General features: G+C 71.7%; 57 protein-coding genes and 6 tRNA genes (1 of these 63 only partly in view). 35 read left to right on the top strand and 28 right to left on the bottom strand.

The genetic code is table 11. The features are described 5' to 3' along the window. The first annotated feature begins 66 nt into the window (after positions 1–66). The 3 genes from argB to J8403_RS09580 are packed head-to-tail and all read left to right on the top strand — an operon-like array spanning position 67 to position 2,824. The gene (gene argB / locus J8403_RS09590) at positions 67–1,050 is read left to right on the top strand and encodes an acetylglutamate kinase (protein ID WP_211122799.1); all 984 of its coding nucleotides are present in this window, start codon (positions 67–69) and stop codon (positions 1,048–1,050) included. Then, positions 1,047–2,249 carry an acetylornithine transaminase gene (locus J8403_RS09585; protein WP_211122798.1) on the top strand — a complete coding sequence of 401 codons (1,203 nt, stop codon included), beginning with the start codon at positions 1,047–1,049 and terminating at the stop codon, positions 2,247–2,249. The genes argB and J8403_RS09585 overlap by 4 nt, the downstream gene beginning before the upstream one ends. Positions 2,250–2,257: 8 nt before the next feature. Continuing rightward, positions 2,258–2,824, top strand: coding sequence for an arginine repressor (locus J8403_RS09580; RefSeq protein WP_211122797.1), 567 nt, complete (start codon positions 2,258–2,260; stop codon positions 2,822–2,824). Positions 2,825–2,992: 168 nt separating this feature from the next. Here J8403_RS09580 and J8403_RS09575 read toward each other — a convergent pair whose 3' ends face one another. Further along, positions 2,993–4,018 carry a bile acid:sodium symporter family protein gene (locus J8403_RS09575; protein WP_425519763.1) on the bottom strand — a complete coding sequence of 342 codons (1,026 nt, stop codon included), beginning with the start codon at positions 4,016–4,018 and terminating at the stop codon, positions 2,993–2,995. Between the two features lie 66 nt (positions 4,019–4,084). Continuing rightward, a complete protein-coding gene (locus tag J8403_RS09570) occupies positions 4,085–4,675 on the bottom strand; it encodes a pyridoxamine 5'-phosphate oxidase family protein (RefSeq protein WP_211122795.1) in 591 nt (196 codons plus the stop codon). A 51-nt stretch (positions 4,676–4,726) separates the two neighbouring features. Between J8403_RS09570 and J8403_RS09565 the strand changes: the two genes are divergently transcribed. Then, entirely contained in the window at positions 4,727–5,128 is a 402-nt protein-coding gene (locus J8403_RS09565; RefSeq protein ID WP_211122794.1) for a DUF488 domain-containing protein, read from the top strand. A 63-nt stretch (positions 5,129–5,191) separates the two neighbouring features. Here J8403_RS09565 and J8403_RS09560 read toward each other — a convergent pair whose 3' ends face one another. Together J8403_RS09560 and J8403_RS09555 are read right to left on the bottom strand one after the other, a co-directional pair. After that, the gene (locus J8403_RS09560) at positions 5,192–5,983 is read right to left on the bottom strand and encodes an FAD:protein FMN transferase (RefSeq protein WP_211122793.1); all 792 of its coding nucleotides are present in this window, start codon (positions 5,981–5,983) and stop codon (positions 5,192–5,194) included. Continuing rightward, positions 5,980–6,456, bottom strand: coding sequence for an FMN-binding protein (locus J8403_RS09555; protein ID WP_211122792.1), 477 nt, complete (start codon positions 6,454–6,456; stop codon positions 5,980–5,982). Before J8403_RS09555 ends, J8403_RS09560 begins: the two co-directional genes overlap by 4 nt. Positions 6,457–6,614: 158 nt before the next feature. On the opposite strand from J8403_RS09555, the gene J8403_RS09550 reads away from it, so the two are divergent. Next, a complete protein-coding gene (locus J8403_RS09550; protein WP_211122791.1) occupies positions 6,615–7,823 on the top strand; it encodes an RNA-guided endonuclease InsQ/TnpB family protein in 1,209 nt (402 codons plus the stop codon). 110 nt (positions 7,824–7,933) lie between these two features. Here the strand turns inward: J8403_RS09550 and J8403_RS09545 are convergent, their stop codons facing one another. The 5 genes from J8403_RS09545 to J8403_RS09525 all read right to left on the bottom strand — a co-directional run bounded on the left by J8403_RS09545 (position 7,934) and on the right by J8403_RS09525 (position 11,456). Then, positions 7,934–9,262 (bottom strand): ferredoxin reductase family protein, encoded by a 1,329-nt coding sequence (locus tag J8403_RS09545; protein ID WP_211128155.1) that lies wholly within the window; start codon positions 9,260–9,262, stop codon positions 7,934–7,936. A 175-nt stretch (positions 9,263–9,437) separates the two neighbouring features. Beyond that, positions 9,438–10,298 (bottom strand): endonuclease/exonuclease/phosphatase family protein, encoded by an 861-nt coding sequence (locus J8403_RS09540; RefSeq protein WP_211122790.1) that lies wholly within the window; start codon positions 10,296–10,298, stop codon positions 9,438–9,440. A 123-nt stretch (positions 10,299–10,421) separates the two neighbouring features. Beyond that, positions 10,422–10,664 (bottom strand): hypothetical protein, encoded by a 243-nt coding sequence (locus tag J8403_RS09535; RefSeq protein ID WP_211122789.1) that lies wholly within the window; start codon positions 10,662–10,664, stop codon positions 10,422–10,424. Positions 10,665–10,759: 95 nt separating this feature from the next. Then, entirely contained in the window at positions 10,760–11,176 is a 417-nt protein-coding gene (locus tag J8403_RS09530; protein ID WP_246585770.1) for a type II toxin-antitoxin system VapC family toxin, read from the bottom strand. Then, on the bottom strand, positions 11,169–11,456 hold the full coding sequence (locus J8403_RS09525; RefSeq protein ID WP_093466061.1) for a type II toxin-antitoxin system Phd/YefM family antitoxin: 288 nt from the start codon (positions 11,454–11,456) through the stop codon (positions 11,169–11,171). The genes J8403_RS09530 and J8403_RS09525 overlap by 8 nt, the downstream gene beginning before the upstream one ends. A 165-nt stretch (positions 11,457–11,621) precedes the next feature. Here J8403_RS09525 and J8403_RS09520 point away from each other — a divergent pair, with 165 nt between their 5' ends. The 3 genes from J8403_RS09520 (at position 11,622) to J8403_RS09510 (ending at position 15,416) form a co-directional block, all read left to right on the top strand. Beyond that, on the top strand, positions 11,622–12,818 hold the full coding sequence (locus J8403_RS09520) for an argininosuccinate synthase (protein WP_211122787.1): 1,197 nt from the start codon (positions 11,622–11,624) through the stop codon (positions 12,816–12,818). Between the two features lie 131 nt (positions 12,819–12,949). Further along, positions 12,950–14,380: an argininosuccinate lyase gene (argH, locus tag J8403_RS09515; protein WP_211122786.1), complete on the top strand. Its 1,431-nt coding sequence runs from the start codon at positions 12,950–12,952 to the stop codon at positions 14,378–14,380. A 46-nt stretch (positions 14,381–14,426) separates the two neighbouring features. Then, on the top strand, positions 14,427–15,416 hold the full coding sequence (locus J8403_RS09510; protein WP_211122785.1) for an aldo/keto reductase: 990 nt from the start codon (positions 14,427–14,429) through the stop codon (positions 15,414–15,416). A 192-nt stretch (positions 15,417–15,608) separates the two neighbouring features. Here the strand turns inward: J8403_RS09510 and J8403_RS09505 are convergent, their stop codons facing one another. Together J8403_RS09505 and J8403_RS09500 are read right to left on the bottom strand one after the other, a co-directional pair. Beyond that, the gene (locus J8403_RS09505) at positions 15,609–16,415 is read right to left on the bottom strand and encodes an alpha/beta fold hydrolase (protein ID WP_211128154.1); all 807 of its coding nucleotides are present in this window, start codon (positions 16,413–16,415) and stop codon (positions 15,609–15,611) included. 403 nt (positions 16,416–16,818) lie between these two features. Next, positions 16,819–17,514: a lysophospholipid acyltransferase family protein gene (locus J8403_RS09500; RefSeq protein ID WP_237298669.1), complete on the bottom strand. Its 696-nt coding sequence runs from the start codon at positions 17,512–17,514 to the stop codon at positions 16,819–16,821. A gap of 240 nt (positions 17,515–17,754) precedes the next feature. Between J8403_RS09500 and J8403_RS09495 the strand changes: the two genes are divergently transcribed. From J8403_RS09495 to J8403_RS09485, 3 genes are all read left to right on the top strand, one after another. Further along, positions 17,755–18,924 (top strand): glycerophosphodiester phosphodiesterase, encoded by a 1,170-nt coding sequence (locus J8403_RS09495; RefSeq protein ID WP_211122784.1) that lies wholly within the window; start codon positions 17,755–17,757, stop codon positions 18,922–18,924. A gap of 128 nt (positions 18,925–19,052) precedes the next feature. After that, on the top strand, positions 19,053–19,574 hold the full coding sequence (locus J8403_RS09490; RefSeq protein WP_211122783.1) for a sigma-70 family RNA polymerase sigma factor: 522 nt from the start codon (positions 19,053–19,055) through the stop codon (positions 19,572–19,574). A 121-nt stretch (positions 19,575–19,695) separates the two neighbouring features. Next, entirely contained in the window at positions 19,696–20,199 is a 504-nt protein-coding gene (locus J8403_RS09485) for a GNAT family N-acetyltransferase (protein WP_093466072.1), read from the top strand. A 162-nt stretch (positions 20,200–20,361) separates the two neighbouring features. Here J8403_RS09485 and J8403_RS09480 read toward each other — a convergent pair whose 3' ends face one another. Together J8403_RS09480 and J8403_RS09475 are read right to left on the bottom strand one after the other, a co-directional pair. Continuing rightward, positions 20,362–20,829, bottom strand: a complete 468-nt coding sequence (locus J8403_RS09480) for a hypothetical protein (RefSeq protein ID WP_211128153.1) — start codon at positions 20,827–20,829, stop codon at positions 20,362–20,364. Between the two features lie 16 nt (positions 20,830–20,845). Further along, positions 20,846–21,214, bottom strand: coding sequence for a hypothetical protein (locus J8403_RS09475; protein ID WP_059147974.1), 369 nt, complete (start codon positions 21,212–21,214; stop codon positions 20,846–20,848). A 148-nt stretch (positions 21,215–21,362) separates the two neighbouring features. Here J8403_RS09475 and J8403_RS09470 point away from each other — a divergent pair, with 148 nt between their 5' ends. From J8403_RS09470 to cobT, 7 genes are all read left to right on the top strand, one after another. Then, entirely contained in the window at positions 21,363–22,010 is a 648-nt protein-coding gene (locus J8403_RS09470; RefSeq protein WP_211122782.1) for an HAD-IA family hydrolase, read from the top strand. 402 nt (positions 22,011–22,412) lie between these two features. After that, positions 22,413–23,468: a methionine ABC transporter ATP-binding protein gene (locus J8403_RS09465; protein ID WP_211122781.1), complete on the top strand. Its 1,056-nt coding sequence runs from the start codon at positions 22,413–22,415 to the stop codon at positions 23,466–23,468. Then, on the top strand, positions 23,465–24,253 hold the full coding sequence (locus tag J8403_RS09460; protein WP_211122780.1) for a methionine ABC transporter permease: 789 nt from the start codon (positions 23,465–23,467) through the stop codon (positions 24,251–24,253). Before J8403_RS09465 ends, J8403_RS09460 begins: the two co-directional genes overlap by 4 nt. Positions 24,254–24,352: 99 nt before the next feature. Next, positions 24,353–25,174 carry a MetQ/NlpA family ABC transporter substrate-binding protein gene (locus J8403_RS09455; protein ID WP_211122779.1) on the top strand — a complete coding sequence of 274 codons (822 nt, stop codon included), beginning with the start codon at positions 24,353–24,355 and terminating at the stop codon, positions 25,172–25,174. A 197-nt stretch (positions 25,175–25,371) separates the two neighbouring features. Beyond that, positions 25,372–26,019, top strand: coding sequence for a GNAT family N-acetyltransferase (locus J8403_RS09450; protein WP_211122778.1), 648 nt, complete (start codon positions 25,372–25,374; stop codon positions 26,017–26,019). A 293-nt stretch (positions 26,020–26,312) separates the two neighbouring features. After that, positions 26,313–27,566 (top strand): precorrin-6y C5,15-methyltransferase (decarboxylating) subunit CbiE, encoded by a 1,254-nt coding sequence (gene cbiE / locus J8403_RS09445; RefSeq protein WP_211122777.1) that lies wholly within the window; start codon positions 26,313–26,315, stop codon positions 27,564–27,566. A 279-nt stretch (positions 27,567–27,845) separates the two neighbouring features. Then, positions 27,846–32,000: a nicotinate-nucleotide--dimethylbenzimidazole phosphoribosyltransferase gene (cobT, locus tag J8403_RS09440; protein WP_211122776.1), complete on the top strand. Its 4,155-nt coding sequence runs from the start codon at positions 27,846–27,848 to the stop codon at positions 31,998–32,000. Here the strand turns inward: cobT and J8403_RS09435 are convergent. Then, on the bottom strand, positions 31,984–32,154 hold the full coding sequence (locus J8403_RS09435; RefSeq protein WP_211122775.1) for a hypothetical protein: 171 nt from the start codon (positions 32,152–32,154) through the stop codon (positions 31,984–31,986). The two genes, cobT and J8403_RS09435, sit on opposite strands and share 17 nt — an antisense overlap. On the opposite strand from J8403_RS09435, the gene cobA reads away from it, so the two are divergent. Both cobA and J8403_RS09425 read left to right on the top strand, forming a co-directional pair. Continuing rightward, positions 32,153–33,373 carry a uroporphyrinogen-III C-methyltransferase gene (cobA, locus tag J8403_RS09430; protein WP_211122774.1) on the top strand — a complete coding sequence of 407 codons (1,221 nt, stop codon included), beginning with the start codon at positions 32,153–32,155 and terminating at the stop codon, positions 33,371–33,373. The two genes, J8403_RS09435 and cobA, sit on opposite strands and share 2 nt — an antisense overlap. Positions 33,374–33,453: 80 nt before the next feature. Next, positions 33,454–34,272, top strand: a complete 819-nt coding sequence (locus tag J8403_RS09425; RefSeq protein WP_211122773.1) for a TrmH family RNA methyltransferase — start codon at positions 33,454–33,456, stop codon at positions 34,270–34,272. Positions 34,273–34,534: 262 nt separating this feature from the next. Here J8403_RS09425 and J8403_RS09420 read toward each other — a convergent pair whose 3' ends face one another. Continuing rightward, positions 34,535–35,875, bottom strand: a complete 1,341-nt coding sequence (locus J8403_RS09420; protein ID WP_246585769.1) for a serine/threonine-protein kinase — start codon at positions 35,873–35,875, stop codon at positions 34,535–34,537. A gap of 305 nt (positions 35,876–36,180) precedes the next feature. Here J8403_RS09420 and J8403_RS09415 point away from each other — a divergent pair, with 305 nt between their 5' ends. Together J8403_RS09415 and J8403_RS09410 are read left to right on the top strand one after the other, a co-directional pair. Then, a complete protein-coding gene (locus J8403_RS09415) occupies positions 36,181–36,417 on the top strand; it encodes a hypothetical protein (RefSeq protein ID WP_211122772.1) in 237 nt (78 codons plus the stop codon). A gap of 286 nt (positions 36,418–36,703) precedes the next feature. Continuing rightward, on the top strand, positions 36,704–36,922 hold the full coding sequence (locus tag J8403_RS09410; protein ID WP_137968283.1) for a hypothetical protein: 219 nt from the start codon (positions 36,704–36,706) through the stop codon (positions 36,920–36,922). 209 nt (positions 36,923–37,131) lie between these two features. Here the strand turns inward: J8403_RS09410 and J8403_RS44715 are convergent, their stop codons facing one another. The 4 genes from J8403_RS44715 to J8403_RS09385 form a co-directional block, all read right to left on the bottom strand. Then, positions 37,132–39,156, bottom strand: coding sequence for a radical SAM protein (locus J8403_RS44715; RefSeq protein ID WP_425519762.1), 2,025 nt, complete (start codon positions 39,154–39,156; stop codon positions 37,132–37,134). Between the two features lie 620 nt (positions 39,157–39,776). Further along, positions 39,777–40,217 (bottom strand): hypothetical protein, encoded by a 441-nt coding sequence (locus tag J8403_RS09395; protein ID WP_211122770.1) that lies wholly within the window; start codon positions 40,215–40,217, stop codon positions 39,777–39,779. Positions 40,218–40,272: 55 nt separating this feature from the next. After that, positions 40,273–41,502: a helix-turn-helix domain-containing protein gene (locus tag J8403_RS09390; RefSeq protein ID WP_211122769.1), complete on the bottom strand. Its 1,230-nt coding sequence runs from the start codon at positions 41,500–41,502 to the stop codon at positions 40,273–40,275. Positions 41,503–41,788: 286 nt separating this feature from the next. Then, a complete protein-coding gene (locus tag J8403_RS09385) occupies positions 41,789–43,021 on the bottom strand; it encodes an MFS transporter (RefSeq protein ID WP_211122768.1) in 1,233 nt (410 codons plus the stop codon). 110 nt (positions 43,022–43,131) lie between these two features. Here J8403_RS09385 and J8403_RS09380 point away from each other — a divergent pair, with 110 nt between their 5' ends. After that, the gene (locus J8403_RS09380) at positions 43,132–43,596 is read left to right on the top strand and encodes a winged helix-turn-helix transcriptional regulator (RefSeq protein WP_211122767.1); all 465 of its coding nucleotides are present in this window, start codon (positions 43,132–43,134) and stop codon (positions 43,594–43,596) included. A 43-nt stretch (positions 43,597–43,639) separates the two neighbouring features. Here the strand turns inward: J8403_RS09380 and J8403_RS43530 are convergent, their stop codons facing one another. Further along, on the bottom strand, positions 43,640–43,996 hold the full coding sequence (locus J8403_RS43530; protein WP_246585768.1) for a hypothetical protein: 357 nt from the start codon (positions 43,994–43,996) through the stop codon (positions 43,640–43,642). On the opposite strand from J8403_RS43530, the gene J8403_RS09370 reads away from it, so the two are divergent. Together J8403_RS09370 and J8403_RS09365 are read left to right on the top strand one after the other, a co-directional pair. After that, positions 43,938–44,987 (top strand): phosphotransferase, encoded by a 1,050-nt coding sequence (locus J8403_RS09370; RefSeq protein ID WP_211122766.1) that lies wholly within the window; start codon positions 43,938–43,940, stop codon positions 44,985–44,987. The genes J8403_RS43530 and J8403_RS09370 overlap by 59 nt on opposite strands. A 65-nt stretch (positions 44,988–45,052) precedes the next feature. Continuing rightward, positions 45,053–45,337: a TFIIB-type zinc ribbon-containing protein gene (locus J8403_RS09365; protein ID WP_014056196.1), complete on the top strand. Its 285-nt coding sequence runs from the start codon at positions 45,053–45,055 to the stop codon at positions 45,335–45,337. Positions 45,338–45,444: 107 nt separating this feature from the next. Here the strand turns inward: J8403_RS09365 and J8403_RS09360 are convergent. The 5 genes from J8403_RS09360 to J8403_RS09340 form a co-directional block, all read right to left on the bottom strand. Beyond that, positions 45,445–45,516 (bottom strand) — tRNA-Val (locus J8403_RS09360). Between the two features lie 11 nt (positions 45,517–45,527). Further along, positions 45,528–45,599 (bottom strand) — tRNA-Val (locus J8403_RS09355). A gap of 44 nt (positions 45,600–45,643) precedes the next feature. Beyond that, a tRNA-Val gene (locus tag J8403_RS09350) sits at positions 45,644–45,715 on the bottom strand. 1 nt (position 45,716) lies between these two features. Next, positions 45,717–45,787: transfer RNA gene (locus J8403_RS09345), tRNA-Cys, on the bottom strand. A 28-nt stretch (positions 45,788–45,815) separates the two neighbouring features. Next, positions 45,816–45,888: transfer RNA gene (locus J8403_RS09340), tRNA-Gly, on the bottom strand. Between the two features lie 160 nt (positions 45,889–46,048). On the opposite strand from J8403_RS09340, the gene J8403_RS09335 reads away from it, so the two are divergent. The 3 genes from J8403_RS09335 to J8403_RS09325 all read left to right on the top strand — a co-directional run bounded on the left by J8403_RS09335 (position 46,049) and on the right by J8403_RS09325 (position 48,843). Next, positions 46,049–47,104, top strand: coding sequence for a chorismate-binding protein (locus tag J8403_RS09335; RefSeq protein ID WP_211122765.1), 1,056 nt, complete (start codon positions 46,049–46,051; stop codon positions 47,102–47,104). Next, complete coding sequence (locus tag J8403_RS09330) at positions 47,101–47,928, top strand: aminotransferase class IV (protein ID WP_211122764.1); 828 nt, start codon at positions 47,101–47,103, stop codon at positions 47,926–47,928. Before J8403_RS09335 ends, J8403_RS09330 begins: the two co-directional genes overlap by 4 nt. Positions 47,929–47,997: 69 nt before the next feature. Next, positions 47,998–48,843 (top strand): GNAT family N-acetyltransferase, encoded by an 846-nt coding sequence (locus J8403_RS09325; RefSeq protein ID WP_211122763.1) that lies wholly within the window; start codon positions 47,998–48,000, stop codon positions 48,841–48,843. 44 nt (positions 48,844–48,887) lie between these two features. Here the strand turns inward: J8403_RS09325 and J8403_RS09320 are convergent, their stop codons facing one another. Beyond that, positions 48,888–49,403, bottom strand: coding sequence for a DsbA family protein (locus J8403_RS09320; protein WP_211122762.1), 516 nt, complete (start codon positions 49,401–49,403; stop codon positions 48,888–48,890). Positions 49,404–49,535: 132 nt separating this feature from the next. Between J8403_RS09320 and J8403_RS09315 the strand changes: the two genes are divergently transcribed. Together J8403_RS09315 and J8403_RS09310 are read left to right on the top strand one after the other, a co-directional pair. Beyond that, positions 49,536–49,994 carry a hypothetical protein gene (locus J8403_RS09315; RefSeq protein WP_211122761.1) on the top strand — a complete coding sequence of 153 codons (459 nt, stop codon included), beginning with the start codon at positions 49,536–49,538 and terminating at the stop codon, positions 49,992–49,994. 68 nt (positions 49,995–50,062) lie between these two features. Further along, positions 50,063–50,236, top strand: a complete 174-nt coding sequence (locus tag J8403_RS09310; RefSeq protein WP_211122760.1) for a hypothetical protein — start codon at positions 50,063–50,065, stop codon at positions 50,234–50,236. 56 nt (positions 50,237–50,292) lie between these two features. Here J8403_RS09310 and J8403_RS09305 read toward each other — a convergent pair whose 3' ends face one another. Then, the gene (locus J8403_RS09305; protein WP_211122759.1) at positions 50,293–50,862 is read right to left on the bottom strand and encodes a CGNR zinc finger domain-containing protein; all 570 of its coding nucleotides are present in this window, start codon (positions 50,860–50,862) and stop codon (positions 50,293–50,295) included. A 377-nt stretch (positions 50,863–51,239) separates the two neighbouring features. Beyond that, entirely contained in the window at positions 51,240–51,653 is a 414-nt protein-coding gene (locus tag J8403_RS09300; protein WP_003959770.1) for an SsgA family sporulation/cell division regulator, read from the bottom strand. A 190-nt stretch (positions 51,654–51,843) separates the two neighbouring features. On the opposite strand from J8403_RS09300, the gene J8403_RS09295 reads away from it, so the two are divergent. The 5 genes from J8403_RS09295 to J8403_RS09275 form a co-directional block, all read left to right on the top strand. Then, complete coding sequence (locus tag J8403_RS09295) at positions 51,844–52,299, top strand: TIGR02611 family protein (RefSeq protein WP_211122758.1); 456 nt, start codon at positions 51,844–51,846, stop codon at positions 52,297–52,299. A 66-nt stretch (positions 52,300–52,365) separates the two neighbouring features. Beyond that, positions 52,366–52,437 (top strand) — tRNA-Val (locus J8403_RS09290). A gap of 289 nt (positions 52,438–52,726) precedes the next feature. Beyond that, complete coding sequence (locus tag J8403_RS09285; RefSeq protein WP_211122757.1) at positions 52,727–54,007, top strand: ABC transporter substrate-binding protein; 1,281 nt, start codon at positions 52,727–52,729, stop codon at positions 54,005–54,007. A gap of 11 nt (positions 54,008–54,018) precedes the next feature. After that, positions 54,019–55,020 carry a carbohydrate ABC transporter permease gene (locus J8403_RS09280; protein WP_211122756.1) on the top strand — a complete coding sequence of 334 codons (1,002 nt, stop codon included), beginning with the start codon at positions 54,019–54,021 and terminating at the stop codon, positions 55,018–55,020. Next, positions 54,990–55,276, top strand: the start of a protein-coding gene (locus J8403_RS09275) for a carbohydrate ABC transporter permease (RefSeq protein WP_425519888.1). Its footprint extends 592 nt past the window's final position; only the first 287 of its 879 coding nucleotides appear in the window; the start codon lies at positions 54,990–54,992; its stop codon lies off the right edge, out of view. The genes J8403_RS09280 and J8403_RS09275 overlap by 31 nt, the downstream gene beginning before the upstream one ends.

The raw sequence follows: 55,276 nt of genomic DNA, 5'->3' as shown, positions 1-55,276 counted from the left end.
TACGTCGCCTCCACAGGCCAGCACCGCCCGCCCGGCGGCTGAAACGAAGTCTCCCGGAAGTCGGATATGACGGTCAATCACTCAGATGAGCGAAAACAGCCCACCCGTAAACACACCGCCCTGCCCAAGGCCCGCATCCTCATCGAGGCGCTGCCCTGGCTGACCCGGCACCACGGCAAGACCGTCGTGATCAAATTCGGCGGCAACGCCATGGTCGACGACGAGCTGAAGGCCGCCTTCGCCCAGGACGTCGTCTTCCTGCGCCACGCGGGGCTGCGCCCGGTCGTGGTCCACGGCGGTGGCCCCCAGATCAGCGCGCAGCTCGACCGGCACGGTCTGGTGAGCGAGTTCAAGGCCGGGCTGCGGGTCACCACCGACGACGCGATGGACGTCGTACGGATGGTGCTGGCCGGACAGGTCCAGCGCGAACTGGTCGGGCTGCTCAACCGGCACGGCCCGCTCGCCGTCGGCATGACCGGCGAGGACGCCCATCTGATGTCCGCCACCAAGCACTTCGCCGAGATCGACGGCGAGCAGGTGGACATCGGCCGGGTCGGCCAGATCACCGAGATCGACACCGGCGCGGTCCAGGCCCTGCTGGACGACGGCCGCATCCCGGTCGTCTCCTCCATCGCCCGCAGCGCCGACGATTTTGATAAAGGGGGCCAAGTTTACAACGTCAACGCCGATACGGCCGCCGCCGCCCTCGCCGTCGCGCTGGGCGCCGAGACGCTGGTGGTGCTCACCGATGTCGAGGGCCTCTACGCCGACTGGCCCAACAGCGACGATGTGATCAGCAAGCTCACCGCGAGCCAGCTGGAGAAGCTGCTGCCGGAGCTGGCCAGTGGCATGGTGCCGAAGATGGAGGGCTGTCTGTACGCCGTGCGCCACGGGGTCACCACCGCCCGGGTGCTGGACGGGCGAGTGCCGCACGCCATCCTGCTGGAGATCTTCACCGACGAGGGCATCGGCACGATGGTCCTGCCGGACGGGACCGTGATCGACCAGCAGGACAAGGGCGGCAACGGAGACAAGGGGGAGGACCAGTGAGCAACGCGGAGCTGAAGCAGCGCTGGCAGGGGGCGCTCATGGACAACTACGGCACCCCCCGCCTCCCGCTCACCCACGGCAAGGGCACCAAGGTCTGGGACGCGGACGGCACGGAATACCTCGACTTCGTCGGCGGTATCGCGGTCAACTCCCTCGGCCATGCCCACCCCGCCGTGGTCCGGGCCGTCTCCGACCAGATCGCCACCCTCGGCCATGTCTCCAACCTCTTCGTCGCCGAGCCCCCGGTGGCGCTCGCCGAACGGCTGCTCCAGCTCTTCGGCCGCTCCGGGCGCGTGTACTTCTCCAACTCCGGCGCGGAGGCGGTCGAGGCCGCCGTCAAGATCGGGCGGCGCACCGGGCGCACCCATATGGTGGCCACCACCGGCGGCTTCCACGGCCGCACCATGGGCGCCCTCGCGCTGACCGGCCAGCCCGCCAAGCAGGAGCCGTTCCTTCCGCTGCCCGGCGACGTCACGCATGTGCCGTACGGGGACGTGGCGGCGCTGCGCGCGGCCGTCACCACCGAGACCGCGCTCGTCATCGTGGAGCCCGTCCAGGGCGAGAACGGCGTCATCGTGCCGCCGGCCGGCTATCTGGCGGCGGCACGGGAGATCACCCGGGCCACCGGCACCCTGCTGGTGCTCGACGAGATCCAGACCGGCATCGGGCGGACCGGGCACTGGTTCGAGCACCAGGCGCAGGGCGTCGAGCCCGATGTCGTCACCCTCGCCAAGGGGCTCGGCGCCGGGCTGCCCATCGGCGCCACCCTCGCCTTCGGGCCCGCGGCCGACCTGCTGACCCCGGGTCAGCACGGATCCACCTTCGGCGGAAACCCGGTCGCCTGCGCCGCCGCTCTCGCCGTCCTCGACACGATCGCCGCCGACGGCATCCTGGACCGGGTCAAGCGGGCGGGGGAGCGGCTGCGTAACGGAATCGAATCGCTCGACCACTCTCTGGTAGCCCGGGTCCGCGGCGCCGGGCTGCTGCTCGGTATCGTGCTCACAGAGTCCCTCGCACCGCAGGTGCAGCAGGCGGCTCAGGACGCGGGACTCCTGGTGAACGCGGTCGCGCCGGATGTGATCCGGCTCGCCCCGCCGCTCGTCATCGCCGACGAGGAGGTGGACACCTTCCTCCGGGAGCTGCCCGCCGTTCTGGACGCCGCACGCGAGGGTGACGGGGAACGACGAGCCGGAGACTGACGACACCGATGACCGAGGCGCAGCACACCGACGCGCAGCACACCGACGCGCAGGACGCCAACCACGGCGGACCGGCCGTGCCGCAGACCCGCACCGCACGCCACCGCCGGATCGTGGACATCCTGAACCGGCAGGCCGTGCGCTCCCAGAGCCAGCTCGCCAAGCTGCTCGCCGACGACGGGCTCTCCGTCACCCAGGCGACGCTCTCCCGGGACCTGGACGAGCTGGGCGCGGTGAAGATCCGCAACACCGGCGGTGAGCTGATCTACGCGGTGCCGAGCGAGGGCGGCGACCGCACGCCGCGCGCCCCGCTCGGCGAGTCGGCGAGCGAGGCGCGGATGGCCCGGCTGGCGGCCGAGCTGCTGATCTCGGCGGAGGCCTCGGCCAACCTCGTGGTGCTGCGCACTCCGCCGGGCGCCGCCCAGTTCCTCGCCTCGGCCATCGACTCGGCGGAGCTGCACGACATCCTCGGCACCATCGCGGGCGACGACACGCTCATGCTGATCAGCCGCGACCCGGTGGGCGGCCAGCAACTCGCCGATCACCTGCTGCGCCTGGCCCAGAAGGAGCGCTGAGGCGCCCAGAAGGGGCGCGGCGCTGTGTCGATGTGCGGCTCCGCCGTGTGGTGGGGTGCTGCCCCGGACGCCGGGGTCCAGGGGCGAAACCCTTGGCAGCGGGAAGGGGCGGGGAGGGGAAAGACCCGCCCGGACGTTCCCCGGCGCGAAAAACCCGCCCGGACACCCCTAGGCGCTCGCCGACTTCTCCGCCCCGCGCGCCCGGTACGACATCCAGGCCGCCACCACCGCCCCCGAAACGTTGTGCCAGACGGAGAACACGGCGGCCGGCAGTGCGGCCAGCGGGCTGAAGTGGGCCGCGGCCAGGGAGGCGGCGAGCCCCGAGTTCTGCATGCCGACCTCGAAGGCCATGGCCCGGCTCGCGGGCGCGCCCAGCCGGGCCACCTTCCCGGCTCCGTATCCCAGCGCCAGGCCGAGCCCGTTGTGGAGCACCACGGCGAGCAGCACCAGCGCCGCCGCCGACTTGATGGCGTCCGCGCTGGCCGCCACCACGACCGCGACGATCACGCCGATGGTGGCGGCCGACAGCCACGGCAGCAGCCCCAGCACCCGGTGGATGTACCGCCCGGCGACCAGCCGCACCACCAGCCCCCCGACCACCGGCAGCAGCACGGTCTTGAGGATGTCGGTGACCATCGACCCCGCGTCCACCGGCAGGAACTCCCCGGCCAGCAGCAGCGTCAGCGGCGGGGTGACCAGGGGCGCGAGCACTGTGGAGACGGTGGCGACCGAGACCGACAGGGCCACATCGCCGCGCGCCAAGTAGGTCACCACATTCGAGGCCGTACCGCTCGGCGCACAGCCGACCAGGATGACTCCGGCCGCCAACTGGGGGGAGAGACCGAGGGCGTTGGCGATCAGCCACCCCAGCCCCGGCATGATCACATAGTGCGCGACCAGCCCGAGGGCCACCGCCCACGGCCGCTTGACCACACCGGAGAAGTCCTGCGGGGTCATGGTCAGCCCCATGCAGAACATGATCACGCCGAGCAGATAGGGCACATTCGGCGCCCACCCGCTGAAGGTGCCGGGCGTGGCGAGGCCCGCCGCCCCGGCGGCGAGGACCAGGACGGGGAAGACGGTGACGGCCCGCCGGGCCGCCCGGTCGGCGGGAGTGGACTCCGGCGACGGCGAGGGCGGCTGAGCCGCCGTCGCCGAGGGGTCCGCCGCGGAGCTCTTCGATTCGGATCGCACCGCGTGATCGAACGCTTCCGGAGGTGCTGTCCGCAACACCGTCTCGTTATGTGGTCACTACACCCACTATGGGGAGCCGAGGGGCGGCAGCGGCAGCGGCAGCCCCGGCAGTCCGTCGATACTGCTGGCGATGTGCTCCTTCTTGTGGAAGTAGCGGTCCAGCGACGCGTCGTCCTCCCGCCGGAAGCGGTCGCCGTGCAGGGTGCGCTCCTCGCGGTAGTCCATGAAGGGGACCGCGTAGCCGCAGGTGTCCCGGATCAGCTCGGCGGTCACCACGATGACCGCCCGCAGCCCGTGGGCGTCCACGTCGACGCCCGGGAAGTGCTTCAGCAGCGCGCCGAACCGCGGATCGTCACGGAACACCGGCTCGCCCCGGCCATGCACGCGCACGATGTTCGGCGGGCCGGTGAAGGCGCACCACATCAGGGTGATCCTGCCGTTCTCCCGCAGATGGGCGATGGTCTCCGCGTTGCTCCCCGCGAAGTCCAGGTAGGCCACGGTCAGTTCGTCGAGTACGGCGAAGGAGCCGGCCAGCCCCTTCGGTGAGAGGTTCACCGTGCCGTCCCCGTCCAGCGGGGCGGTGGCGGTGAAGAAGATCTTCTGCTCTTCGATGAAGGTGCGGAGTCTGCCGTCGATGCGTTCGTACACCTTTCCCATGTGGCGCATTATCCCTGCATGTGGCCGCCGGGACGATGCTTCCATGGGCGTATGGCCGCCAAGAAAGCCTCCGCGCGAGCGTCCGCCACCGGGCCCGCGATCCGCATCCGCCGGGTGTACGACCCCCCGGGCCCCGACGACGGAACCCGTGTCCTCATCGACCGCGTCTGGCCCCGCGGCCTCGCCAAGGCCGACGCCCACCTGGACGAATGGGCCAAGGACGTCGCCCCCTCCACCGAACTGCGCCGCTGGTACGGCCATGAACCGGACCGCTTCCCCGAATTCACCCGCCGCTACCGCGCCGAACTCACCACCCCGGAGCGCCAGGAGGCCGTCGACCACCTCCACGCCCTGGCCACCTCCGGCCCGCTCACCCTCCTCACGGCCGTGAAGGACCTCGACCACGGCCATGTCCAGGTCCTGGCCGAGGCGATCCGCGACCACGACGGCTGAGCGCCGCTCAGGGGCCGCCTCGTACGCCCAGGGGCCGTCTCGTCCGCACAGCTCCGCCGCGTCCTATACGTACAGCTGTGCCGAATAGCGGGCGAAGCCGCTGGTGTGCCAGGTGGCGCCGTCGGCGGTGATGATAAACGCCTCGGCGTCGGGGAGCCGTCCCAGCCAGGGGCGGGCGCGGTCGGCGCCCATCGCGCAGGCGGCCGTGGCCCAGGCGTCCGCGTCGGCCAGGCTGGTGGCGATCACGGTGACCGAGACCAGGCCCCGCGCCGGGGGGCGTCCGGTGTGCGGGTCCAGGATGTGGCAGCCGCGCTCGGCCGGGCCGGAGGTGGCCACGGCCAGTTCGCCGTGTGCCTCCACGATCGCCGCCAGCTCGCCCCGGCGCAGCGGATCGGCGATGCCCACCCGCCAGGGGCCGCCGTGCACCTGGACGTCGCCGCCGCCGTTCACACACACCGACCCGGCGCCCGAGGAGACCAGCATCCGGGCGGCGCGCTCCACGGCCCAGCCCTTGACCAGGCCGGTCGGGTCGGGCCGGCCACCGGCGTAGCGGGCGCTGAACCAGCCGCCGCTGCGGTGCTCGGCCTCCTCGCACATCCGCAGTACGTCCCGGACCTCCGGGTCGCACCGCGACGGCGTCAGCTCACCGCGCCCCAGCCGGCTGATCTGGCTGTCCGGCCGATAGGTCGAGAACAGCTCGTCGACCCGGTGCAGCCCCACCACGGCCCCGTCCAGCGCGGCCTGCACCCGGGGCCGGTCGGCGGCCGCGACCTCGCGTACGTCGAAGGAGAAGACCGTGCCCATGACGTGCTCGACATGGCGCAGCGGCTCGGGTCCGTCCGTCCGGTACGTCATTGGGCACCCGCCTTGTCGAGAGCGCTCTGCAAGGACTTGGCATAGCCCTCGCTCGTATAGGTGGCACCGGAGACCGTATCCACCTTCGCCGCGGCCACCGCCTGCTGATTGAGCTTCGGGATGGAGTCCTTGGCGATCTGCTCGCTCTGCGGCCCGGAGTTCGGCGTCTTGACCGCCTGCGCGCCGGTGATCTTCCCGCCGCTGACCGTGAGGCTCACCTGGACCGGGCCGTACTGGGTCTGCGCGACGTCGCCGGTGACCGTACGGGCGCCGCCCGCGCCCGCCCCGGCCCCCGCGCCGCCCCCGCCCGGCTGTGCCGTGGCCGCGACCGGGGGCGCCTGGCCCGGCTGGTTCTGGGCGACGGTCTCACCGCCACCGGAACCGGGCTGCTTCAGTGCGAGCAGCAGCACCACACCGGAGACGGTGGCGGCCGTGCCCAGGACGATGCGGCGCAGCGGATGCTTCCTCTTCATCGGGACTCCTTCGTGGATACCCCGGCCTTCAGACCGGGGAGGAAGCGAAGCTCCTGTGGAGCAGGGCAGGGAAAGGCGACTCGCCGCCAGGGCGATTCGGCGTCTGCGGTCACCGGCCGACACCCATCCCTCACACGGGAGCTGATAGAATGTGAGGCGTGCCGCAGCAGGTCAAGCGGGCGTTCAAGTACCGCTTTTACCCCACGGATGAGCAGGCTGCTGAGCTGTCGCGCACGTTCGGCTGTGTCCGCCTCGTGTACAACAAGGCGCTGGATGAGCGCACGCGGGCCTGGTACGGCGAGCAGCGCCGCATCTCCTACGTGGAGTCCTCCGCCGCGTTGACGGAGTGGAAGAAGACCGCAGAACTGGCCTTCCTGGCGGAGGTGTCCTCGGTCCCGCTCCAGCAGGCGCTGCGCAATCTCCAGACGGCGTTCGGGAACTTCTTCGCCAAGCGGGCCAAGTACCCGCGCTACAAGTCGCGGAAGACGTCCCGGGCGTCGGCCGAGTACACCCGCAGCGCCTTCACGTGGCGCGACGGGCGCCTGACGCTGGCGAAGACGGCCGGGCCGCTGGACATCCGCTGGTCGCGTCCCCTCCCGGAGGGTGCGGAGCCGACGACGGTGACGGTGTCCCGCGACAGCGCGGGCCGCTGGTTCGTCGCGATGCTCGTCGAGGACACCATCGCCCCGGCCCCCGCCACGGGTGCGGCGGTTGGCCTGGATGCCGGGGTCACCTCCCTGGTGACCCTGTCCACCGGGGAGAAGATCGTCAACCCCCGGCACGAACGGCGCGACCGGGCCCGTCTGGCGAAGGCGCAGCGGGAGCTGTCCCGCAAGGCGAAGGGCTCGGCGAACCGGGAGAAGGCCCGCCGCCGCGTCGCCAAGGTGCACGCGCGGATCGCTGACCGGCGCCGGGACTTCCTGCACAAGCTGACCACTCGGCTCGTCCGTGAGAACCAAACGGTCGTGATCGAGGACCTCACCGTCCGCAACCTGCTGAAGAACGGCCGCCTCGCGCGCGCCATCTCGGATGCGGCCTGGACGGACCTGCGCATGATGCTGGAGTACAAGTGCGCCTGGTACGGGCGTGAACTCGTCACGGTCGACCGCTGGTTCCCCAGCTCGAAGCTGTGCGGGGCCTGCGGCACGGTCCGCGAGAAGCTGCCGCTGAACGTCCGCGAGTGGACGTGCGACTGCGGCACTGTGCATGACCGCGACGTGAACGCGGCACGCAACATCCTGGCCGCCGGGCTGGCGGCGTCCGCCTGTGGAGACGGTGTAAGACCTCAACGGGAGTCCTCCCGGACGGGGCGGTCGTCGGTGAAGCAGGAACCCCAGCGGGCAACCGCTGGAATCCCCCGCCTTTAAGCGGGGGAGGAAGTCAAGGCTTCCCCTCGGTCACAGCTCGAACGACTGGGTCACGGCTCGAATGTCTCGGTCACGGCGTGAACGTCTCGGTCACGGCTCGGGCGTCTCGGTCACAGCTCGAAGGATTCGTGGTGGATCCGGCGATCCGGGACGCCCGCCTCGCGCAGCGCCCCGTACGCGTGCTCGGCCAGGCCCGGCGGGCCGCACAGATAGACGTCGTGGTCCTCGATATCGGGGAGCAGATGGCCCAGCCGCTCCGCGGTGATCTCCGGCCGGGCGCCGTCCGGGCCGTTCACGGCGTACAGCAGCCGGGCCCCGCGCTCGGTCGCGATCTGCTTCAGCTCGTTCCACAGCGCCAGGTCCTCGACGCTGCGGGCCCGGTACAGCAGGGTGAGGTCGCTGCCCTTGCCCGGCAGCGTCTCGAAGAGCGCCCGGATCGGGGTGATCCCGGCCCCGCCCGCGATCATCAGCACCTTGCCGCGGCTGCGCCGCGCCGCGGTCATCGCGCCGTACGGCCCCTCCGCCCACACCCGCGTCCCCGGCTGCAGCGAGGCCAGCCCGGTGCTGTGGCCGCCCACCGCCTTCACCGTGATCCGCAGCAGCTCCGGCCGGGGCGGCGCGGAGAGCGAGTAGGGATGGGAGCCCCAGCGCATGCCCGGCGCCAGGAACCGCCACCGGAAGAACTGCCCGGCCTGCGCCCCGATCCGGTGCAGCTTGCGCCCCTTGATCAGCACCGACACCACCCCGGGCGCCTCCGGTACGACGGCCTCCACCCGCATCCGGTGCCGCAGGTTCAGCCGCAGCGGCACCAGCAGCCGGTACCAGACGGCCAGCGCGGTGACCGTGCCGTACAGCGCGTACCAGGCGGTCTCCGCGGTCTTGTTCCCGACGAACTCGGCGCCGGTGGCGAGCTGGTGCCAGAACGTCAGGAAGACCGCCAGATAGGTGAACAGATGCAGGTAGTACCAGACCTCGTACGGCATCCGGCGGCGCACCATGCCTGCCGAGATCAGCCCGATGACCACCAGCATCGCGGTGCCGACCGTCGCCTTGATCATGTCCGGGTAGTCGGTGACCACGGTCACCGACTGGTCGACGAAGCCGGTGCCGGCCTGCTCCGCGTATCCCGCGATGATCAGCCCGACATGCGCCACGATCAGGCACAGTGCGTACCGCCCGCTCATCGCGTGCCACCGCGCCACCCGGTCCGACCCCACGCGCCGCTCCAGCGCCGGAACGCGGGCCATCTGCAGGACGACGAGGGCGAGGACATAGCCGCCGAGCAGCCCGCTGAGCCGCCCCGCGTGGGTCAGCCACTGTGCGGTGCCCTCGACGTTCGGAGTGTTCTGCCACCACAGCGACAGCACCGCCGCCGCGCCCGCCCAGCTGAGCAGGATCAACGGCACGGCCGGCGAACGGCGAGGCTGGATGCGGCGCATGGCCTGTCGCCGCCCGGCCCGGCTGTTCAATAGCGTCGTCACGGCCTGTCCCCTTCCCTTGGGCTCCGGCGCAAGGGAATACGGCCGCGAGCACGGGATGACTCAAAGGCCGTCGGGATTCACAGGTTTCGGTCGGGGTTCACAGGTCCGGGCCCGGAATCACAGGTTCCGGGATCTACCGGCGGTGGCGGCGTACGGGCATCTCCAGGTCGCTCACCACGGGCAGATGGTCGGACGCCTCCGGGTCCGCCGTGACCACCTGGGCGGTGAGCGGGCGCAGGTCGCGGGAGGCGAGGTGGAAGTCGATGCGGGCATGCGGGTTGAGGGCGTCGTAGGTGAAGCCGTCGCCGCTGCCGGCCCGCGGCCACACATCGTCGAGCGCGCCGGTCAGGATCCCGATCTCCGGGGTCCCGGGCGTGGCGTTCAGGTCACCGACCAGGACGGTGCGTTCGGGGGAGGAGCCGAGGAGCTCGACGATCCGGGCGGCCTGCCGCTCGCGCTCCTTGTTGTCGTCGTGCTGCAGATGCGTCACGGCGAACTCGACGCAGGTCCCGCGCACGTCCAGGGTGGCCTGGAGCAGGCCGCGCTGCTCATGGCCGGGGACGAGCGGAAGGTGGGTGTTGGTCCACGACCGGATCGGCCCGCGGGAGAGCACCGCGGTGCCGTACTGACGGCGCGGCCGCCCGGGCTCCTCCGGGTCCAAGTCGAGGTTGGCGCCGAAGACGTGATGCATCCCCAGCCGCTCCGCCAGCCAGGCCGGCTGGTCGACGAAGCCGCTGCGCTTCCAGAACCGGTCGACCTCCTGGAGGCCGATGGCGTCCACCCGCAGGTCCTCGATCACCCGGGCGACGCGTTCCAGGTCCAGTACGTCGGCGGGGCTCGCGCCGTGGTGGATGTTGAACGTGGCCACGCGCAGCCGCCGCGGGCCCGGGGCGGCGGCCGCCACCCCGGACGTCCCGGCGGCGGCCGCGGCGCCGAGGCCGGCCGCCACGGCGAGGAATCGGCGTCGACTGGGGGCAGTATTCAGGTGATTCATGGCGGTCAGCGTGCGTTCCGGTTCCGAACGTCGTCCCACGGCGCCATGAACGGCCCTGGGCGGGCGGGAGTCGCCGTCGCGTTCCACCCGCCGGGGAACCGCGATCGTTTCTCGCGAACGATGTCAGCGACGGTCGAATTTGATCGGGTAGGACACCGTAGAGCGCGGTATGGGCTGCTTCTTGCTGTCCTTCCCGCTCTTGGTGCCCTTCCCGTCGTCCTTCTTCTTCTCGAAGTGGACCGGATACCGGGCGGTCTGATGCGGGTTCGGCGATTTGCCGTCGCGGGTGTTGCCGTCACCGTGGTTGTTGATCACCATCACCCCCACCACGATCGCGCCGAGCACCCACATCTGCTTCTTCTCCACGGGCCCCGACTCCCCTTCGGTCCGCAGCGGTCTCTCCCCAGCACCGACCATGGTGACATCACCCCGTCGGCGGGACGAGCGGTCCGCGAGCCCGGTCAGACGGAGATGACCTCAAGGCCGCTCTCCAGGCCCTTGAAGTCGTCCGGGTTCCGGGTGTAAAGCGGCAGTCCGTGCGCGGCGGCGGTGGCAGCGATCATGAGATCCATGCGGCGCGGGCGAGGATTGCGGTTGGCCTTGAGGGTCAGGGCGACCATGGTGCCGTAGCGGCGGGCCGCTTCCCGGTCGAAGGGGACGGTGGAGAAACGCGCCTCGATGTCGGCCACGCGCTGCGCTCGGGTGAGCGTCTCCACCGGATCAGTGGCCATGGCGACGCCTTGGGTCAGCTCGGCAAGGACCACGGAGGGGACAGCGGCCTCGACCGGGAGCCGGTCCGAGGGGATGTCCACGAGATCGATGACGACGCAGGTGTCCAGCAGACCCTGCGGCCGTTGTTCCGCCACGCGTTCAGCCACCTGACTTCCCCCACGGGTCATCCTGATCGCTGACCCGGTCCTCGTCGCCGAAGAAGTCATCGGCTTCGGCCCGCATCGCGGCGTGATCCACGCGCGGGGCGTTGCGCCACTCGCGCTGAAGTTCCTCGACGGGGACGAAGCGACGGCGTCGGGTCTCCAGGGGGCGGACCTCGGCGATTTCGACGCCGTTCCTGGTCACGTGGTACGTCTCGCCCGCTTCCACATCGTCGAGCACCGCCTTGGAGCGGGCCGCCAGCTCGCGCTGCGTGATGGTTTTCATGGCTCCAGTGTAATGCGGCGTATTGCATCGTGTCGCGCTGCAATACGGAGCCTGGTGACCAGGTGCCGCGGCTCGCGCCGCCTCTCGCTTTGACGAACCATGCGAGCCGATGCATACTTATGCTTAGGCATGCATGGATCGTCATTGGATCGTCAGGAGGCACCCGTGACCGAGCGCGTCGTACTCGCCTACTCGGGCGGTCTGGACACGTCCGTCGCCATCGGCTGGATCGCCGAGGAGACGGGTGCCGAGGTCGTCGCCGTCGCCGTGGACGTCGGCCAGGGCGGGGAGGACCTGGACGTGATCCGTAAGCGCGCGCTCGCCTGCGGGGCGGTCGAGGCGGAGGTCGCGGACGCGAAGGACGAGTTCGCCGAGGAGTACTGCCTTCCGGCGATCAAGGCCAACGCACTGTACATGGACCGCTACCCGCTGGTCTCCGCGCTGTCGCGGCCCACGATCGTGAAGCACCTGGTCGCCGCCGCCCGTAAGCACGGCGCCGGGACCGTCGCCCACGGCTGCACCGGCAAGGGGAACGACCAGGTGCGGTTCGAGGCCGGCATCTCCTCCCTCGCACCCGATCTGACCTGCATCGCGCCGGTCCGGGACTACGCGATGACCCGGGACAGGGCCATCGCCTTCTGCGAGGCCAAGGGCCTGCCGATCGCGACCACCAAGAAGTCCCCGTACTCGATCGACCAGAACGTCTTCGGGCGGGCCGTGGAGACCGGCTTCCTGGAGGACATCTGGAACGCGCCGATCGAGGACGTGTACGAGTACACCGCCGACCCCGCCACCCCGCGCGAGGCCGACGAGGTGATCATCACCTTCGACAAGGGCGTCCCCGTCGCGATCGACGGCGAGCCGGTCACCGTGCTGCAGGCCGTCCAGCGGCTCAACGAGCGGGCGGGCGCCCAGGGCGTCGGCCGGATCGACATGGTCGAGGACCGGCTGGTGGGGATCAAGTCGCGGGAGGTCTACGAGGCGCCCGGCGCCATCGCGCTGATCACCGCCCACCAGGAGCTGGAGGCCGTCACCGTCGAGCGCGAGCTGGCCCGCTACAAGCGGCAGGTCGAGCAGCGCTGGGGCGAGCTGGTCTACGACGGTCTGTGGTTCTCGCCGCTCAAGCGGGCGCTGGACGGCTTCATCGCCGAGGCGAACGAACAGGTCTCCGGCGAGATCCGGATGACCCTGCACGGCGGCCGGGCCGTCGTCACCGGCCGGAAGTCGCAGGCATCGCTCTACGACTTCAACCTGGCGACCTACGACAGCGGCGACACCTTCGACCAGTCGCTGTCCAAGGGCTTCATCGAGATCTTCGGGATGTCCAGCAAGATCGCCGCGAAGCGGGATCTGCAGCAGTAGCCTGCGTACCAGACGTAAACCCGCGTACGAGACGTACGGCGACGTACGAGACGTGCGCGCCCCCATCGAGCTGCCTCCCCGCCCCGCGGCGGGGAGGCGGTCGCACACCCCCTGGCCTGAGGAGCAACAGCGTGAGCAACGGCAACAGCGGCGACGTCCGGCTCTGGGGCGGCCGCTTCGCCGACGGCCCGTCCGAGGCACTGGAGAAGCTCAGCGCCTCCGTGCATTTCGACTGGCGCCTGGCGCCGTACGACATCGCCGGATCCCGCGCCCACGCCCGGGTGCTGCACACGGCGGGGCTGCTCAACCCCGATGAGCTGGAGCGGATGCTGGCGGGCCTGGACCGGCTGGAGGCCGATGTCGCCTCCGGCGACTTCACCGGCACCATCGCCGACGAGGATGTGCACACCGCGCTGGAGCGCGGGCTGCTGGAGCGGCTCGGCCCGGACCTCGGCGGCAAGCTGCGGGCCGGACGGTCCCGCAACGACCAGATCGCCACCCTCTTCCGGATGTATCTGCGCGACCACGCCCGGATCATCGGCGGACTGATCGCCGACCTCCAGCAGGCCCTGGTGGGGCTCGCGGAGGCGCACCCCGATGTCGCGATGCCCGGCCGCACCCACCTCCAGCACGCCCAGCCGGTGCTCTTCGCCCACCATGTCCTCGCCCATGCCCAGGCGCTGTCGCGGGACGCGGAGCGGCTGCGGCAGTGGGACGAGCGCACCGCCGTCTCGCCGTACGGCTCGGGCGCGCTGGCCGGGTCCTCGCTCGGGCTCGACCCGCAGGCGGTCGCGGCCGACCTCGGCTTCGAGCGGGGCTCCTCCGCCAACTCCCTCGACGGCACGGCCTCCCGTGACTTCGTCGCCGAGTTCGCGTTCATCACCGCGATGATCGGCGTCGACCTGTCGCGGATCGCCGAGGAGATCATCCTCTGGAACACGAAGGAGTTCTCCTTCGTGACCCTCCACGACGCCTTCTCCACCGGCTCCTCGATCATGCCGCAGAAGAAGAACCCGGACATCGCGGAGCTCGCGCGCGGCAAGTCCGGCCGGCTGATCGGCAACCTCACCGGGCTGCTGGCCACGCTCAAGGCCCTGCCGCTCGCGTACAACCGCGACCTCCAGGAGGACAAGGAGCCGGTCTTCGACTCCTGCGATCAGCTGGAGGTGCTGCTCCCGGCCTTCACCGGGATGATGGCGACGCTGACCGTCAACCGCGAGCGCATGGAGGAGCTGGCCCCGGCCGGATTCTCGCTGGCCACCGACATCGCCGAATGGCTGGTGCGGCAGGGCGTGCCGTTCCGGGTGGCACACGAGGTCGCGGGGGAATGCGTCAAGGAGTGCGAGCTGACGGGCATCGAGCTCGACCAGCTCACCGACGAGCAGTTCGCCAAGATCTCCCCGCATCTGACGCCCGAGGTCCGCGGCGTGCTCAACGTGCCGGGCGCGCTGGCCGCGCGCGACGGCCGCGGCGGCACCGCCCCCGTGGCGGTGCGGGCCCAGCTCGCGGAGGTCAAGGAGGACCTGGCCGCTCAGTACGCATGGGCGGGCGCCAAGCGCTGAACATCAGCTCAGCTTCAGCTCATCAGGGAGAGGTGGGGACCAAGCCATGGGTTTCGAACGACTCGCGAAGATCGCGCCCCCCGGGGCGGGGGCGGCCCGGATCGGGCTCGGCCTGGCCGCGGTCGGCCGCCCCGCCTACATCAACCTCGGCCGGGACCGGGACCTCCCGGCCGAGCGCCCGGTCGAGGTGATGCGGCAGCGCAGCCATGAACTGCTGGACGCCGCCTACGCCGCCGGGGTGCGCTATCTGGACGCGGCACGCTCCTACGGCCGGGCCGAGGAGTTCCTCGCCGACTGGCTGCGCGACCGCCCGGACGCCGCGCGGAACGTGGTGGTCGGCTCCAAGTGGGGCTATACGTATGTCGCGGACTGGCGTACGGACGCCGAGACCCATGAGGTCAAGGACCATGGCGTCCAGACCTTCGAGCGGCAGCGCGGGCTGACCGACGCGCTGCTCGGCGACCGGCTGGACCTCTACCAGATCCACTCGGTGACCCCCGACAGCCCCGCCCTCACCGACCGCGAGCTGCAGACGCGGCTGGCGGAGCTGGCCGCCGAGGGGGTGACGGTCGGCGTGTCCACCAGCGGCCCCCGCCAGGCCGAGGCGATCCGCGCCGCACTGGCCGTGGAGGTCGACGGGCGCCCGCTCTTCCGTACCGTCCAGTCCACCTACAACCTGCTGGAGCCCTCGGCCGGGGCCGCGCTGGCCGAGGCCCAGGCGGCGGGCCGGGCGGTCATCGTCAAGGAAGCCGTGGCCAACGGCCGGCTCACCGAGGCGGCCGAGCGGCTTCCGGCGGCCCTGCGCCGGGTGGCCGAGGAGACGGGCGCGACTCCGGACGCCGTCGCGCTGGCCGCGGTCCTGCACCGACCCTGGGTGGGCGTCGTCCTCTCCGGCGCCGCCACCACGGCCCAGCTGCGCTCCAACCTGGCCGCGGCCGACCTCCGCCTGGACGAGCGTCAGCTCACCGAGCTGGAGCGGCCGGCCGAAACCCCGGAGACCTACTGGCACCACCGCTCCGGGCTGCCCTGGTCCTGAGGGATCGGGGGGCCGTCGGCCCCCTGGCACCTCCAGCCCGGGGACGCGGCTCCGCCGCATGGCAGGACCCCGTCCCTGGACCCCGGGGTCCGGGGCGGAGCCCCGGTTGTGGGAAGGGGCGGGGAGGGGGAAGCATCGATATGCGGCTCCGCCGCGTGGCCCGCCGCAGGCGGCACGATCCGCCGGACACCCCTACAGCAGGCTCAGGAACGAACGGACGGCGCGGGCGTACGGCCGGGGCGCGTCGTCGTGGATCCAGTGACCGCACCCGGCGAATTCGCGGAGCCTCGTGTTGGGGCGGCGGGTGGCCATCTCGTGGGCGTGGCCCGGCGGCAGCAGCGAGCTGTGCTCGCCGCGCATCAGCAGCGCGGGGCAGGAGGACCCCAGCCAGTCGTCCCAGAAGTCACCGCACATGGCCTGCTGGGACGCCATCATATGGCTGGGCTCGAACAGCAGCCGCCAGCCGCCCGTTTGGGGGTCCCGTTCGGCGCTGTCGAGGAAGTACGAGGCGTCCGCGATGCCCCGGGACTCGATGTCCGCGCGCAGCTTCTCCCGGTCCACGGCCCAGGTCGGCCACCCCGAGACGTCTAGAACCGGATGGCTGACCACCGGACGGTCCGTCACCGCGCCGATGTCCTCGACGACGAGCGCGCTCACCAGGTCCGGATGGCGGGCGGCCAGGGCGTAAGCCCCGACCGCGCCGGTGGAGTGGGCGACGACCGGGACCGGGCCCAGGTGCAGCTCCCGCAGCAGCGCGGCGGCATCGGCCACATACTCGTCCAGCGTGAACGGGCCACCGCCGCCGGTCAGCCCGTGGCCCCGCTGATCGAGGGCGATCACCCGCCGCTCGGGGGCGAGGGCGGCGGCCAGGGGCGCGTACATCCTGCCCCGGCCGAAGTGGCCGTGCAGGGCCAGCACCGGATCGCCCGGTCCGCCGAAATCGGTCAGGGCGAATCGCCGACCGCGCAGCGTCACGAAGTCGGGGGAGGGCACGGTCATCGTGGTCACCCGCGGCACCATAGTGCCCGGGCCCGGTGGTGACCAGCGGGTAGCGGAATCAGATCTTCCGCCTCGATGGCGACGGACGACGCCGACCGGAGCCGACAGCTCGCCGCGCCCGGCGGGTTGACCGGAACGCCGTGTAACGGCGGTTTCGCCGGGGCGCGGGCCGCGGATTCGCCCGAACGGGTGGGCGTGACGGCTCACCGCGGGACGCCTCCCCGGCGGCCCACCGGAGGCGGAACCGCCGCAACCCGAACCGCCGCAACCTGAACCGCGACACCCTGAACCGCCGCAATGAACCGCCGTAACCCGAACCGCCGCCCGGCCGCGGAACCTCGGCGCCCCCGACACACCACCGCGGCGGCCCGAACACCGGACCGCCGCGGTCAGCCCCGAAAGGTCAGGCGGCCGCCTTCGCCTTCGTGGCGTAGATGTCCACGTACTCCTGACCCGACAGCCGCATCACGTGGCTCATCACCTCGTCGGTCACGGCCCGCAGCACATAGCGGTCGCGGTCCATGCCCTCGTAGCGGGTGAACTCCAGCGGCTCGCCGAAGCGGACCCGCACCCGGCCCGGCCGCGGCAGCCCCTTGCCGCCCGGCTGGATCCGGTCGGTCCCGATCATCGCGAACGGCACCACGGGCGCGCCGGTCATCAGCGCGAGGCGGGCGATACCGGTACGGCCCCGGTAGAGGCGGCCGTCGGGGGAGCGGGTGCCCTCGGGGTAGATGCCGAAGACCCGGCCCTCCTCCAGCACCCGGCGCCCCGTCATCAGCGCCGCGACGCCGCCGCGTCCGCCGTCCCGGTCCACCGGGATCATGCCGACGCCGGTGAAGAACCAGGCCATCAGGCGGCCCTTGAGGCCCTTGCCCGTGACGTACTCGTCCTTGCCGATGAAGAAGACCTGACGGTCACAGACCAGCGGCAGGATCATCGAGTCGATGAAGGTGAGATGGTTTCCGGCGAGGATCACCGGGCCCGAGCCCGGAATGCCCTCGGCCCCCTCGACCCGTGGGCGGAACATCAGGCGCATCAGCGGACCGAGTACTGCCTTCAGAAACGCGAATCGGGACACGGGCCCTCCGGTCGGGGTCAAGGTCTGGGGCGCACCGTTGTACGGTCCGTCAACCTCGTACCGCACCGGAGCGCCGATGAGGACGATACTCGCCGGTTGCGCCCCGGCGCACACCAGGTTCACCCACCTGGAACGCAGTGTTGACCCGCGTTCCCCCCGCGTTTCGTCCGATGTCTCCCGTAGGAAAGCCGCCCACGCCTACCATCAGCCCATCTTCTGACTGGATTTGACAGGTGTTGAACACCACATCAAGGAGTGCAGATGGAGCGGGAGCAACAGCCCGGACGGCGCGCCCTCCTGGGGGCCGCGGCCCTCGGCGCGGGAGCGGTGGCGCTGAGCGGTGCGGGCACGGCGACGGCCGCGGACACGCGGACGGCGCCGGGCGCGGCCGCCGCCGCCGAGACGTCCGGCCGGGGCCATGAGCTGCCGGTTCCCACCGTGATCGGCCACCGCGGCGCCAGCGGCTACCGGCCCGAGCACACCCTCGGCTCCTACCAGCTCGCCCTGGACATGGGCGCGGACATCGTCGAGCAGGACCTGGTCCCCACCAAGGACGGCCATCTGGTCTGCCGCCACGAGAACGACATCACCGCCACCACGGACGTCTCCGCGCACCCGGAGTTCGCCGACCGCAAGACCACCAAGACGGTCGACGGCACCAAGCTCACCGGCTGGTTCACCGAGGACTTCACCCTCGCCGAGCTCAAGACGCTGCGCGCCAAGGAGCGCATCCCGGGCAACCGCCAGCGCAACACGCTCTACGACGGCCGCTGGGAGGTGCCCACCTTCGAAGAGGTGCTGCAGTGGGCCGAGCGCGAGGGCCGCAGGCGCGGCCGCCGCGTGTGGCTGTACGTGGAGACCAAGCACCCCACCTACTTCCGCAAGCTGGGCCTCGGCCTCGAGGAGCCGCTGGCCAAGCTGCTGCGCCGGTACGGCCGCCACAAGAAGGACGCGGCGCTGTTCCTCCAGTCCTTCGAGCCGAGCAGCATCCAGCGGCTGCGCAAGCTGGTCGGCACCCCGTCCGTCGTGCTGCTGTCCACCATGGACAGCCGGCCCTGGGACTTCGTCGAGGCGAACGACCCGCGTACGGTCGCGGACCTGGTCAAGCCCGAGGGCCTCAAGTGGATCGCGAGCTACGCCCAGGGCATCGGCCCGGATCTGTCGGTCATCATCCCCCGGACGCCGGACGGCAAGCTGGGCACGCCGACCAGCGTGGTGAAGGACGCGCACGCGGCGGGGCTGATCCTGCACCCGTACACCATGCGCAACGAGAACACCTTCCTCCCGGCCGACTTCCGCCGCGGCACCGACCCCAACGCCTACGGTGACGCTTTCGGGGCGTTCAAGGCATACTTCGCGACCGGAATTGACGGCATCTTCTCCGACAACGCGGACACCGCCCTCCTCGCGGCGGCGGACTTCCGCAAGTAGTTCCGCACCTACGGGTGGGTGACGGCGGGGCCGCGCGAGCGTCAAGGCGCGGCCCCGCCGCTTCCCCGGTCGAGTGAGACCACCGTCACCCGGCAACCACCCCACGACCCGGCCTCGTCCCGCCCGGCATGGACCTTGTGAAGCACCTGGGCCCGCTGCTGGCCGCCGAAGCGGCGGCCGAGGCATACGGCGTCGGCGTCGAGCCCGCCGAACTCGAACAGGCCGTCTGGCTACGGCTGCTGGAACGCACCCGGGACACCGGACCGCCGCCCCACCCCGCCCGCTGGCTGCGCTGTGCCGTACGGGCCGAGGTGCGCGGGGCCAGGCGCCGGGCGCGCCGCGAGGTGCCGTACGACCCGATGGCCGGCGGCCCGCTCAGCGGCCCCGAGTCCCACCCCGCCGAACACGCCGTACTGACCGCGGAGACCCGCCGGACGCTGCGCGCGGCGGTGCGGCGGCTGCCCGGCCGCTGCCCCGCGCTGCTCGCGGCGATGCTCTCCCGCTCCGACCTCACGTACCGCGAGATCGCGCGCCAGTTGGGAATGTCACAGGGCAGTCTGGGCCCGGTACGTTCCCGATGTCTGGCTTGCCTGCGCAGAATGCTCACGGCGGAGGTTGCGGCTCCTGAACCATGGGGAAAGGAGCGATAGACAACCGGCGCCTCGGAGGCGGACGCCCACCATGCGGCGCCTCCACCCAGGCCATGAACCCCCGGTCGCACTCCTACCCTCACCGCGACCGGGGGACCGAGAATAGGGGAGGCATGCGCACATGGGCATGAGCGTGACCATCTCCGCGGCGACCGCGGACGACGCCGAGCAGATCCTGAAGCTGCAATATCTGTGCTACCAGGGCGAGGCGGAGCTCTACGGCGACTACTCGATCGAACCGCTGACGCAGTCGCTCGACGACCTGCGCGCCGAACTGAGCGGGGGCTGCGTGCTCGTCGCCCGGCTCGGCGCGGAGGTCGTCGGCTCGGTCCGCGGAGTCGTCGACGACAAGGGGACCGCCGCCATCGGCAAGCTGATCGTCCACCCGCGGATGCAGCGGCACGGCCTGGGCGGACGGCTGCTCGCGGCCATCGAGGAGCGGCTGACCGAGGAGCGGGCCGCCAAGCGGTACCGGCTGTTCACCGGGCACCGCAGCGAGGGCAATCTGCGGCTGTACCGCCGCTACGGCTACGCCCAGGTGGGCACCGAGGAGGTCAACCGCCGGCTGAGCCTGGTGACCCTGGAGAAGGACGCCACGGCCGCCGCGTACGCCGCCAGCGCTTAGGCCGTGGCCTGAGGTGGCCGGTCGTCGGCCGGGCTGGACTGCCGGCCCGCCCGGCGACCGAGGGCCGGGATCCGGGGGCGGAGCCCCGGTAGGCCCCCGGCGTTGGGTCAGGCCAGAGGCGTTGGGTCAGGCCAGAGGCGTGGGTCAGGCCAGAGGCGTGGGTCAGGCCCGCGACGCCGTATCCGGTGCGCCCCGGCGGGCCTTGCGCAGCCACAGCAGGCCCGTGACCGGCAGGAAGATCGGGATGAACAGATAGCCCATCCCGTAGTCGGACCACACCGTCTGGTCGGGGAAGGCCGAGGGGTCGGCAAGGGTCCAGGTCCCCACCGTCAGCACCCCCACCAGCTCCGCCGCACAGCAGACCATCGCCGCCTTGCGCGCGCCCTCGCCGCCGCGGACCAGCGAGACCGTGATGAACGCGTACACCGCGGCGGAGACCGCCGAGAGGATGTAGGCGAGCGGGGCCTCCTGGTACTGGGCGATCAGCTGGTAGATCGAGCGGGACGCGGCGGCCACGGTGAAGACCCCGTAGAGCAGCACCAGCAGCCGCCCGGGGCCCTGCCCCAGTCCGGTCCGCGCGTTCGCCTCCGGCTTTCCGCCCGTTGTCCCGGCCGCCGAGTCCTCGGTCACCGATGCCTCCTGTGAATCAGCCACCGACGCCTCCCCAGATGTCGTACAGCCGCACCTCGAGCACGGCCAGGACCACGGCCGCCGCGGAGACCGTCGCCGAACCCCAGCGGGTCCGCTCCGTGAGCGACATGAACGCCGCGACCGGCACGGCGAGCGCCGAGCCGATGAGGTAGGCCACGAAGATGGCCACCCCCTGCTGCGGGTCGGCGCCGCCCGCCAGCCGCACCACTCCTATGACCAGCTGCACGATCGCCAGCAGTGCCACCACGGCCATGCCGATGAAGTGCCAGTCCTTGGTCGGCTGGTCCCGATAGGCGGCGAAGCCGCACCACGCGGCGAGAAGGAGCGCGGTCACACCGAGCGCGACCGTCAGCGCGTCGATCAACGGGACCTCCGCGCGGTGCGGCGGCGCACCCGAGGGCGGCGCACACAGGGAGTGACAACCATGGGACGAGGGTAATCGGCCCGCCCGCCCGCGCTGCGCTCGGCCCCGCGCCCGAGGGCGTCCGCGACCCCCACGTACGCTGCGGCTCATGAAGATCTCCGCTGACGCGCTGTTGTTCGACAACGACGGAACCCTCGTCTCCTCCCTGGACTCGGTGCACCGCTGCTGGACCCGCTGGGCCGAGGAGCAGGGGATTCCCGCGGAGGACTTCGCCCGGGTCGAGCTGCACGGCCGCCCGGCCGACGACATCATCGCCGATCTGCTCCCCGCCGACCGCGCCCCGCGGGCCCGGGCGCGCATCGACGAGCTGGAGCTGGAGGACGTACCGGGCGGGGTGAAGCTGCTCCCCGGCACCGCCGAGCTGCTGGCGGGGCTGCCCGCCGCGCGCTGGGCCGTGGTGACCTCCGCCAACCGCCCGCTGGCCGAGGCCCGCCTGGCCGAGGTGGCGATACGCCCCGGGACGCTGATCACCTCCGACGACATCACCCGCGGCAAGCCCGACCCGGAGCCGTTCCTGCTGGCGGCGGAGCGGCTCGGAGTCGACCCGGCACGCTGTGTGGTCTTCGAGGACGCCCCGGCCGGGCTCGCGGCGGGCCGTGCGGCCGGGATGCGGACCGTGGCGTTGACCACAACGACCGCCCGCGAAGAGCTGGTCGCCGACATCGTGGTCGAGGACCTGTCGGCCGTGTCCGCACGGCTTCTCGACGGGGCCGTGGAGATCACCTGCCGGGTCTGAACCGGGTCCCGGGCACCCCTTCCACCGTCCACGGACCGGTCAAGCATGTCCACTATACGGACATGCTTGATGGGCCCGTACACGTGTCTGCTTTACTTGCAGCCATGACCACGACGAGCTGCCGCATCCCTGCGACCGAGGCGAACCCCACGCCCGGTGCTCGTTGTCGGTGTCGAATGTGTGACTGCTGAGGGCCCCCGCCTGAGCCTCGCGCCCCGAAGCGAGACCGGCTGAGCCGGACCCGCGCGCCCAGTGCGCCGGACCGCGCCGCCCCGCGTCACCGGAACCCGAACCGCGCCCACACACCGCGCAACCCCTCGGGTCCGCCCTGCCGCGTTCCGAAATGAACGAGCCGTGCCCGGCGGCACCAACCGCCGTGCACTCAACAGTGACGGAAACCCTGTGATCACCACCACGGACCTGACCAAGGTCTACCGCTCACGAGGCCGCGAGGTCACCGCCCTCGACGGCGTCGATCTGCATGTCCGCGAGGGTGAGGTGTACGGCGTCGTCGGCCAGAGCGGCGCCGGGAAGTCCACCCTCATCCGCTGCGTCAACCTCCTGGAGCGCCCCACCTCCGGCACGGTCACCGTGGCCGGTCAGGACCTGACCGCGCTCGCCGGGCGCCGGCAGAGCGCCGGCTCCGCGCTGCGCCAGGCCCGCAGCCGTATCGGCATGGTGTTCCAGCACTTCAACCTGCTCTCCTCGCGCACCGTGCGGGACAATGTCGAGCTGCCCCTGGAGATCCTCGGCGTCTCGGGCAAGGAGCGCACCCGCAAGGCACTGGAGCTGCTGGAGCTGGTGGGCCTCGGCGACAAGGCCAGGGCGTACCCCGCGCAGCTCTCCGGTGGCCAGAAGCAGCGCGTCGGCATCGCCCGCGCGCTCGCCGGCGACCCCAAGGTGCTGCTCTCGGACGAGGCGACCTCCGCGCTCGACCCCGAGACCACCCGCTCGATCCTCCAGCTGCTGCGCGACCTCAATGAGCAGCTCGGTCTGACCGTGCTGCTCATCACGCACGAGATGGACGTCGTCAAGACGATCTGCGACTCGGCCGCGCTGATGCGCGACGGCCGGATCGTGGAGTCCGGCCAGGTCAGCGAGTTGCTGGCGACGCCAGGCTCCGAGTTGGCCCAGGAGCTCTTCCCGGTCGGCGGGGTGCCCTCGGGCGAGGACCGTACGGTCGTGGACGTCACCTTCCAGGGCGAGGCGGCCACCAAGCCGGTCATCTCCCAGCTCTCCCGTACGTACAACATCGACATCTCGATCCTGGGCGCCGCGATGGACACCGTCGGCGGCCACCAGGTCGGCCGGATGCGGATCGAGCTGCCCGGCCGGTTCGAGGAGAACGTCGTCCCGATCGGCTTCCTGCGGGAGCAGGGCCTGCAGGTCGATGTCGCGGCCGTCGCCGACGGCCCGCGCGCGAACCCGACCCCGCTGCTCAAGGAGGGCGCCAAGTGACCTGGTCCGAGATGGAGCCCCTGCTGGAGCAGGCCTGTTGGGACACCCTCTACATGGTGGGATGGTCGGCGGTGATCGCCGTCGTCGGCGGACTGCCGCTCGGCGTGCTGCTGGTCCTCACCGACCGCGGCGGAGTGCTGCAGAACGTCATGGTGAACAAGGTCGTCGGGCAGATCGTCAACATCGCCCGCTCGATGCCGTTCATCATCCTGATGGTCGCCCTGATCTCCTTCACCCGGGCGATCGTGGGCACCACCATCGGCCCCGAGGCCGCGATCGTGCCCCTGGCCATCGGCGCCATCCCCTTCTACGCCCGGCTCGTGGAGACCTCGGTGCGCGAGGTGGACGGCGGGCTGGTCGAGGCCGTGCAGGCGATGGGCGGCTCCACCTGGACCGTCGTCCGCAAGGTGCTGCTGCCCGAGTCGCTGCCCGCGCTGATCTCCAGCGCGACCACCACGATCGTCGCGCTCATCGGCTACTCCGCGATGGCCGGCACGGTCGGTGCCGGTGGCCTCGGTGACCTGGCGGTCCGCTACGGCTATCTGCGGTTCGAGACCAAGCTGATGTGGATCACCGTCGCCATCCTCGCGGTGGTCATCTCCGTCATCCAGTTCGCGGGCGACCTCGCCGCCCGCGGCCTCTCCCACCGCGGCCGCTCCTCGGTCGCCCCGCGGCTGGTGCTGCTGCGCGGCGGACCGTCCCGGACCGGGAAGCCCGCGCCGGCCCCGGAGCCGGAGGCCGCGCCCGCCGAGGTCGAATCCGTGGAGCCGACCAAGGTCCCCTGAGCCCCCACCCACCTCCCGTCCCCCTCCCGTACCGCCCGCCCGTCATTCCGCTTCCGCACCCGCGGCGGCTACGTGCGCCCCCGAAGAAAGGCACTTTTCGTGCGTAACACCACCAAGACCGTCACCACCGTCCTCGCCGCCGGCGCGCTCGCCCTGGGCGCCGCCGCCTGCAGCCCCTCGTCCTCCAACGACAAGAACGGCGCGCTGGTCGTCGCCGCGAGCCCGGTCCCGCACGCGGAGATACTCAACTACGTCAAGGACCATCTGGCCGACAAGGCGGGCCTCAAGCTGGAGGTCCGGGAGTTCACCGACTACAACACGCCGAACCTCTCCACCCAGGACGGCTCGGTCGGTGCCAACTACTTCCAGAACCAGCCGTTCCTGGACGACTTCAACAAGAAGAAGGGCACCGACATCGTGCCCGTCGTCACCGTGCACCTCGAGCCGCTCGGTCTCTACTCGCACAAGGTGAAGAAGGCCGGCGACCTCAAGAAGGGCGCCACCGTGGCCGTTCCGAGCGACACGGTCAACGAGGCCCGCGCGCTGAAGCTGCTGGACGCCAACGGGGTCATCAAGCTCAAGAGCGGTGTGGGCAACGAGGCCACCCCCAAGGACATCGCCACCAACCCCAAGGGCCTGAAGTTCAAGGAACTGGAGGCCGCCCAGCTCCCGCGGTCGCTCGACGACGTGGACGCCGCGGTCGTCAACGGCAACTACGCCATCGAGGCGCACCTCAAGCCCGCCAAGGACGCCATCCTCATCGAATCGCCCAAGAACAACCCGTACGCCAACTTCCTGGCCGTGAAGAAGGGCAACGAGGACGACCCGCGCGTCAAGAAGCTGGCCAAGCTCCTCACCTCCCCCGAGGTGAAGAAGTACATCAAGGACCAGTACCAGGGCTCCGTGCTGCCGTCCTTCTGATCCCCGGCGCACCGCGACACCACCGCAACGATCGCGCCAACCTTCCCGCCCACCGGCGGATCCCCAGGGCTCCGCATCCGGACCACAACCGGATGCGGGGCCTTCCGATTCACCCCCCGTGCTGCATTTCCCCTGCGTGATGCTGCATGCTGGGCCTCTCTACGGCCCTGAAACGACCCCCGGTTACGGAGCGGCGCATGACATCCACCTTCCCGGACATCTCCATCAGCACGGAACGGCTGGTGCTGCGCCCGTTCGAGGAAGCGGACATACCCGCGCTCGCGGACATGATGAACGACGAACACATCATCGCCTGGACCCGGGCGCCCAATCCGTACAGCCCCGCGGACGCCCGCGACCAGGCGCTGCGGCTCGCCCCGGCGGAACGGACCACGGGCCGGGGCATCGTCTTCGCGGTCGCCGAATTCCTCACCCAGCGGCTGGTCGGCATCGTGCATCTGAGCCATACCGACTGGAGACTGCTGGCCACCGAGGCCAGCTATATCGTCGCCCCCTGGGCGCGCGGTGAGGGCTATGCCTCGGAGGCCGTGCTCGCCGTGGCCCGCTGGCTGTTCCAGGACCAGAAGTTCGAGCGCCTGGAGCTGCGCACGGCCGCCGGCAACACCGCGGCCCAGCAGGTCGCCCAGAAGGTCGGCTGCATCAGCGAGGGTGTGTTGCGCAACGCCTGGATAGCCCGCACCCAGACGGAGGACGGCGGCTGGACCGATATGCGCACCGACCTCATCGTCTGGAGTCTGCTCGCCGAGGACCTCGACGGCGCGCCCGACCGGATCTCCGAGCCCGACGGCTTCGGCGTCTATCCGACCTACTCCGACTGGGGCTGACGCCCCGCCGCGCCCCGGCCGGGGCGGAGATCCGGCGCATTCGCGCCGCCCGCGCCCCCGGCGCACCACCCCCACGCCCGCCCCCGCTCCAGCGGTCCGGACCAGCCGGGGTACTCTTCGTCCGCGCCGAGCACCCGCGCCTCGGCCGCATCCGGGACGGTGCCCCGCGCATCCGCGGCACACCGGCCGCGACCCGCCCGTGAACCCTCACAGGCACACCACGCGACGCACGCGGCCCACCGCGACGCACCCGACAGACCCGAACCCGCCACACATAGGGGAGAACAAGGACGATGGCCGACCGCGTCACGGTGATCGGTTGGGACGGCACCCCGCTGACGGACGCGGCCCGCTCCGCCCTCGCGGCAGCCACCCTCGTGGCCGGCGCCGCCCACCACCTGGCGCTGCCCGAAGTCCCGCCGGGCGCCGAGCGGATCCGGCTCGGCAGCGTGGACCTCGCGGCCCGCAGGATCGCCCAGCACCGCGGCACCGCCGTGGTCCTGGCCGACGGCGACCCCGGCTTCTTCGGCGTCGTCCGCGCCCTGCGCGCTCCCGAGCACGGACTCGAGGTCGAGGTCGTCACCGCCGTCTCCTCCGTCGCCGCCGCCTTCGCCCGGGCCGGGATGCCCTGGGACGACGCCCAGGTCGTCGTCGCCCACAGCCGCGATCTGCGCCGCGCGGTCAACGTCTGCCGCGCCCACACCAAGGTCGCCGTCCTCACCTCGCCCGGCGCCGGCCCCGCCGAACTCGCACTGCTGCTCGGCCCGGTGCACCGCACCTTCGTCATCTGCGAGGCGCTGGGCACAGAACGCGAGCAGGTCACCGTCCTGACCTCCGACAAGGCGGCCGACCACGCCTGGCGCGACCCCAACGTCGTCATCGTCATCGGCGGCTCCGGGATAACTCCCGTCCGCGGCGGCCCGGCGGCCGGCGCCGCCCGCGGCGCGCTGCAGAGCGGCGGCTGGATCGCCGGACGCGACCCCGGCTATCCCGGCGCCGTCCGCGGCTGGGCGCTGCCCGGCCCCGCGTACGGGACCGTGCTGGGCGAGAGCGAGTCCCCGCAGCTGCGCGCCCTTCAACTCGCCCGTATCGGCCCCCGCCTGGGCGACCTGGTCTGGGACATCGGCGCGGGCAGCGGCGCGGCGGCCGTCGAGACCGCCGGGTTCGGCGCCGCCGTCATCACCGTCGACCGCGACCCGGACGCCTGTGAGCGCACCGACACCCTGGCCCGCCGCTTCGGCGTCCAGCTCCAGGTCGTCCAGGGCGTCGCCCCCGAGGTGCTGGAGGATCTGCCGGAGCCGGACGTGGTGCGGGTCGGGGGAGGGGGCGCACCCGTCGTCGCCGCGTGCGCCGCGCGCCGCCCCGAGCGCATCGTCACCCACGCCGCGACCCGCGACGAGGCGGAGGCCATCGGCCAGGCGCTGGAGGACGGCGGCTACGCCGTCGAATGCGTGCTGCTGCAGTCCGTCGAAATGGACACGCGGGGCTGGACCGAACGGGAGCGCGCGGTCGCCTTCATGCTCTGCGGTCACCGCCCGCACCAGTGATTTTGTCCTTGTGACGTTCGCCCCGAGCTTCGCCCCGGTGACCTGCCCGGGGCACCGCGCGGGGTAGGCTGGCGGATCGTTGTACTGCCTGTACCGCTGCCCGGCGTTCGGCGCTTTATTGGCCAAAGGCCGGAAAATGCCCCTTCCTTGGAGGGGTGGCGGTAGGCAAGCCTCGGCGTGTCTACGTGCCGCGCACGGCGCATGCTCGTTCTTGCTCAGGGGGCTTGCTCTCGGCGGTAGGCGGTTGGAAGGAGCACTAGCGATGGGCGAGGGGTACGCATGACCGACACCGGCCAGGTCCCGGGAGAGGGACTGCCGGAGAACGCAGGCGGACGACTCGGACATCCGCACCCGGCGGATGTCCATGCCCCGCCTGCCGACGCCGGTTACATCGAACAGCCGCATCCCGGTGTCCCTCCCGGCGCCGCCTACACCTTCCTCGACGGGCCCGAACACGTCGGCGAGGAGGACGATCTGCTGCTGATGCCGGGCGCCCAGGGCGCCTGGAGCGAGCAGCAGGCCCAGTACCAGACCGGGGCCTACGAGGCGGGCGCGCTCGACCCCGGCGCCGCCGCGTACGCCGAGACCCAGATGCCCGAGCCGCAGCCCGTGGCGGAGCAGCCCGTACCGCAGTCGGCCCCCGCCCAGGCCGCGTACGCGGCACCCGCCGCCCCCGCCCGGCGGCCGCTCCACATGGGTCCGCCGGTGCCCGACACCTCCAACGGCGTGGTGCGTTCGCTCGCCGACCGAGGCCCGGCCGCGGGCCGGCACGCCGCGCCCGTACGCCAGCCGGAGCCCGAGCCGCAGGCCGCGCCGGAGCCGGAGCCGCAGGCCGTGGTGGAGCCGCAGCCCCAGGTGCCGCACCAGGCCGGGTCCCAGCCCGAGTACGGGGCGGGGCCGCAGCAGGCCGTTCCGGCGCCTGAGCAGGGCGGGATGGCGGAGCAGCAGTTCGCCGGGCCGGAGCACTTTGCCGGGCCCGAGCAGCAGTTCGCCGAGGGCGAGCAGTTCGCCGGGGGCGAGCAGCGGTTCGCCGCTCCTGAGCAGTTCGCCGAGTCCGAGCAGCAGTTCGCAGGGCCCGAGCAGCAGTTCGGCGCGCCTGAGCAGTTCCTCGTTCCCGAGCAGCCGATCATGCTCGAGCAGCCGCTGGCGGCCGACTACTCCACCGCGCCCCAGTACGCCGCAGGGCCGCAGTACTTCACCGCGCAGCCCGACGATGTGAGCCGGCTCCCCGGGCCCCAGCTCGCGGACCTCCCGCAGATGGTCGACGCCCCGCAGCCGGGGGACGCCTGGGACTCCACCCCGCCGGCGCAGCAGGCCGCGCAGGCCGCCGCGCCCGCGCCCGCTCCCGCGGAGACGGCCGGTACGGCCGAGGAGCCTCAGGTCGCGGAGGGGCCCGAAGCGGAGCCCGCTCCCGAGCAGTTCGTCCAGCCCGAGGCGATGGCGCCGGAGGCACAGCCGGTCGCGATGGACCAGGCGTACGGGGACCCGGCGGCCGCGGGCCCGCACCCGATGGGCGCGACGATCCCGGCCCAGGCCGGGGAGCCCGTCATGGAGCCCGCCCCGGAGGCCGCTGTGGCCGAGGAGCAGGTCGTCGACATCCCGGCCCAGGCGCAGACCGAGCCCGTCACCGAGCAGCCCGAGGCCCAGCCCGCCCCCGCCCCGGCCGCGGAGGCCACACCCGAGATCCCGGCGCAATTGGCCCATGAGCCGGTCACGGCCGAGGAGCCGTACGCTCCCGCCGCCGAGGCCCCCGCCCAGGATGCCGCTCAGGAACTCCCGGAGCCGCCCGCCGAATCGGCGGAGCCGATCGCGGTGGGCCCGGCTCACTCGATAGTGGCCGACGTGGCCGACGAGACGCCTCAGCCCGAGGAAGCCGCCGCCGAGGAACCGGCCGCTGCGGAGACGCCTCAGCAGGAGGCGCCCGCCGAGCCGGAGGCCGAGGCCGCGCCGGAGGCGGAGGTCGTCCCGGAGGCGGAGGCAGCGATGCCGGAGCCGTCTGCCGAGACGCCTGAGCAGGCGGCGGCCGAGCCGGAGAGCCCGGAGACCGTGGCCGAGGCCGAGGAGCGGTCCCCGGAGGCGCAGGCTCCCGAGGCCGAAGCGGCGGACACCCCGGACACCCCGGACACCCCGGACGTCCCGGAGGCCGAGGCCACCGAGAGCGAAGCCGCTGAGGCGGAGGCGTCCGAGACCGCCGAGCCGGACGCGGAGGCGGCGGCCGAGGCAGTGCCGGAGGCCGCGGCCGAAGCCACCGAGCCAGCGGCGGAGCCTGAGGCAGAAGCAGGGGCGGAAGCCCAGCCCACCGAGCCCGAGGCCCCGACGCCCGAAACGGCACCCGAAGCCGAAGCCACGGAGCCCGGGACCACCGAGCAGGAAGCCACGGAGCCGCAGGCCGCTCCCCCCGAGGCCGATGGCCCGGAAGCCGCCGAGCCCGAGGCCGATGCGGCCGAAGTCGCCGAGCCCGAGGTTGGTGTGACCGAAGCCGCCGAGCCCGAGGCCGGGGCCGCCGGACCGGAGCCCGCGGACCCGGAAGCCACCGAGCCCGCGGCCACCGACGACCCCGAGGCACACAGCCCCGAGCCGGAGCCCGAGCCCCGAACGGATCCCGAAACGGCCCCCGAGCCCGTAACGGACGAGGCCCAGGAACCCACACCGGACCCCGAGACCGACACCGAGCCCGAGCTCATCCCCATCCCCATCGGCCCCCGCGCCGAGGGGTACGACGAGGCCGAGCGCGCCGCCGTCCACCGCGTGATGCGCGAGCGCCGGGACATCCGTAACGGCTTCCGGTCCGACCCCATCCCGCACGAGGTGCTGCTGCGCGTGCTCGAAGCCGCGCACACCGCGCCCAGCGTCGGGCACTCCCAGCCGTGGGACTTCGTCGTCATCCGCTCGGCGGAGACCCGGCGCGCCATGCACGAGCTGGCCATGCGCCAGCGGGACGCGTACGCCAAGTCCCTCCCCAAGGGCCGGGCCAAGCAGTTCAAGGAACTGAAGATCGAGGCTATCCTCGAGACCCCGGTCAACATCGTCGTCACCGCCGATCCCACCCGCGGCGGCCGTCACACCCTCGGCCGGCACACCCAGCCGCAGATGGCGCCGTACTCCTCCGCGCTCGCGGTGGAGAACCTCTGGCTCGCCGCCCGCGCCGAGGGCCTCGGCGTCGGCTGGGTCAGCTTCTTCGACGAGCGCGAGATGGTGCGGGAGCTCGGGCTGCCCGACCATCTGGAGGTCGTGGCGTACCTGTGCGTCGGCTACGTCGACGAGTTCCCGCAGGAGCCGGAGCTGATGAAGGCCGGGTGGTCCAAGCGCCGCCCGCTGTCCTGGGTCGTCCACGAGGAGACGTACGGCCGCCGCACCCTGCCCGGCGGCGACCCGCACAATCTGCTCCAGGAGACCCTGCGGGGCATCCGCCCGCTGGACGCCAAGGCGCTCGGCGAGGCGTGGGAGCGGCAGAAGCGGATGACCAAGCCGTCCGGTGCGCTCGGCATGCTGGAGATCATCTCCGCCCAGCTGAGCGGGCTGTCCCGGCAGTGCCCGCCGCCGATCCCGGAGCCCGCGGCCGTCGCGATCTTCGCGGGCGACCACGGAGTGCACGCCCAGGGCGTCACCGCCTGGCCGCAGGAGGTCACCAGCCAGATGGTGGCCAACTTCCTGGGCGGCGGCGCGGTCTGCAACGCCTTCGCCGCCCAGGTGGGCGCCGAGGTGTGCGTCGTGGACGTCGGGGTGGCCAGCGATCTGCCCAGCACCCCCGGGCTGCTGCCGCGCAAGGTGCGGGCGGGCACCGGCGACTTCACCGTCGGCCCCGCGCTCACCCGCGAGGAGGTGCTGCGCGCCATCGAGGTGGGCATCGAGACGGCCCGCGATCTGGTGGCCGCCGGGAACAAGGCGCTGCTCACCGGAGAGATGGGGATCGCCAACACCACCGTGTCGGCCGCCCTGGTCTCCATCTACACCGGCGCCGACCCGGCCGAGGTGACCGGGCGCGGCACGGGCATCAACGACGAGATGCACGCCCGCAAGATCGATGTCGTACGGCGCGGTCTCGAACTGCACCAGCCCGATCCGGCCGACCCCATCGGCGTCCTGTCGGCGATCGGCGGCCTGGAGCACGCCGCGATCACCGGGCTGCTGCTGGGCGGCGCCTCGCTGCGTACGCCCGTGATCCTGGACGGGGTGAGCGCGGGCGCCGCCGCGCTGGTCGCCCGGGCCATCGCCCCCGAGGTGCTGGCGGCCTGCATCGCGGGCCACCGCAGCGCCGAGCCGGGCCATGTGGCGGCCCTGAACAAGCTGGGCCTGCGCCCCCTGGTCGACCTGGATCTGCGGCTCGGCGAGGGCACCGGGGCGCTGCTCGCCCTTCCGGTGGTGCAGAGCGCCGCACGGGCGATGCACGAGGTGGCCACGTTCGACTCCGCGGGGGTCACGGAGAAGAACTGATGCGCGCCCCCGCCGCGTAGGGTGTCGGCGGGGGCTCCGCACCAGAGCCGATCACGTCCCAGCCGATCACGCTCCAGTCGATCAAGCCCCAGCCGATCAGCCGCTCCAGCGCCGCAGCGGCCGCGCATTCGCACGAGGAGAGCCGCACCGCCATGTCCGAACACTTCGCATACCCCGTCGGACTGCGCCTTTCCGGGCGGCGTGTGGTCGTCCTCGGGGCGGGGCAGGTCGCCCAGCGCCGCCTGCCCGCGCTGATAGCGGCCGGTGCGGACATCCTGCTGATCTCGCCGTCCGCCACCGCCTCCGTCGAGGCCATGGCCGAGGCGGGGGAGGTGCGCTGGGAGCGCCGCCGCTACCAGGAGGGCGACTTCGAGGGCGCCTGGTACGTCCTGATCACCACGGACGACCCGGAGGCCAACGCCACCGCGTCCGCCGAGGCCGAGGCGCGCCGCATCTGGTGCGTCCGCAGCGATGACGCCGAGGCCGCCTCCGCCTGGACCCCGGCCACCGGGCGCAGCGAGGGCGTCACCGTCGCCGTGCTCACCGGACAGGACCCGCGCCGCTCCGCCGCCGTCCGGGACGCCGTGGTGGAGGGGCTGCGCGACGGCACCCTCGCCGCGCCCCGCCACCGCAGCCGCGGCCCGCGGGTGGCGCTGGTGGGCGGCGGGCCGGGCGATCCGGACCTGATCACCGTGCGCGGCCGCCGCCTCCTCGCCGAGGCGGACGTGGTGGTGGCCGACCGGCTCGGCCCGCGCGATCTGCTCGATGAACTCCCGCCGCATGTCGAGGTGATCGACGCGGCGAAGATCCCGTACGGCCGCTTCATGGCGCAGGAGGCGATCAACAACGCGCTGATCGAGCACGCCAAGGCGGGCAAGTCGGTCGTCCGCCTCAAGGGCGGCGACCCCTTCGTCTTCGGACGCGGCATGGAGGAGGCCGAGGCGCTCGCCGAGGCAGGTATCCCGTGCACCGTCGTGCCCGGCATCTCCAGCTCCATCAGTGTCCCGGGCGCGGCCGGGATCCCGGTGACTCACCGGGGCGTCGCGCATGAGTTCACGGTGGTCAGCGGCCACGTCGCCCCTGACGACCCCAGCTCCCTGGTGGACTGGGCGGCGCTGGCCCGGCTGCGCGGCACGCTGGTGCTGCTGATGGCCGTGGAGAAGATCGGCGCCATCGCCGCGACCCTCGTCGCCCACGGCCGGGCCGCCGACACCCCCGTCGCCGTGGTCCAGGAGGGCACCACCCCGGCCCAGCGGCGGGTGGACGCGACCCTCGCCACCGTCGGGGAGAAGGTCGCGGCCGAGGGGGTACGCCCCCCGGCGGTCGTGGTGATCGGCGATGTCGTCGCCCTCTCGGCCCGTGACCACCGCTGACGTAAGCGGACGTAACCGCCGGTAACTTATTCGCGTCGGGCTCATTGGCACCGCATCCAGGACAAGGCAGTATCACTTAAGTGGCTGATCTCATCACCGTCGATGATCCGGACGACCCGCGGCTGCGCGACTACACGGGTCTGACCGATGTGGAGCTACGACGTAAGCGGGAGCCGGCCGAGGGCCTGTTCATCGCCGAAGGCGAGAAGGTGATCCGACGCGCCCGCCTCGCCGGCTACGAGATGCGCTCGATGCTGCTGTCGTCCAAGTGGGTCGATGTGATGCGGGACGTCATCGAGGACGTCCCCGCCCCCGTCTACGCCGTCAGCCCCGAACTGGCCGAACGCGTCACCGGCTACCACGTCCACCGCGGCGCCCTCGCCTCCATGCAGCGCAAGCCGCTGCCGGACGCGGAGTCGGTCCTCCAGGACGCCCGGCGCGTCGCCATCATGGAATCCGTCAACGACCACACCAACACCGGCGCGATCTTCCGCAGCGCGGCGGCCCTCGGCATGGACGCCGTGCTCCTCTCCCCGGACTGCGCCGACCCCCTCTACCGGCGCTCGGTCAAGGTCTCCATGGGCGCCGTCTTCTCCGTGCCGTACGCCCGTCTGGAGAGCTGGCCGCGGGGGTTGGAGGCGGTCCGGGACGCCGGGTTCAAGATCCTCGCCCTGACCCCCGACGAGAAGGCCACCACCATCGACGACGCGGCCCCGCACCGCCTGGAGCGGGTCGCGCTGATGCTGGGCGCGGAGGGCGACGGGCTGTCCACCCAGGCGCTGATGGCCGCGGACGAGTGGGTCCGCATCCCGATGGCCCACGGTGTGGACTCCCTCAACGTGGGCGCGGCGGCGGCGGTCGCCTTCTACGCCGTCACCTCGGGCAGACCGGGGCTCTGACCGCTACGGGGCTGCCCGGCGGGCCACGCGGCGTAGCCGCATATCGACGCTTTCCCGTCCTGCCCCCTCCCACGGCGCCGATGTGCGGCTCCGCCGCGTGGCAGCGGCTCCGCCGCTGGCCCCGGGGGTTGCTGGGGCGTAGCCCCGCCTTCCAGCCCTTCCGGCGTTTGAGGAGCGGGGTCTGGGGCGGAGCCCCAGTTGCGGGAAGGGGCGGGGAGGGGAACAGCCCGCCGCAGGCGCCAAGACCCGCGCCGGACGCGCCCTAGCGGCCGTCAGGCTCGGCCGCCACCGAGTCCACCGCCACCGAGTCCGCCGCCACCGACGAGACCGCCCCCGCCCCCGTCGGCCTGGCCGGTGCGCCCAAGCCATTCGCCGGGCCCTGACAGCCCTGCGCCGCCGCGATCCCCAGCGCCACCAGCAGCGTCACCACGACGAACACGGTCAGCCGCTGCCGCAGCAGCCGGCGGTTCGGCCCGCTGGGGCGGCGTCCGCCCGGCGAGGTGCGCACGGTGTTGGCCGGACGCCCCGGACGGTCCGTACGCGCGGGCGGCCGCGGGCTCCGGCGCTGCGCCTGCTGTGGCCGCGCCGGGGTGTTCCGCCCGGTGGGACGGCCCGAGGCCCCGCCCGTACTGGCTCCCGGCCGCTGGGACGGCGACCCGTTCCGCGGCGTCGGCGTACTGCCCGGGCGCCGCTCCGTGTGCTGGTCGGCGTACGCCTCGGGGCGCCGCGCCGGGGCCCGGCCCGGCCCGCCGCCGTAACCCCCGGCACCGTGGCCGTGGCCATGCGCCTCGCGCGCCGCGATCTCCTTCAGCCGCAGCGACAGTTGCAGGGTGCTCGGCCGGTCCTCCGGATCCTTCGCCAGACAGGCGTGGAGCAGCGGCGCCAGGGCGTCGGGGACGCCCAGCAGCTGCGGCTCCTCGTGCACCACCCGGTACAGCATCACCTCGGAACTGCCGTGCCCGAACGGCGAATCCGCCGTCGAGGCGTACGCGAGCGTGGCGCCCAGCGCGAAGACGTCGGTCGCCGGGGTCACCGCCGCGCCCCGCACCTGCTCGGGCGCGAGGAAGCCGGGCGAGCCGACCGCCGTGCCGACGTGGGTGAGGGTGCTGGCCCCGGTCGCCCAGGCGATGCCGAAGTCGATGATGCGCGGGCCCTTGGGGGAGAGCAGGATGTTCGAGGGCTTGAGGTCGCGGTGGACGACCCCCGCCTCATGGACCGCCAACAGCCCCTCCGCCAGCGCCGACCCGATCGACGCGACCTGGGCGGCGGGCAGCGGGCCCTCCTCGTTCACCTTGTCGTGGAGTGAGGGGCCCGGTACGTACTGGGTGGCGAACCAGGGGCGGTCGGCCTCCAGATCGGCGGCCACCAGCCGGGCCGTACAGCCGCCGCGGATCCGCCGCGCGGCGGAGACCTCCCGGGCGAACCGCGACCGGAACTCCCGGTCCTCGGCGAGATCCGGCCGGATCACCTTCAGGGCCACCCGCTGGCCGCGCCGGTCGGAGCCGAGGTAGACCACCCCCATGCCGCCCGCGCCGAGCCGCCGGTGCAGCCGGAAGGAACCGACGACACGCGGGTCCTCGCGCCGGAGCCGCATCATCGCCATGTCCGTCCCCTACCTCCGGTGGGGAGCCCTCCCTCAACCCCTGGTGGGGAGCCCCATCCGCTGCCGTCTGCTTGCCGTTTGCCGCTGATCTGCCGTCAGTCCGCCGCTGTTGTCCGTCGCTGTCCGTCTGACGTGCACAGCTTACGGATTGACGGCCCCGCGCGCTGAGAGGCCGCGCATGCGTCGGCCGATGGATTGTCAGTGGTGCCTGAGATCCTGGAGAAGTGGGCCGGAATCGTGGCAATCCACGCTCGGCTCCGTGCTGCGTGATCTCAAGGGGCCGTCTCAGAAGGGGGATTGAGACCGTGAAGGGTGATCGTGTGGAGATAGTCGTGGATGCGGGGGACACGACGCGGACGTATGAAGTGGTGGCCAGCAGGGCGGGCCGGAGGGTCGAGACAGCGGTCCGGCGGGGGGTGGTGGAAGTGAGCGAAGTCACCCGTAATGGGTCCGTGGTGCGGACGGCCCGCTTCATGGCCAATCGCGTCCTGGCACTGGTGGAGCAGCCGGTACCGCGGGGCGAGGAGGGAGAGGGTGAGTAGAGCTCGCACGCGCTCGGAGGGGCACACTCCGTGGTCACCGGAAGGGCTCCGGAAGGATCGATTCCCCGGACCCCTCCGGGAAGACCCCAAGGCGTGAGGGCGCATCTCCACCCAGGGGAGTAGTCGACGCCTCCCGGGGTCATCCTCCGGGAGGCCCGGCAATCGGTACGAAGGCATGACGCCGAGGACCGGGGTGCGCACCTAATGTTGTGCTCAAGCGGCGGGCGCAGCACTCGTCCCCCGAGGTCAGACGCTCGCCGCCCCCAGATGTGACGGAGGAGGGACGATGGCGGACACGGCTGGACGCACGGTCATCCACACGCGTCGTCGCAGGTCCATTCGCGCGGCGGCCGACGCCTTCGGCGGCCCGCAGACCGGCACCCGCCACCCTCTGGTCGCGGCGGCGATGGTGCTGCCGATGGCCATCCTCCTGACCATCACCTTCGGCGGCTGGGACGCAGTCGTCACACAAGCGTCGTCCGTGGCGGGAATGCTGGGGCGCTGAGCGCCCCAGGCCCGGGAGAGCGGCCCGGGCCGGGGACTTCCGGCCATTTAACCCCGTGGGGACGGGGGTGCGGCGGACGGCACGAATGCCCGGACAGCTGGGGAGCTGTCCGGGCATCGCGCCGTCTGGGCGCGTGCGGAGACCGATGCGGCCCGCCGTAGGGTCCCTCGGCGGCAGGCGGTGCGCCGGTGCCGCCGGTCCCGCTGTGATCACCTCAGCTCAGCAGACCACTTTCCGCGGCCGAGGAACGTACGACCGTCGGGTGTGATGTCCACGCGGGCCCCTCGTACCGGTAGCTCGCCGTTGCTGAGCCAGTAGTCGCGGACCTTGTCGAGGGCATCCCACAGTCGGCGGGGGCCGCCCTGGTGCACGGTGGGCCGCTCGTTCCCGGTCGCCGTCGCCCGGGCCCACGATCCGTCGGCATGTGCCATGAGCGCGACACGCTGCTCACCGTCCTCCCGGTACTCGTGCTCGATACCGGGCGCCTCGACCTCGAGCATGGAAGCGAGGTCCCACGCGTTCGCCACGTCGACGACGGGATACGGACCGCGAGTCACTTCATCTCCGTCCAGCTCCGCGGCCTTGGCGAGGCGAACGGCCGCACCGGGCGGGTAGTCGTCGCCGTGGCGAGCGTGCATGAACCCTGCCCGGTCCCACTCGACGCGCCCGGTCGCACCCCCGTCCTCGTCCTTCTCGGCCGTCACGAGGAGGGAGGTACCGGCGATCGTGGTCACCAGCCGACCGCCGGGGCAGAGCGCCCGGAGCCAGCTTGCGGGAATCGTGCGTACGGACACCGTGGCGACGATCCGGTCAAAGCTCGCGGGCTCGTACGGCAGGTCCCCGGTCGCGTCGATCGTGTCGAGCGTGGGAGCGGCGCCTGTCTCGCTCATCCGCTTGCGGGCGACCTCGGTCAGGTAGGGGTCGACGTCGACGCTCGTCACCTGCTCGTCGCTCAGTCTGCGAGCGGCGAGGGCGGCCCCGTACCCACTTCCCGTGCCCACGTCGAGCAAGCGGTCGCCGTCATCGATGCGGGCATGCTGGAACATGCCCACGACCAGGCTCGGCAGGGTGGCCGAGGACGTCGGCCGACCGTGCGGCCGGTCGGCCGCCGTGGCGTGATCGGCGTGTAAGGGGCCGACACGGGTCACGAGCGAGGTGTCGCGGTATGCCGCTTCAAACCAGCGGTCCGTATCGGTGGGACCGTCACGCAGCTCCCAGCCATCGGCAGCGCGCGTCCACCATCGGGGGATGAACAGGTGCCGTGGCGTGGCGGCGACGGCCGGCGCCCATCGGGAGTGCCGGTGAGTTGAGACGTCGGCCAGAGCGGCGGCGCAAGTGGTCCAGTTCACGCGTGGACTCCAAGGGAGGGCGACGGGGCGGGCGCGAAATGCTTTGGGTTGCAGGCGGGCGTACGGGCGGGGTCGCAGTCGTTCGAATCGTCCGGGGTACAGGCGCCGGCGCGCGGCTCCGGCACGGCCGCCATCATCTCGCCCCATCGGTCGCTGTGCAGGATCTCGGCGAGACGCTGTTCGCGGACGTTGCCGGCGACCATGAAGCGACTGAGGATGCAGCCGGACACGGCCCCGTCGGGGGAGACGGACACGCGGTGCCGAAAGCAGTGTCCGCACAGCTCGGGCGGCGGTCGGCGTACTCGCGTCCGGCTCGGCCGCACGGCCGATCCTGCGCATGCGGTCGATCTGGATTTCCTTGATCCCGAGCCGGTGCAGCTCTGCTTTGGCCTGCTCGACGCGCTGCCCCTCGATCACTTCCACGATGCCGGCGCGCAGAGGGATACCGCGGCGGACCGCTTCGGCGATGTTCGCCCTGGTGCGGTCGAGGCTTCCGCGCGTGCGGGTGATCTCCTCGTGCTGGGCCCGGTCGTCGCTGTAGTAGGACGTGGCGAGGCAGACGCCCTGGCGGCTGAAGGAGCCCCATAGCGACGGCCGTACGTGGGTGAGGTTCGAATACACCTCGACACCGAGGCCGGCGTCGAGCGCCTCATCGATGAACTGCGGGAGGTGCGGCGAGAGGGTCGGCTCGCCGCCGATGAACTGCACCATGGGGATGCCCAGCTCGGCCACGTCCGCGATGACGCGCGACCAGTCCTCGCGGGTCATGCGCCCGGCGGGTGCCTGCGGACCGCTGTTGGTGCAGCAGTGGGTACACCGGAGTTGGCACGTGCCGGTGATCTCCAGCTCAATCGACTGGATACCGGAAATGACAGATGTGCTCATGCATGTGCCTCCATGAGTAGACGGGTGCGACCCTGGCCCTGCGGTCGCCTGGGGTGGCGCACCGCCCCCACGTCCCGGGCGGAGCCGGTAAAGACGCGGGGGCAGCGGTCAACGGGCAGCGTGTCTCGCCGGTTTCCGGCGGCGCCGGCCCGCCCTCGCCGAGGAGGGTTGGCACCCGGCGGGGGAGTGAGGTGGTGGGGGCATGGGAGGTATCAGCAGGGGCGCGGCGAGCAGGTTGTACCGGGCGTCGTAGTCGGCGACGCTGACGCGGTACGACTCGGCGGCGGCGAGGGTGAACAGGGCCTGCTCATACCGGCCGGGTTCCCGAGCCCATGCGTACAGGTACGCGTGAGGGCGGGGACACATAGGCCCGGTAGGGACAACGGGAGCCCTCCCGAGGTAGGGCTCGCCAGGGTGGGGGTCGAGCAGGCGGGCGAGGCGCAGCGCTTCCGCTTGCATCCATCGGACGGCCAGTCGAGGAGTGGGCGCTCGGTAGGTGGCGAGTACGACCTCGCGGGCGCCGCTCAGGTCATGGGCGGTCGCCGCACAGTGGAAGGCGAGGGGGAGCCGCGCGGAAGTGTGTGCCGAGCCAGGCGGAACGAGCGTCAGCACAGCCGTGCTCACCGGTTACGCTCGCGGGCCTGTCGCCGCTGCTCGATGATGTGGTCGAGCTGGATTCGGTACAGCTCGACCTGTCCGGGCTCCAGAATCAGGACTGACTCGGACATGCCGCCGTCCTCGCGGTGGACCATGACCGGTAGGGCGGCCTGGTGCGCCCGGTGGTCATAGATGACATCACGTTTCAGGGGACTGACGTGGGTGACCGGCACGGGCATGGGGCGCAAGGTGGCGCCGCTGGACGGGGCCGACCATTCCCGACCGCCTCCTGGCGGGCGCAGGTGGTAGGACGCCGAGCTTGCGCTCGGCACGGCGACGACGACGCCGATCCGCCCTTTCTCCGCGAGGTCTGAGACGAGGTCGCCGAGCCGGGGGTGAAACGGGGCGCCTGCGCTTAACTCGGCGCCCTGCGCGGGAAGTTGCTTCGAGGTCTGTTCGGCCATGCTCCGAAGCTAGGAGTGGGGCGGCAGCCGAATATGAACCGCAGGAATATCGCCCTCATCCGTCGAGGTGAAAGCGGTCTGACATGCGGCGCAGCTTCTCGCGGGTGGTCGCTCGTTCGGCGTAGACGAGGCTGCGCAGAGTTGACCGCGCAATGGGGTGGTTGCGGATGAGCTGGGGCGCGATGCGTTCGGCCTGCTCCAGTTCCTTCAACGCCTTGTCCCGGTTGCCATCCCAAAGCCACGCGCGGGCGAGGTCCATGTGGTGGTGTCCCTGGCGGGAGTTGGGGAGCCCGGCGACAAGTTCCGAACCGGTCTTCCGGTTTATGGCCAGAGCCCTTCGCTGCTCGCGCATCTCAAGCGCAACGCTGATGGCGTGAATCTGCACGTTGCCCGGCGAGAACGTGAGCGAATGCCGGTCGTACACCGGGGGACCGGAGTATTCGCCCAATCGGTCCGCGGCGTCCCTGGCGTGCGCGATGCGGTCCTCGGCCTCTGCTCGGCGTCCACCCCGTGCTGCCGAGACCGCCGCGCGCAGTTGCAGCGATCCCCATGCGCGGATGGCCAGCGGTTCGCCCTGGTCGTACCCCTGCTGCACGCTTTGTAGCGCCTTGTCCGAGAGGGCGACGGCGTCCGCCCAATCTGCGGTTGCCCACATGTCCCATACCCGCATCCAGTCGGCCATGGCCGGCATGACGGAGTCGCCGGACAGCCGGGCCGACCATGCGGCTCGTTCGCAGGCCATGGCGACCAATTCGGGGTGGCCGAGGGCGTGTGCGGCGGTGTGCGCGAACTTGCAGCACACGGCGTAGATCGCGAACGCTTCCTCGCGCTCATGGCCGGTGGACACCTCGGCGAGGGCGCGAGCTTCACGGAACAGGTCGGGAAGCACCTGCATGATCGCCACGTTCGCCGCTGCGTCACGTAGGCGGTGCAGTCGGGTGGTCTCCTGCCAGAGCTGACCAGCAGGCCGCGGGGTGCCGTCGAAAAGGGGGGCGAGGTCGTACCGGCGCAGCTCGCGCAGGACGGATGACGCGGCGACCTGCCATTGATTCTCTTCTGGCGAGCTGTTGTACGGACGGCCGATCAGGTCGTTCGGGTGCACATGGAGCTCGGCGGCGAGCAGATTGAGCAGGCCGACCCGGTCAAGTTCGATGAGGCCGCGTTCCATCTTCGACACCCACCCTTGAGACTTCCCGAGGGCGGCGGCGAGGTCGGCCTGGGGCATCCCGAGACGGAGCCGTGCGCGACGTGCGCGACGGCCGATCTCCTCGGCTTCTTCCAACATCAGTGCGCCCCCTTTGTGGTGTGGCGCCGACGGGGTTCAAGCGGGCGGCGATACATCCGTGCTCCATCCGTCAGGCGTACACCTCAGACGGTACCCAGGGTGCGAGACGGGTGTGGAGCGCTACAGGGCAAGAAGTGCGGCAGTAATGACAGGGCGCTCCGCGCGGCCGCGAGCGGCCCTACGGTGGCGTTGCCGTGCACACCCCGGTCACATGATCGCCCGAGACAAGTCCGTTGGCTACTTCCGGTAGCGCACGTGGCGCTTGGCAGCGGGGTGGTTCAGGACGTCACGCCGCTCGGCCCAGGCGCCGGGTCGTCGCCCACAGCAGCAGGGCTGCGCAGCTGAATGCCGCTCCCAGGGCGGACACCGCCGGCCACCCGGCCGCCGCGTACGCCGCGGAGGAGCCGATGGCGCCGAGGGCGCTGCCGGCCGAGTAGAAGACCATGTAGCCGCCGATGATTCTGCTTCCCGCGTCAGGTTGGGCGGCGTAGATGAGGGACTGGTTGGTGACGTGCACGGCCTGGACGGCGAAGTCCAGGAGGATCGCGCCGATGGCCAGGGCCCAGAGTGACTGCCGGGCGAGGGCCAGGGGGAGCCATGACACGGCGAGCAGGACCAGTGCGGTACCCGTGGTCCGCTGGGCGAGGCCGCGGTCGTTCCATCGGCCGGCGGCTCCCGCGGCCGCGGCTCCGGCCGCTCCGGCGAGCCCGAATGCGCCGATCGCGGTGTGCGTCAGCGACCAGGGCGGACTGCTGAGCGGCTGGACGACGCTGCTCCACAGCGTGCTGAAGGCCGCGAAGACCAGCAGCGCCAGCATGCCGCGGACCCGGAGCAGGGGGTGGCGGGCGAACAGGGCGACGGTCGATGCCAGCAGACGCCGGTACGGCATGGTGACCGTCGGCGGCCGGTCGGTCGGCAGGGCCAGGCGCAGGAGCACGGCGAGCGTCGCGGTCAGCACGGCCGAGAGGAGGTAGACGGCGCGCCATCCGGCCAGGTCGGCCACGACGCCTGCCACCGTGCGGGCCAGCAGAATGCCGGTGATCACCCCGCTGGTGACCGCTCCGACGACCCGCCCCCGAAAGGCGGGAGCGGTGAGGTGGGCCGCTGCGGCGACCATGGTCTGGGCGACGACGGCGAGCGCACCGACCGCCGCGAGGGCGGTGAGGAGCGCGGCGGTCCCAGGTGCCAGACCCGCGAGCAGCAGCGCGGCGGCGAGCAGGCCGAGCTGGAGCGTGATCAGCCTGCGCCGGTCGACGAGGTCGCCGAGCGGGACGAGCAGGAACAGACCCGCGGCGTAGCCGAGTTGGGTGATTGCGACGATGGCGCCGAGCAGGCCGGGGCCGAGGGCGAACTGCTCGCCGAGCGTGACCAGCAGGGGCTGGGCGAAGTAGACGTTGGCCACCGCGCTGCCGCAGGCAACGGCGAAGAGCAGGATCAGGCGCGCGGGCGGCGGCCCGGGTGGAGCGAGTGCGGTGTTCACGGCCGTCCGGCCCTCGGCCGTCGAGCAGTCGCTCGGCATACGGCGCCTCCCCCTCATTGATGGTTGCAACTTGCTACCTGACCGGACCTTAAGGCAGGAGGTAGCATGTTGCAACCAGATGTGTTGCGAGGTTGCAAGGAGGAAGTGCGATGGTCGCCCGCACGCGATTCGACGCCGAACCGTGTCCCGTTGCCCGGTCGATCGACGCCATCGGCGACTGGTGGTCCCTGCTGATCGTGCGCGACGCGTTCGACGGCAGTCGCCGCTTCGGCCAGTTCCAGCGAAGCCTGGGCATCGCCAAGAACATCCTCACCAGCCGGCTGCGCACGCTGGAGCAGACCGGAGTGATGACCACCGTGCCCGCCGCCGACGGCAGCCGCTACCAGGAATACGTGCTCACGGAGAAGGGCCGCGCGCTCTTCCCCGTCATCGTGGCGCTGCGCCAGTGGGGCGAGGCGCACTGCTTCGGCCCGGGGGAGGAGCATTCGCGACTCCTCGACCGCCGGAACGGGCACCCCCTGAGCCCGCTGGAGATCCGCTCCAGCGACGGGCGCCCCGTCGGCCCGGACGAGACCCTCGTCGAAAAGCTCGGCGGTGCGGACGGCACGGGCTGACTCGTCCTACGGCCACGGCGCGGCCCGTCCCCACGCGGACGGATCAGCGGAAGCGCAGGCCGTTGATGAGCAGGGCGCACACGGCCTCCAAGGCCGCCCCGGCGCCCGGGGCCTGCCACTCGGGGGCGTGCGCGGGGTGGTGGTAGGCCACCGTGGCGTCGAAGACGGTACGGGCCGCTGCGGCGGGGTCGGAGCAGGTGAAGTCACCGGCGGTGACGCCGTCGGCGATGATGACGCGCAGCCCGCACTCGGGTGAGCGCCCGACGTCCGGAGGGGCGGAGCACCGGCACCCGGCCCGGCAGGGGCTACGATCCCGGGGCAGCCGATGACATGGGGGAGCCGTGAGCCAAACCGCGGCGCAGCTCGTCGCCGCCCTTCGCCGGGGCCGCCGTGACGCCACCGCCGAGGTGACCGTCCTGGCCGACCGGCCCGACGCCACCGTCGTGCGGTGCGGCCATGTCGTCGCCAAGGCACATCCGCCCGGCACGGACCCGGCCGAGCTGGCCGTCCGGCTCGGGGTCGCGGCCCACCCTCGGTGCGCGGGGATACTGCTGCCGCCGGTCGACGACGGCTTGGCCGCACTGCCCGACGGCCGGCGGGTCACCCTCTGGCCGTACGGCGAACCCGTGGCGCCCGACGCGCCGGATGCCGCCCCGTGGGTCGAGGCGGGGAACCTGCTGGCCCGGCTGCACGCCGTGCCGGTGGCCGAACTGCCCGGCCCCCTCCCGGCGATGCGCGGCCCGGTCAAGGCGGCCCGCGCCATCGCCCGGCTGCGCGCGGCGGCACTCCCCGACAGCGCGGCGATCCGGGCCGTGTTGCACGCCTGGGCCGGTCTGCCGGACTGGGCGCGGGGCGTGGACCGCATGGACGACCGTACGGACCGCGTGGACCCGAACCGCACGGGCAGCCGGGACCGCGGGGACCGCACGGACAGCCGGGACCGCGGGGGCCGCACGGACCGCCGGGACCTCCCGGAGCGCCGAGAGCGCGCGGACCGGCAAGAAGCCAACAGGCTCTGCCACGGCGATCTCCACCTCGGTCAGCTCATCCGCCACCGCGCCACCGACTGGCGGCTCATCGACATCGACGACCTCGGCCTCGGCGACCCGGCCTGGGACCTCGCGCGGCCCGCCGCCTGGTACGCCGCCGGGCTGCTCGCCCCCGAGGACTGGGACCGGTTTCTGGGGGCGTACCGGGCGGCGGGCGGTTCCGCCGCGGGGCAGGGCGACCCGTGGCCGCGGCTGGACGTGCCCGCCCGCGCCCTCACCGTGCAGACCGCCGCGCTCGCGCTCGCCAAAGCGGCGGCCGCCGGACGGGCGTTGGACGAGGCCGAGGAGGCGATGGTGGAGGCGGCTGTCCGCATCGCCCGGTACATGGAGGCCGTAGGGTGAAGTCCACGCGGTCGGAGGGATGTTCCGGCGCGTTGTTGTCCGAAGCATGAGGAGTTGAGCGGACCATGCAGTGTCCCAAGTGCCATGCGCCGATGCACACGTACAACCGCAATGGCGTGCAGATAGAGCAGTGCAGCGGCTGCCGGGGGATCTTCCTGGACTACGGGGAGCTGGAGGCGCTGACCCGCCTTGAGACGCAGTGGACCCAGCAGATGCCGCCCGCCGCCCCCGGCCCGCAGGGGTACCCGGCCGCGCCCGCGCCCGCGTGGGGCGCGCCGCAGCACGGGCACCACGGTGGTCACCACGGCCACCACAAGCGGGGCTTCGGACACATGCTCTTCTCGTCCTGAGAACCAAGCTCTTCTCGTCCTGAGAACTGAGGGCTGAGGACTGAGGACGAGAGCCGAGAAACGACAGAGGGCCGGAGCTCTTCGCTCCGGCCCTCCGCCGATCAGTGTGGACGATACTGGGATTGAACCAGTGACCTCTTCCGTGTCAGGGAAGCGCTCTCCCGCTGAGCTAATCGTCCGCGGGACTGCGTGCGCGATACTGGGATTGAACCAGTGACCTCTTCCGTGTCAGGGAAGCGCTCTCCCGCTGAGCTAATCGCGCAGGTGGATCCATGAGGATCCGAAGTGGATCCGCGAGGATCCGAGTGGACGATACTGGGATTGAACCAGTGACCTCTTCCGTGTCAGGGAAGCGCTCTCCCGCTGAGCTAATCGTCCGAGGTGGAGACGGGATTTGAACCCGTGTAGACGGCTTTGCAGGCCGTTGCCTCGCCTCTCGGCCACTCCACCAACCGTGGAGGTCGAAACCCCCACTCCGAGCGGACGACGAGATTCGAACTCGCGACCCTCACCTTGGCAAGGTGATGCTCTACCAACTGAGCCACGTCCGCAGGTGTCGTTTGTCCGGGGCGCTTCCGCGTCCCGGCGACGTGTTGAACTCTAGCGGATTCCCCGGCCAGCTCAAATTCCGTTTCCGCAGCGTGCTGCCCTGCTCGGCCGCCACACGCCCTCCCGAGGCCGCCCTGACCTGGGCACCATAGACTCGCAACCGTGCACGATCTGCCCCCGCTCGCCCGCTTCGGCGGGCTGCTCGCCACCGATCTACGCGATGTGACCAGCGACCCGTCGGCCCTGGACACCCAGGGTTTCTGGGCCGTTGTCGCGGACTTCGAGGGCCGTCTGGTCTGTGCACGCTTCGGGGACGTACGGACCGAGCCCGTGCCGCCCCCCGCGCCCGGCGGCTGGTACGGCCCCGCGGCCGGGGAGTGGACCTCGTCCCTGGACCGGGCCGCCTACACCGCCGGGGTGCGCGACATCCGGCGGCGCATCGCGGCCGGCGAGGTCTACCAGGCCAATCTCTGCCGGGTGCTGACCGCGCCGCTGCCCGATCCGGCCGGGGCCGATGTGGACGCGCTGACCGCGCTGCTGGCCCTGGGCAACCCCGCCCCGTACGCGGGCACCGTGAGGCTGCCCGGCCACGGGGTGGAGGTCGCCACGGCCTCGCCCGAACTGTTCCTGAGGCGTACCGGGCGCACCGTGGAGTCCGGCCCCATCAAGGGCACCGGCCGCGGCCCCGAAGACCTGCTGGAGAAGGACCACGCCGAGAACGTGATGATCGTGGACCTGGTCCGCAACGACCTGGGCCGGGTCTGCGCCACCGGCTCGGTGACCGTCCCGGCCCTCTGTGCCGTCGAACCGCATCCGGGGCTGGTCCACCTCGTCTCCACGGTGCGGGGCGAACTCGCCCCCGGCGCCGGGTGGCCGGAACTGCTCGCGGCCGCCTTCCCGCCCGGATCGGTCACCGGCGCGCCCAAGTCCAGCGCGCTGCGCGTCATCGAGGAGCTGGAGACCGCGCCCCGCGGCCCGTACTGCGGCGGCATCGGCTGGGTCGACGCCGACCGCGGCACCGGTGAGCTGGCGGTCGGGATACGCACCTTCTGGATCGACCGCGGCCCGGCCGGGGCCGTGCTGCGGTTCGGCACCGGGGCGGGCATCACCTGGGGCTCCGACCCGGAGAGCGAATGGGACGAAACCGAACTCAAGGCCGCCCGGCTGCTCGCGGTAGCGTCGGGCGTACAGCAGCCGACGGGAAGGGCGACGCGATGAAACCGGCCATCTGGCTCGATGGATCCCTCTGCGACGCGGACAGCGCCAGGGTGTCCGTCTTCGACCATGGGCTCACGGTCGGCGACGGTGTCTTCGAGACCGTCAAGGCCACCGAGGGACAGCCTTTCGCCCTCACCCGCCATCTGCGGCGGCTGGCGCGCTCCGCCGAGGGCCTGGGGCTTCCCGAGCCGGACCTGGACGAGGTGCGCCGGGGCTGCGAGGAGGTGCTCAAGGCCCACCCGGTGCCGTTCGGGCGGCTGAGGATCACCTACACCGGCGGGCTCTCGCCGCTCGGCTCCGACCGGGGCACGGCCGGGCCCACCCTGGTGGTCGCGCTGGCCGAGGCGTCCCGGCGGCCCGACGCCACGGCCGTGATCACCGTCCCCTGGGCGCGCAACGAGCGCGGGGCGCTCACCGGCCTGAAGACCACCTCGTACGGCGAGAACGTGGTCGCGCTGGCCCGCGCCCGTGAGCAGGACGCCTCCGAGGCCCTCTTCGGCAACACGGTCGGCGCGCTCTGCGAGGGCACCGGCACCAACGTCTTCGTGGTCCTCGACGGCGAGCTGCACACCCCGGCGCTCTCCTCCGGCTGCCTCGCCGGGATCACCCGCGCCCTGGTGCTGGAGTGGGTGGGCGCCAAGGAGACCGACCTGCCGCTGGATGCGCTGAGCCGGGCCGAGGAGGTCTTCCTGACCTCCACCACCCGCGACGTACAGGGCGTGCACCGGGTGGACACCCGCAGCCTGCCCGGCGCCCCCGGCCCGGTCACCGCCGAGGCCCTGCGGATCTTCACCGAGCGGGCCGCCGCGGACATCGACCCCTGACCTGCCGGTCGCGGCGGATCCGCGCCGAAAACGGGTGACGCCGGCCCGGCGGACCGGTAGAACACCCTCGTGACCACCACTCTGCGGCCCACCGCGCCCGAACAGCCCACCGACGGCGGCGGGCGTGCCCGCTCGTACGAGGTGTGCGTCAACAGCCGCCCCGTCGGCTCCGTCCGGCTCACCACCGACGCCCGTCTGGGCCCGGCGGCCGGGCGCATCGAGCGGCTCCACATCGACGAGGGCGAGCGGCACCGGGGCCGCGGCACGGTCGCCGCGCTCGCCGCCGAGGAGGTGCTGCGCGGCTGGGGCTGCACCCAGCTCGTGGTGGAGGTCCCCGCGGCGGCCACGACCGCCCTCGGGCTCGCGGCCGCGCTCGGCTACAGCGAGCGCGGCCGCAACATGCTCAAGCGGCTCACCGAGCCGCCCGAACTGCCCGGGGACAGCGCGATACGCCCCATGACGGAGGCCGAGTACCCGGCCTGGCGCGCCCAGGAGCGGGCCGGATACATCGCCGACCTGCTGGAACGCGGAGTCACCCGGCAACAGGCCGAGACCAAGGCGGACAGCGACTACGCGACGCTGCTGCCGCAGGGCCCGGACACCCCCGGGGCCCTGCTGCGCGTCCTCGCCCACGGCGGTACGGACGTGGGCACCCTCTGGGTCGCGCTGCGCGCGGGGGAGCCCGACGCCGCCGAGGGCGGGGAGGCGTACGTCTACGCCGTCGAGGTCACCGAGGAGCACCGCGGCCGCGGACACGGCCGCACCCTGATGCTGGCCGCCGAGCACGCGAGCCTGGAACACCGGGCACGCAGCCTGGGCCTGTACGTCTTCGGCGGCAACACCCCGGCGCTGCGGCTGTACGAGTCGCTGGGCTACGAGCCGACCGAGTACCAGCTCTACAAGCCGCTGCTCTGAGGGCCAAGAGCCTTCCCGGGCCCTCTGGGGCCCTGCCGGAGGCCTTACGGCCGCTCGGCGACGAGGCGGGCGGCGATCTCCTCGATGCGCTCCCGCAGCCCCTCCTGGCTCTTGCCGCCGTCCAGCCGCTCGCCGCCGATCACATACGTGGGGGTGCCGGTGACCCCGATCGCCTTGCCCTCGGCCTGGTCCGCGTCCACGATCAGGATGTGCCGGCCGTCGACCAGCGCGGTGTCCATCTCCTCGGCGTCCAGCCCCAGTTCCCGGGCCACCTCCACCAGCAGCGGCTCACCCCGGGTGCCGAGCTCCTCGGTGCGCTCCAGGACGGCCTCGACATACGGCCAGCCGCGCCCCTGCGCGATGGCCTCCTCGGCCGCCTGGGCCGCCGCGTGGGCGTGCCGGTGGCGCTCCAGCGGGAAGTGGCGCAGCCGGATGTCCAGGGCGTCCTGGAAGCGCTCGCGCAGCGCGCGCAGATCGCCCAGGGCGGTACGGCAGTCCGGGCACTGCAGCTCGCACCAGACGTCGAGCACGGGACGAGGGGAGGGGTCGGTGTGGCTCATGGGACCAGTCTTCCAGTCCCTGGTCCCCGCTCCGTACCCGGAGATGTCCCTGATCCCGGGCCGGGGCCATGGCCCCGGCCGCCTTACGGGGTGCACGATGGACATACCGGAACGCCAGTCGCGGGAGGAACGATGCTGACCGACACCATCTGTGCCGCGCTGTCCGCGGCCGGTCTGGGCATCGCCGGGGTGACCGCCTACCGCAAGCGGTTCCTGGCCGCGACCCGGATCGCCGCCTACGCCCTGGTCCCGCTGGGCCTGGCGATGACCGGCGTCCTGGACTGGGTGGCCGACCTGGTCTTCAAGCCGACCGTCTGGCTGGGCTTCGGCGTGCTCGGCCTCTCCTGGCTGCTGTTCATGATCAGCCGGGCGGTGGAGCGCCGCTCCGGCGGCACCCGTAAGGAGCGCAGGGCGGCGGCCGCGGCCGGAAGGGCCGGGGTGTCCGCGGGGGCCTCGGAGCCCGCGCTGGGGTCCGGCCGGGGAGCCGCCGGGGCGAAGGCCGCGGAGCGGCCGAAGGCCAAGGGCGGAACGAGCTCTGGCACAGATGACTTCTCCGACATCGAGGCCATACTCAAAAAGCACGGGATCTGACAAGCGACCGATCAAAAAACGATCACCGGTCGCAGGCGGGGTGAGGGCTGGGTCATGATCTCCGCGAGATGTTGCAATCACCGCCCGGGGAGCAATCCCCCATCGAAAGACCCCCTGTTCCGCCGAGCGACGAGACCCGTGGCTGTCTCTTCGCCCTCTCGCAGCCGCCGCTGATGCTGTTCCTGGCGTTCATCGGCACCCTGCTCTTCGTGACCGCCGTTCACGACCTCCACCGGTGGTGAGGCGGCGCCCCGCCCGTTCCCTCTCCGCCCGGCCGCCGGCCGCCGGGCGCGGGCGGTCAGCTCGCGGCCTCTCGGCGCCGGGCCCGGTACGCGGCCACGTGCAGCCGGTTGCCGCAGGTGCGGCTGTCGCAGTAGCGCCGGGAGCGGTTGCGGGACAGGTCCACGAAGGCGTGGCGGCAGTCCGGGGCCTCACAGCGGCGCAGCCGCTCCCGCTCGCCCGCCACCACGAGGAACGCCAGCGCCATGCCGCAGTCGGCGGCGAGGTGGTCGGCCAGCGAGGCCCCGGGTGCGAAGTAGTGCACATGCCAGTCGAAGCCGTCGTGGTCGGTGAGCCGGGGCGTGGTGCCGGCCGCGGCGATCATCGCGTTGAGCAGCTCGGCGGAGCGGCGGGTGGCGGCCTCGTTCCCGGCCGCCGAGAAGACCTCGGCGAACCGGTCCCGTACGGCCCGGACGGCGATGAGGTCGCGCTCCCCGAGCGTGCCGATGTCGCTGATGTCATTGCGCTCGACGAACCGGCGCAGGGCGGCGACATCGGCGAGGTCATCCTGGTCCGCACCCTCGGGCGCGGTGTTCACCAGATCGACGACCGCGTCGAGCGCGCACCGGGTGTCGTGGTTGATCAGCACGATTGGCTCCCTGGCCGGCTGGGTCGGCGGCTGCCCCTGGGCTGCCCTCGATCTGCCCGACTCTAGCCCTGCCGGGCGCCGGGCGGTCACCGGACGGCCCCGGGCGGACACGCGACAGCCCCGGGCGGACACGCGACGGGGCAGCGCCGACACGCGACGGGGCAGCGCCGATACGCGACGGTGCTGCGCCGATACGCGACGGTGCCGCCGCCGCGGGGGGGTGCCGCGGCGACGGCACCGTCGCCTGCCTCTGCCGTTGTCGGGTTGCCGTGGTCGGGATGGTCGGTACTGAAAGGTTGCGCATGTCGTGCAGATCGCGCCCAGGCTTGCGCCGTCTCCCCGAGTCGGACGGCCGAGCGCTCAGCTCTCGCCGGGTCTCAGCTCTCCGCCAGGATGTGGGAGAGCTCTGTGTCGAGGTCGAAATGGCGGTGTTCGGTACCGGGTGGCACCGCGGCGTCGGTTCGCTTCAGGAACGACTCCAGGGCCCGCGCCGGGGCTTCGAGCAGTGCCTCCCCCTCCGGGGAGCTCAGGGCGATGCAGACGACTCCCTGGCCGTGGCTGCGGGACGGCCACACACGGACGTCGCCGGTGCCGGTGGGCCGGTGCAGGCCCTCGGCGAGAAGATCGCGGGCAAACACCCATTCGACCGTCTCTTCGGCTCCGGTGTGGAAGGTGGCGTGCACGGCGTAAGGGTCGGCCGTGTCATACCGCAGGCCCGCGGGTACAGGCAGTGAGGATTCGCTCGACACAACGAGGCGCAGGTGCAGCTCGCAGCTGACCGTGGTGTTCATAAGCGCCAGGGCCTTTCGCTCAGTGTGCGCTCGGGGATTCGCACGTCGGCGAAATCGACATGCCACCTACGGTGCCGTTGTAAACCCCTCTGACCGTTTTGCGGCGCTTCCGGTAGCTCTTGCGGCCCAGCTCCGACATGGGTGCTACCGCCGTTCCGGTGACTTCAAATGATCAGGTAGGTTGGGTCACATGAATGCGGAGAGTGACGGGCGGCGGGGGGCTGCCGAAACGGCGCCCCAGGCCGCGACGGGGGGCGATGCGCCGAAGCGGGAGCCGGTATGGGGTTCCCGGGCGCCGCAGTTCATCAAGCGGTCGCGCCCGCTCCACCTGAGCTGGCAGGTCGGCGTCTTCATCGTCGGCCTCGGGGTCGTGGGCCTGGGCATCATCCTGCTGCCCCTGCCCGGTCCGGGGTGGCTGGTGATCTTCGCCGGAATGGCGATCTGGGCGACCGAGTTCGTCTGGGCCCAGCTGGTGCTGGCCTGGACCAAGCGCAAGGTCACCGAGGCGGCGCACCGCGCCCTGGATCCGAGGGTGCGCCGGCGCAATCTCATACTGACCACGATCGCGGTGGTGATCTGCGCCGCGGCGGTGACCGTCTACGTGTGGAAGTTCGGCATCGTGATGCCGTGGAAGATCGAGCAGTGACCGGTCCGGGGTCGTAGGACTGGTCATGAGCACGGTCCGGCATGCGCTAATGTTGGCCGTGCGCCAGGGCGATTAGCTCAGTGGGAGAGCGCTTCGTTCACACCGAAGAGGTCACTGGTTCGAACCCAGTATCGCCCACCCTGGATCGAGGGCCCGGACGGCATCTGCCGTCCGGGCCCTCGGCGTTCGCGCATGTCCGAAGCTGTCCGAAAGCTGTCCGGTGGGGCTGTCCGAAGGTGCCCGGTGACGGGAGGCCGTCGGTGTCGTCTCCGGCGGGTTGTCGAAGCGCTTCGCCTCAATCCTGATCGATCCTGCCCGAATCGTTGACGTACGCCTCGCTGGTCCTTAACTTGTCCCGGCAAGCGCTTGCCTAAAACGTTTCAACCACCAAGGGCGGTCGGACGGCCTGCCCGGGGAGGGGCGTGTCATGGGTGCTCGGCGAGGGACGACGAGGGCGAGAGGGGTCCGCGCGGCCGCGGCCGCGCTGGCCGCACTGGGGCTGCTGGCCACCGGCTGCGGCGGGGGGAGTGGCTCGGGGGACGGCAAGGTGACCATCCGCTACTCGTGGTGGGGGGCCAAGGACCGTGCCGAGCTGATCCAGAAGACGGTCGAAATGTTCGAGAAGGAACATCCGAACATCAAGGTCAAGACGGACTTCTCGGAATACACCGACTTCTGGAGCAAGTTCAACACCCAGGCCGCGGGCGGAAACGCCCCGGACGTCTTCCAGAACTCCTACGCCTTCCTGCGCAAATACGGCGACAAGAACCTTCTGCTGGATCTGAATGGCCAGGCCAAGGCCGGAAATCTCAGCCTGAAGGGTTTTCGTGACGGGCTGGAGAAGGCCGGGGATATCGACGGCAAGCTCCTGGGAGTGCCGGTCGGCGCCAATACCTTCGCCCTCTTCTACAACCCGGACGCGTATCGGAAAGCCGGAGTGACCGTCGAGGCCGGATGGACCTGGGACGACTTCTTCGCGGCCGCCGAGAAGGTGCGCAAGAGCGACGACACGCTCTACGGCGCCAGCGACAACGCCAATGTGATGTACCTCTACGACCTGTATCTGCGGCAGAACGGCAAGGCGTTCTTCACCAAGGACGGCAAGCTCGGCTTCACCGAGGACGACCTCACGAAGTGGTGGGGCCGGTGGCAGCAGCACGCCAAGGCCGACGAGCTGGTGCCGGGCAAGAAGTCCGAGCAGGCCAAGCCGAAGGCGTCGATCAGCGCCGATCTGTCGGCCTCCGAGTTCACCTGGGACAACTTCCTGGTCCGCTTCGCCGCCGAGACCAAGACCAGCCTCGACCTCGGGCCCATCCCGACCACCGACGGCAAGCGGACCGGCCAGTACCTCTCCTCGCTGATGCTCAGCGGCTCCGCCCGCACCCAGCACCCCAAGGAAGTCGCCCAGTTCATCGACTTCATGACCCATGACCCCGAGGTGGGCAAGGTCATGGGCTACAACCGCGGCATCCCGGCCACCACCTCCCAGTACGACGCCTATGAGCCGCAGGGCGTCGACGCCAAGATCGCCGCGTATGAGAAGAGCGTGAGCGCCCAGCTGGAGCCGATCACCCCGCATCCGGCCGGCGCCGATGTCGCCGAGGCCGCCTTCCTGAGGATCTACACCCAGGTCGCGCTGGGACAGACCTCGATGGGCAAGGCCGTCGACCAGTTCTTCAACGAGGCCGACTCCGCGCTCGGCTCGTGAGGAGAGCTTCCGTGACACCGACCACGACGCGTGCGACGCACGGAACGCGGCCCCCCACCGGGAAGTCCCGGGCCACGGCCGCCCCCGGCACCCGCCCCGCCCCCGCGGCGGGGCGGCGCCAGGGCCGCCGGGAGAACCTCGCGGGCTATCTCTTCCTGACGCCCTGGTGCATCGGGATCCTGCTGCTCACCCTCGGCCCGATGCTCGTCTCGCTCTATCTGGCATTCACCGACTACAACCTCTTCGACTCGCCACGGTGGATCGGGTTCAAGAACTTCCAGGACCTCTTCCAGGACGACCGCTGGTGGACCTCGGTCCAGGTGACGCTGAAGTACGTACTGATCGGCACCCCGCTGAAGCTGGCCGCGGCGCTCGCCGTGGCGCTGCTGCTGGTCAAGCCCCGTAAGGGCCAGGGCTTCTACCGCTCGGCGTTCTATGCCCCCTCGCTCATCGGCGCCAGCGTGAGCGTCGGCATCGTCTGGCGGGCGATCTTCAACGACGACGCGGTCGTCGACAAGTCGATGAGTCTGTTCGGCTGGGACGTCGGCGGCTGGATCGGCGACCCGGACTGGGCGCTGCCCACCCTCATCACCCTGACCGTCTGGCAGTTCGGCGCCCCGATGGTGATCTTTCTGGCCGGGCTGAAGCAGGTGCCGGGCGAACTGTACGAGGCCGCCGAGATGGACGGCGCCGGCCGCTGGCGGCGGTTCCGGTCCATCACCCTGCCGATGATCTCCCCGGTGCTCTTCTTCAACCTCCTGCTGGAACTCATCCACTCGTTCCAGGTCTTCACCTCGGCGGTGGTGATCGCGGGCTCGGGCACCAACACCGGCGGACCGGGCGACTCCCTGCTGGTCTACGGCTGGTACCTCTACGAGCAGGGCTTCCGCAATCTGCGCATGGGGTACGCCGCCGCGATGGCCTGGATGCTGATGCTCGGCATCGGCCTGGTGACCGCGGTGCTGTTCAAGACCCAGCGCGGCTGGGTGCACTACGAGGAGGATGCCCGGTGAGTGCTTCTGTGGGGCAGCGCGGGGCGCGCTCCGTGATCTGGCATGTCGGGGCGCTCGCCGTGCTGGCGGTGATCCTCTACCCCGTGGTGTGGGTGATCGGCGGCTCGTTCAAGCCCGGTGACCAGATCATCGGCAGCCTCCAACTGTTGCCCACCGATCCGATCACCGACAACTACCGACGGCTCAGCGACGGCATCGCGGACGTTCCGATCTCGACCTTCTTCACCAACTCGCTGCTGCTGGCGGGCGGTTCGGT

The organism is Streptomyces yatensis (assembly GCF_018069625.1).
GTDB lineage: Bacteria > Actinomycetota > Actinomycetes > Streptomycetales > Streptomycetaceae > Streptomyces > Streptomyces yatensis.
This window is presented reverse-complemented; position numbering and strand designations above follow the sequence as displayed.

Excerpts from the sequence above, each read along its gene's own strand:
- argB (WP_211122799.1), top strand. The coding sequence starts at position 67 with ATGACGGTCAATCACTCAGATGAGCGAAAACAGCCCACCCGTAAACAC.
- J8403_RS09580 (WP_211122797.1), top strand. The coding sequence starts at position 2,258 with ATGACCGAGGCGCAGCACACCGACGCGCAGCACACCGACGCGCAGGAC.
- J8403_RS09570 (WP_211122795.1), bottom strand. The coding sequence starts at position 4,675 with ATGGGAAAGGTGTACGAACGCATCGACGGCAGACTCCGCACCTTCATC.
- J8403_RS09565 (WP_211122794.1), top strand. The coding sequence starts at position 4,727 with ATGGCCGCCAAGAAAGCCTCCGCGCGAGCGTCCGCCACCGGGCCCGCG.
- J8403_RS09560 (WP_211122793.1), bottom strand. The coding sequence starts at position 5,983 with ATGACGTACCGGACGGACGGACCCGAGCCGCTGCGCCATGTCGAGCAC.
- J8403_RS09555 (WP_211122792.1), bottom strand. The coding sequence starts at position 6,456 with ATGAAGAGGAAGCATCCGCTGCGCCGCATCGTCCTGGGCACGGCCGCC.
- J8403_RS09545 (WP_211128155.1), bottom strand. The coding sequence starts at position 9,262 with ATGCGCCGCATCCAGCCTCGCCGTTCGCCGGCCGTGCCGTTGATCCTG.
- J8403_RS09540 (WP_211122790.1), bottom strand. The coding sequence starts at position 10,298 with ATGAATCACCTGAATACTGCCCCCAGTCGACGCCGATTCCTCGCCGTG.
- J8403_RS09525 (WP_093466061.1), bottom strand. The coding sequence starts at position 11,456 with ATGAAAACCATCACGCAGCGCGAGCTGGCGGCCCGCTCCAAGGCGGTG.
- J8403_RS09510 (WP_211122785.1), top strand. The coding sequence starts at position 14,427 with ATGGGTTTCGAACGACTCGCGAAGATCGCGCCCCCCGGGGCGGGGGCG.
- J8403_RS09505 (WP_211128154.1), bottom strand. The coding sequence starts at position 16,415 with ATGACCGTGCCCTCCCCCGACTTCGTGACGCTGCGCGGTCGGCGATTC.
- J8403_RS09495 (WP_211122784.1), top strand. The coding sequence starts at position 17,755 with ATGGAGCGGGAGCAACAGCCCGGACGGCGCGCCCTCCTGGGGGCCGCG.
- J8403_RS09490 (WP_211122783.1), top strand. The coding sequence starts at position 19,053 with ATGGACCTTGTGAAGCACCTGGGCCCGCTGCTGGCCGCCGAAGCGGCG.
- J8403_RS09485 (WP_093466072.1), top strand. The coding sequence starts at position 19,696 with ATGGGCATGAGCGTGACCATCTCCGCGGCGACCGCGGACGACGCCGAG.
- J8403_RS09470 (WP_211122782.1), top strand. The coding sequence starts at position 21,363 with ATGAAGATCTCCGCTGACGCGCTGTTGTTCGACAACGACGGAACCCTC.
- J8403_RS09450 (WP_211122778.1), top strand. The coding sequence starts at position 25,372 with ATGACATCCACCTTCCCGGACATCTCCATCAGCACGGAACGGCTGGTG.
- cbiE (WP_211122777.1), top strand. The coding sequence starts at position 26,313 with ATGGCCGACCGCGTCACGGTGATCGGTTGGGACGGCACCCCGCTGACG.
- cobT (WP_211122776.1), top strand. The coding sequence starts at position 27,846 with ATGACCGACACCGGCCAGGTCCCGGGAGAGGGACTGCCGGAGAACGCA.
- cobA (WP_211122774.1), top strand. The coding sequence starts at position 32,153 with ATGTCCGAACACTTCGCATACCCCGTCGGACTGCGCCTTTCCGGGCGG.
- J8403_RS09435 (WP_211122775.1), bottom strand. The coding sequence starts at position 32,154 with ATGGCGGTGCGGCTCTCCTCGTGCGAATGCGCGGCCGCTGCGGCGCTG.
- J8403_RS09420 (WP_246585769.1), bottom strand. The coding sequence starts at position 35,875 with ATGGCGATGATGCGGCTCCGGCGCGAGGACCCGCGTGTCGTCGGTTCC.
- J8403_RS09410 (WP_137968283.1), top strand. The coding sequence starts at position 36,704 with ATGGCGGACACGGCTGGACGCACGGTCATCCACACGCGTCGTCGCAGG.
- J8403_RS44715 (WP_425519762.1), bottom strand. The coding sequence starts at position 39,156 with ATGAGCACATCTGTCATTTCCGGTATCCAGTCGATTGAGCTGGAGATC.
- J8403_RS09395 (WP_211122770.1), bottom strand. The coding sequence starts at position 40,217 with ATGGCCGAACAGACCTCGAAGCAACTTCCCGCGCAGGGCGCCGAGTTA.
- J8403_RS09390 (WP_211122769.1), bottom strand. The coding sequence starts at position 41,502 with ATGTTGGAAGAAGCCGAGGAGATCGGCCGTCGCGCACGTCGCGCACGG.
- J8403_RS09385 (WP_211122768.1), bottom strand. The coding sequence starts at position 43,021 with ATGCCGAGCGACTGCTCGACGGCCGAGGGCCGGACGGCCGTGAACACC.
- J8403_RS09380 (WP_211122767.1), top strand. The coding sequence starts at position 43,132 with ATGGTCGCCCGCACGCGATTCGACGCCGAACCGTGTCCCGTTGCCCGG.
- J8403_RS09365 (WP_014056196.1), top strand. The coding sequence starts at position 45,053 with ATGCAGTGTCCCAAGTGCCATGCGCCGATGCACACGTACAACCGCAAT.
- J8403_RS09330 (WP_211122764.1), top strand. The coding sequence starts at position 47,101 with ATGAAACCGGCCATCTGGCTCGATGGATCCCTCTGCGACGCGGACAGC.
- J8403_RS09320 (WP_211122762.1), bottom strand. The coding sequence starts at position 49,403 with ATGAGCCACACCGACCCCTCCCCTCGTCCCGTGCTCGACGTCTGGTGC.
- J8403_RS09315 (WP_211122761.1), top strand. The coding sequence starts at position 49,536 with ATGCTGACCGACACCATCTGTGCCGCGCTGTCCGCGGCCGGTCTGGGC.
- J8403_RS09310 (WP_211122760.1), top strand. The coding sequence starts at position 50,063 with ATGTTGCAATCACCGCCCGGGGAGCAATCCCCCATCGAAAGACCCCCT.
- J8403_RS09300 (WP_003959770.1), bottom strand. The coding sequence starts at position 51,653 with ATGAACACCACGGTCAGCTGCGAGCTGCACCTGCGCCTCGTTGTGTCG.
- J8403_RS09295 (WP_211122758.1), top strand. The coding sequence starts at position 51,844 with ATGAATGCGGAGAGTGACGGGCGGCGGGGGGCTGCCGAAACGGCGCCC.
- J8403_RS09285 (WP_211122757.1), top strand. The coding sequence starts at position 52,727 with ATGGGTGCTCGGCGAGGGACGACGAGGGCGAGAGGGGTCCGCGCGGCC.